This window comes from Pseudomonas viridiflava, from assembly GCF_001642795.1.
In the GTDB taxonomy this organism is placed as follows: Bacteria; Pseudomonadota; Gammaproteobacteria; order Pseudomonadales; family Pseudomonadaceae; genus Aquipseudomonas; species Aquipseudomonas viridiflava.
Map to the genome: position 1 here is coordinate 244,299 of NZ_LKEH01000027.1, position 56,326 is coordinate 300,624.

Annotated in this window: 52 protein-coding genes, 3 tRNA genes and 2 pseudogenes (1 of these 57 running past the window's edge); 28 read left to right on the top strand and 29 right to left on the bottom strand. The window is 59.2% G+C overall.

The features are described 5' to 3' along the window. From AO065_RS16385 to AO065_RS16410, 6 genes are all read right to left on the bottom strand, one after another. Positions 1–943, bottom strand: partial view of an ABC transporter permease gene (locus AO065_RS16385; protein ID WP_004879561.1) — the 5' portion only. Its footprint begins 80 nt before the window's first position; the window shows 943 of its 1,023 coding nt (coding positions 1–943); its start codon is at positions 941–943; its stop codon lies beyond the left edge, outside the window. Continuing rightward, entirely contained in the window at positions 943–2,007 is a 1,065-nt protein-coding gene (locus tag AO065_RS16390) for a microcin C ABC transporter permease YejB (RefSeq protein WP_054540859.1), read from the bottom strand. The genes AO065_RS16385 and AO065_RS16390 overlap by 1 nt, the downstream gene beginning before the upstream one ends. Continuing rightward, on the bottom strand, positions 2,008–3,870 hold the full coding sequence (locus AO065_RS16395) for an extracellular solute-binding protein (RefSeq protein ID WP_004879548.1): 1,863 nt from the start codon (positions 3,868–3,870) through the stop codon (positions 2,008–2,010). A 154-nt stretch (positions 3,871–4,024) separates the two neighbouring features. Next, the gene (locus AO065_RS16400; RefSeq protein WP_004879546.1) at positions 4,025–4,306 is read right to left on the bottom strand and encodes a peptidylprolyl isomerase; all 282 of its coding nucleotides are present in this window, start codon (positions 4,304–4,306) and stop codon (positions 4,025–4,027) included. An 83-nt stretch (positions 4,307–4,389) separates the two neighbouring features. Continuing rightward, entirely contained in the window at positions 4,390–5,472 is a 1,083-nt protein-coding gene (locus tag AO065_RS16405; RefSeq protein WP_004879545.1) for a 3-deoxy-7-phosphoheptulonate synthase, read from the bottom strand. Between the two features lie 687 nt (positions 5,473–6,159). Continuing rightward, the gene (locus AO065_RS16410; protein ID WP_004879543.1) at positions 6,160–6,390 is read right to left on the bottom strand and encodes a DNA-binding protein; all 231 of its coding nucleotides are present in this window, start codon (positions 6,388–6,390) and stop codon (positions 6,160–6,162) included. 82 nt (positions 6,391–6,472) lie between these two features. Here AO065_RS16410 and AO065_RS16415 point away from each other — a divergent pair, with 82 nt between their 5' ends. The 5 genes from AO065_RS16415 to AO065_RS16435 all read left to right on the top strand — a co-directional run bounded on the left by AO065_RS16415 (position 6,473) and on the right by AO065_RS16435 (position 10,277). Continuing rightward, complete coding sequence (locus AO065_RS16415; RefSeq protein WP_025992954.1) at positions 6,473–6,832, top strand: helix-turn-helix domain-containing protein; 360 nt, start codon at positions 6,473–6,475, stop codon at positions 6,830–6,832. Positions 6,833–7,074: 242 nt separating this feature from the next. Beyond that, complete coding sequence (gene gacA, locus AO065_RS16420) at positions 7,075–7,719, top strand: response regulator transcription factor GacA (protein WP_004879539.1); 645 nt, start codon at positions 7,075–7,077, stop codon at positions 7,717–7,719. Positions 7,720–7,721: 2 nt separating this feature from the next. Continuing rightward, complete coding sequence (gene uvrC / locus AO065_RS16425; RefSeq protein ID WP_004879537.1) at positions 7,722–9,545, top strand: excinuclease ABC subunit UvrC; 1,824 nt, start codon at positions 7,722–7,724, stop codon at positions 9,543–9,545. Positions 9,546–9,577: 32 nt separating this feature from the next. After that, positions 9,578–10,138 carry a CDP-diacylglycerol--glycerol-3-phosphate 3-phosphatidyltransferase gene (gene pgsA, locus AO065_RS16430; RefSeq protein WP_004879535.1) on the top strand — a complete coding sequence of 187 codons (561 nt, stop codon included), beginning with the start codon at positions 9,578–9,580 and terminating at the stop codon, positions 10,136–10,138. A 66-nt stretch (positions 10,139–10,204) separates the two neighbouring features. Next, positions 10,205–10,277 (top strand) — tRNA-Gly (locus tag AO065_RS16435). A gap of 278 nt (positions 10,278–10,555) precedes the next feature. On the opposite strand, the pseudogene AO065_RS16440 reads toward AO065_RS16435, so the two are convergent. After that, positions 10,556–11,450, bottom strand: a pseudogene (locus tag AO065_RS16440) (LysR family transcriptional regulator). A 123-nt stretch (positions 11,451–11,573) separates the two neighbouring features. Here AO065_RS16440 and AO065_RS16445 point away from each other — a divergent pair. Next, positions 11,574–12,677 carry an NADH:flavin oxidoreductase gene (locus AO065_RS16445; RefSeq protein WP_004879531.1) on the top strand — a complete coding sequence of 368 codons (1,104 nt, stop codon included), beginning with the start codon at positions 11,574–11,576 and terminating at the stop codon, positions 12,675–12,677. 45 nt (positions 12,678–12,722) lie between these two features. Here AO065_RS16445 and AO065_RS16450 read toward each other — a convergent pair whose 3' ends face one another. The 4 genes from AO065_RS16450 to AO065_RS16465 all read right to left on the bottom strand — a co-directional run bounded on the left by AO065_RS16450 (position 12,723) and on the right by AO065_RS16465 (position 16,795). Then, the gene (locus tag AO065_RS16450) at positions 12,723–13,802 is read right to left on the bottom strand and encodes an alpha/beta fold hydrolase (RefSeq protein ID WP_004879530.1); all 1,080 of its coding nucleotides are present in this window, start codon (positions 13,800–13,802) and stop codon (positions 12,723–12,725) included. Positions 13,803–13,993: 191 nt separating this feature from the next. Beyond that, positions 13,994–14,920: a sugar ABC transporter substrate-binding protein gene (locus AO065_RS16455; protein WP_004879528.1), complete on the bottom strand. Its 927-nt coding sequence runs from the start codon at positions 14,918–14,920 to the stop codon at positions 13,994–13,996. A 67-nt stretch (positions 14,921–14,987) separates the two neighbouring features. Beyond that, a complete protein-coding gene (locus AO065_RS16460) occupies positions 14,988–15,776 on the bottom strand; it encodes a TIM barrel protein (protein ID WP_004879526.1) in 789 nt (262 codons plus the stop codon). Beyond that, entirely contained in the window at positions 15,773–16,795 is a 1,023-nt protein-coding gene (locus AO065_RS16465; protein WP_004879524.1) for a Gfo/Idh/MocA family oxidoreductase, read from the bottom strand. The genes AO065_RS16460 and AO065_RS16465 overlap by 4 nt, the downstream gene beginning before the upstream one ends. A 191-nt stretch (positions 16,796–16,986) precedes the next feature. On the opposite strand from AO065_RS16465, the gene AO065_RS16470 reads away from it, so the two are divergent. Beyond that, positions 16,987–18,978 (top strand): sigma-54 interaction domain-containing protein, encoded by a 1,992-nt coding sequence (locus AO065_RS16470; protein WP_004879522.1) that lies wholly within the window; start codon positions 16,987–16,989, stop codon positions 18,976–18,978. 27 nt (positions 18,979–19,005) lie between these two features. Here the strand turns inward: AO065_RS16470 and AO065_RS16475 are convergent, their stop codons facing one another. Together AO065_RS16475 and AO065_RS16480 are read right to left on the bottom strand one after the other, a co-directional pair. Next, complete coding sequence (locus AO065_RS16475) at positions 19,006–21,309, bottom strand: FdhF/YdeP family oxidoreductase (RefSeq protein WP_004879521.1); 2,304 nt, start codon at positions 21,307–21,309, stop codon at positions 19,006–19,008. Positions 21,310–21,513: 204 nt separating this feature from the next. Beyond that, positions 21,514–21,942 carry a VirK family protein gene (locus tag AO065_RS16480; RefSeq protein WP_004879519.1) on the bottom strand — a complete coding sequence of 143 codons (429 nt, stop codon included), beginning with the start codon at positions 21,940–21,942 and terminating at the stop codon, positions 21,514–21,516. A 241-nt stretch (positions 21,943–22,183) separates the two neighbouring features. Between AO065_RS16480 and AO065_RS27870 the strand changes: the two are divergent. Together AO065_RS27870 and AO065_RS27875 are read left to right on the top strand one after the other, a co-directional pair. Next, a pseudogene (locus AO065_RS27870) lies at positions 22,184–22,705 on the top strand (MCP four helix bundle domain-containing protein); the annotation flags it as partial. Between the two features lie 399 nt (positions 22,706–23,104). Further along, the gene (locus AO065_RS27875; RefSeq protein WP_412778583.1) at positions 23,105–23,812 is read left to right on the top strand and encodes a methyl-accepting chemotaxis protein; all 708 of its coding nucleotides are present in this window, start codon (positions 23,105–23,107) and stop codon (positions 23,810–23,812) included. 68 nt (positions 23,813–23,880) lie between these two features. Here AO065_RS27875 and AO065_RS16490 read toward each other — a convergent pair whose 3' ends face one another. From AO065_RS16490 to AO065_RS16520, 7 genes are all read right to left on the bottom strand, one after another. Continuing rightward, positions 23,881–25,113 (bottom strand): MSMEG_0569 family flavin-dependent oxidoreductase, encoded by a 1,233-nt coding sequence (locus AO065_RS16490; protein ID WP_004879517.1) that lies wholly within the window; start codon positions 25,111–25,113, stop codon positions 23,881–23,883. 28 nt (positions 25,114–25,141) lie between these two features. After that, positions 25,142–25,468 carry an MSMEG_0570 family nitrogen starvation response protein gene (locus AO065_RS16495; RefSeq protein WP_004879514.1) on the bottom strand — a complete coding sequence of 109 codons (327 nt, stop codon included), beginning with the start codon at positions 25,466–25,468 and terminating at the stop codon, positions 25,142–25,144. A gap of 1 nt (position 25,469) precedes the next feature. After that, entirely contained in the window at positions 25,470–26,498 is a 1,029-nt protein-coding gene (locus AO065_RS16500) for a sll0787 family AIR synthase-like protein (protein ID WP_032650340.1), read from the bottom strand. Continuing rightward, complete coding sequence (locus tag AO065_RS16505) at positions 26,491–27,051, bottom strand: MSMEG_0567/Sll0786 family nitrogen starvation N-acetyltransferase (RefSeq protein WP_004879511.1); 561 nt, start codon at positions 27,049–27,051, stop codon at positions 26,491–26,493. Before AO065_RS16505 ends, AO065_RS16500 begins: the two co-directional genes overlap by 8 nt. A 19-nt stretch (positions 27,052–27,070) precedes the next feature. Further along, the gene (locus AO065_RS16510) at positions 27,071–28,195 is read right to left on the bottom strand and encodes an MSMEG_0568 family radical SAM protein (RefSeq protein ID WP_050562138.1); all 1,125 of its coding nucleotides are present in this window, start codon (positions 28,193–28,195) and stop codon (positions 27,071–27,073) included. A 25-nt stretch (positions 28,196–28,220) separates the two neighbouring features. Then, the gene (locus AO065_RS16515) at positions 28,221–29,174 is read right to left on the bottom strand and encodes a Nit6803 family nitrilase (RefSeq protein WP_004879507.1); all 954 of its coding nucleotides are present in this window, start codon (positions 29,172–29,174) and stop codon (positions 28,221–28,223) included. 140 nt (positions 29,175–29,314) lie between these two features. Then, positions 29,315–29,797, bottom strand: coding sequence for an MSMEG_0572/Sll0783 family nitrogen starvation response protein (locus tag AO065_RS16520; protein ID WP_004879505.1), 483 nt, complete (start codon positions 29,795–29,797; stop codon positions 29,315–29,317). A gap of 235 nt (positions 29,798–30,032) precedes the next feature. On the opposite strand from AO065_RS16520, the gene AO065_RS16525 reads away from it, so the two are divergent. The 5 genes from AO065_RS16525 (at position 30,033) to AO065_RS16545 (ending at position 36,745) form a co-directional block, all read left to right on the top strand. Next, positions 30,033–31,970 carry a sigma 54-interacting transcriptional regulator gene (locus tag AO065_RS16525; RefSeq protein ID WP_004879504.1) on the top strand — a complete coding sequence of 646 codons (1,938 nt, stop codon included), beginning with the start codon at positions 30,033–30,035 and terminating at the stop codon, positions 31,968–31,970. Positions 31,971–32,262: 292 nt separating this feature from the next. Then, on the top strand, positions 32,263–33,201 hold the full coding sequence (locus tag AO065_RS16530; protein WP_412778584.1) for a sugar ABC transporter substrate-binding protein: 939 nt from the start codon (positions 32,263–32,265) through the stop codon (positions 33,199–33,201). 13 nt (positions 33,202–33,214) lie between these two features. Then, positions 33,215–34,771, top strand: coding sequence for a sugar ABC transporter ATP-binding protein (locus tag AO065_RS16535; protein WP_004879500.1), 1,557 nt, complete (start codon positions 33,215–33,217; stop codon positions 34,769–34,771). After that, positions 34,758–35,762 carry an ABC transporter permease gene (locus AO065_RS16540; protein WP_004879498.1) on the top strand — a complete coding sequence of 335 codons (1,005 nt, stop codon included), beginning with the start codon at positions 34,758–34,760 and terminating at the stop codon, positions 35,760–35,762. Before AO065_RS16535 ends, AO065_RS16540 begins: the two co-directional genes overlap by 14 nt. Continuing rightward, on the top strand, positions 35,759–36,745 hold the full coding sequence (locus tag AO065_RS16545; protein WP_004879496.1) for an ABC transporter permease: 987 nt from the start codon (positions 35,759–35,761) through the stop codon (positions 36,743–36,745). The genes AO065_RS16540 and AO065_RS16545 overlap by 4 nt, the downstream gene beginning before the upstream one ends. A 9-nt stretch (positions 36,746–36,754) precedes the next feature. Here the strand turns inward: AO065_RS16545 and AO065_RS16550 are convergent, their stop codons facing one another. Next, the gene (locus AO065_RS16550) at positions 36,755–37,993 is read right to left on the bottom strand and encodes an acyl-CoA dehydrogenase family protein (RefSeq protein WP_004879494.1); all 1,239 of its coding nucleotides are present in this window, start codon (positions 37,991–37,993) and stop codon (positions 36,755–36,757) included. A gap of 279 nt (positions 37,994–38,272) precedes the next feature. Between AO065_RS16550 and AO065_RS16555 the strand changes: the two genes are divergently transcribed. From AO065_RS16555 to AO065_RS16600, 10 genes are all read left to right on the top strand, one after another. After that, positions 38,273–39,370 carry an AMP-binding protein gene (locus tag AO065_RS16555; protein ID WP_004879493.1) on the top strand — a complete coding sequence of 366 codons (1,098 nt, stop codon included), beginning with the start codon at positions 38,273–38,275 and terminating at the stop codon, positions 39,368–39,370. 8 nt (positions 39,371–39,378) lie between these two features. After that, complete coding sequence (locus AO065_RS16560; protein ID WP_080597874.1) at positions 39,379–40,161, top strand: ABC transporter ATP-binding protein; 783 nt, start codon at positions 39,379–39,381, stop codon at positions 40,159–40,161. Positions 40,162–40,321: 160 nt separating this feature from the next. Next, entirely contained in the window at positions 40,322–41,203 is an 882-nt protein-coding gene (locus tag AO065_RS16565; RefSeq protein ID WP_004879484.1) for a branched-chain amino acid ABC transporter permease, read from the top strand. A 21-nt stretch (positions 41,204–41,224) separates the two neighbouring features. Next, complete coding sequence (locus AO065_RS16570) at positions 41,225–42,292, top strand: branched-chain amino acid ABC transporter permease (RefSeq protein WP_004879482.1); 1,068 nt, start codon at positions 41,225–41,227, stop codon at positions 42,290–42,292. A gap of 66 nt (positions 42,293–42,358) precedes the next feature. After that, entirely contained in the window at positions 42,359–43,690 is a 1,332-nt protein-coding gene (locus AO065_RS16575; RefSeq protein WP_004879479.1) for an ABC transporter substrate-binding protein, read from the top strand. 4 nt (positions 43,691–43,694) lie between these two features. Next, a complete protein-coding gene (locus AO065_RS16580) occupies positions 43,695–44,471 on the top strand; it encodes an ABC transporter ATP-binding protein (RefSeq protein ID WP_004879478.1) in 777 nt (258 codons plus the stop codon). Positions 44,472–44,657: 186 nt separating this feature from the next. Further along, positions 44,658–45,860 (top strand): SfnB family sulfur acquisition oxidoreductase, encoded by a 1,203-nt coding sequence (locus tag AO065_RS16585; RefSeq protein WP_004879470.1) that lies wholly within the window; start codon positions 44,658–44,660, stop codon positions 45,858–45,860. A gap of 15 nt (positions 45,861–45,875) precedes the next feature. Further along, positions 45,876–46,316 (top strand): hypothetical protein, encoded by a 441-nt coding sequence (locus AO065_RS16590; protein WP_004879469.1) that lies wholly within the window; start codon positions 45,876–45,878, stop codon positions 46,314–46,316. Positions 46,317–46,320: 4 nt separating this feature from the next. Next, positions 46,321–47,721 (top strand): LLM class flavin-dependent oxidoreductase, encoded by a 1,401-nt coding sequence (locus tag AO065_RS16595; RefSeq protein WP_004879468.1) that lies wholly within the window; start codon positions 46,321–46,323, stop codon positions 47,719–47,721. Positions 47,722–48,327: 606 nt separating this feature from the next. Beyond that, a complete protein-coding gene (locus AO065_RS16600; protein ID WP_004881886.1) occupies positions 48,328–50,049 on the top strand; it encodes a tannase/feruloyl esterase family alpha/beta hydrolase in 1,722 nt (573 codons plus the stop codon). Positions 50,050–50,185: 136 nt separating this feature from the next. Here the strand turns inward: AO065_RS16600 and AO065_RS16605 are convergent. Then, a tRNA-Cys gene (locus AO065_RS16605) sits at positions 50,186–50,259 on the bottom strand. A gap of 392 nt (positions 50,260–50,651) precedes the next feature. On the opposite strand from AO065_RS16605, the gene AO065_RS16610 reads away from it, so the two are divergent. Then, positions 50,652–51,299, top strand: a complete 648-nt coding sequence (locus AO065_RS16610) for a lytic polysaccharide monooxygenase auxiliary activity family 9 protein (protein ID WP_004881887.1) — start codon at positions 50,652–50,654, stop codon at positions 51,297–51,299. Position 51,300: 1 nt separating this feature from the next. Here the strand turns inward: AO065_RS16610 and AO065_RS16615 are convergent, their stop codons facing one another. Both AO065_RS16615 and AO065_RS16620 read right to left on the bottom strand, forming a co-directional pair. Further along, positions 51,301–51,570, bottom strand: a complete 270-nt coding sequence (locus tag AO065_RS16615; RefSeq protein ID WP_004881888.1) for a DUF6388 family protein — start codon at positions 51,568–51,570, stop codon at positions 51,301–51,303. Positions 51,571–51,707: 137 nt separating this feature from the next. Next, positions 51,708–51,914, bottom strand: a complete 207-nt coding sequence (locus AO065_RS16620) for a hypothetical protein (RefSeq protein WP_004881889.1) — start codon at positions 51,912–51,914, stop codon at positions 51,708–51,710. 263 nt (positions 51,915–52,177) lie between these two features. Between AO065_RS16620 and AO065_RS16625 the strand changes: the two genes are divergently transcribed. Next, the gene (locus tag AO065_RS16625) at positions 52,178–52,381 is read left to right on the top strand and encodes a hypothetical protein (protein WP_004881890.1); all 204 of its coding nucleotides are present in this window, start codon (positions 52,178–52,180) and stop codon (positions 52,379–52,381) included. Positions 52,382–52,435: 54 nt separating this feature from the next. On the opposite strand, the gene AO065_RS16630 is transcribed toward AO065_RS16625, so the two are convergent. The 4 genes from AO065_RS16630 to AO065_RS16645 form a co-directional block, all read right to left on the bottom strand. Next, positions 52,436–52,675 (bottom strand): hypothetical protein, encoded by a 240-nt coding sequence (locus tag AO065_RS16630; protein WP_004881891.1) that lies wholly within the window; start codon positions 52,673–52,675, stop codon positions 52,436–52,438. Positions 52,676–52,715: 40 nt separating this feature from the next. Beyond that, complete coding sequence (locus tag AO065_RS16635) at positions 52,716–53,495, bottom strand: NADPH-dependent F420 reductase (RefSeq protein WP_074454558.1); 780 nt, start codon at positions 53,493–53,495, stop codon at positions 52,716–52,718. Beyond that, positions 53,470–53,913 carry a MarR family winged helix-turn-helix transcriptional regulator gene (locus AO065_RS16640; protein WP_032650854.1) on the bottom strand — a complete coding sequence of 148 codons (444 nt, stop codon included), beginning with the start codon at positions 53,911–53,913 and terminating at the stop codon, positions 53,470–53,472. The genes AO065_RS16635 and AO065_RS16640 overlap by 26 nt, the downstream gene beginning before the upstream one ends. A 185-nt stretch (positions 53,914–54,098) precedes the next feature. Then, positions 54,099–54,449, bottom strand: a complete 351-nt coding sequence (locus AO065_RS16645; RefSeq protein WP_412778563.1) for a hypothetical protein — start codon at positions 54,447–54,449, stop codon at positions 54,099–54,101. 330 nt (positions 54,450–54,779) lie between these two features. Here AO065_RS16645 and AO065_RS16650 point away from each other — a divergent pair, with 330 nt between their 5' ends. Beyond that, entirely contained in the window at positions 54,780–55,223 is a 444-nt protein-coding gene (locus AO065_RS16650; protein WP_004881895.1) for a hypothetical protein, read from the top strand. A 251-nt stretch (positions 55,224–55,474) separates the two neighbouring features. Then, the gene (locus AO065_RS16655; RefSeq protein ID WP_004881896.1) at positions 55,475–55,684 is read left to right on the top strand and encodes a hypothetical protein; all 210 of its coding nucleotides are present in this window, start codon (positions 55,475–55,477) and stop codon (positions 55,682–55,684) included. A gap of 230 nt (positions 55,685–55,914) precedes the next feature. Here the strand turns inward: AO065_RS16655 and AO065_RS16660 are convergent. After that, positions 55,915–56,000: transfer RNA gene (locus AO065_RS16660), tRNA-Leu, on the bottom strand. Positions 56,001–56,326 lie beyond the last annotated feature (326 nt).

Genomic DNA, 56,326 nt, shown 5'->3' on the forward strand with positions numbered 1-56,326 from the left:
ACGCCGTCAGACCCAGCCAGGGTGCCTGCAGGTTCTGTTTGCCCTGAGCGATCAGCTCGCCCAACGACGCACTGCCCGCCGGCATGCCGAAGCCAAGGAAGTCCAGCGCGGTCAGGGTGGAGATAGCGCCCGTGAGAATGAATGGCAGGTAACTGAGCGTGGCGTTCATGGCGTTCGGCAGGATATGGCGCAGGATCACTGTCCGGTCGCTCAGCCCGAGGGCGCGTGCGGCTTTGACGTATTCCAGATTTCGGCCGCGCAGAAACTCGGCGCGCACCACGTCCACAAGCGTCAGCCAGGAAAACAACGCCATGATGCCCAGCAGCCACCAGAAGTCCGGCTCGACAAAGCCTGAGAGAATGATCAGCAGGTACAGCACCGGCAGGCCCGACCAGACTTCCAGCAGACGCTGGCCAAGCAGATCCACCCAACCGCCGTAATAACCCTGAAGCGCACCTGCGGTGATGCCGATCAAGGCGCTGATGAAGGTCAGTGCCAGCGCGAAAAGAATCGACACGCGGGCACCGAAGATGACCCTGGCCAGCACATCGCGGGCCTGATCGTCAGTGCCCAGCCAATTGGTCGCAGACGGCGGGCTGGGCGCAGGGATGGTCAGCTCGTAGTTGGGCGTGTCGTCGCTGAACGGGATGGGCGGGAACAGCATCCAGCCATCGCCCTTGTCGATCAACTGGCGCACATAGTCACTGCGGTAATCCGGCTGAAAAGGCAGTTCGCCCCCGAACCGCTGCTCGGTGTAACGCTTGAATACCGGGAAATACAACGAGTGCTGGTAGCTGACCATCAGCGGCTTGTCGTTGGCGATCAGTTCGCCACCCAGCGTCAGGGCGAAGAGGGCACAGAACAGCCAGAGCGACCACCAGCCTCGGCGATTGCCTCGAAAACGCTCCAGACGGCGACGGGCGAGCGGAGAAAGACTGCGCATCATGCCGTCCTCGCGTTGAAGTCGATTCTGGGATCGACCAGCGTGTAACAGACGTCCCCCACCAGTTTGATCAGCAGCCCGAACAACGTGAAGATAAACAGCGAGCCGAACACCACCGGATAGTCCCGCGAAACGGCGGCTTCGTAACTCATGCGCCCCAGGCCATCCAGCGAGAAAATAACCTCGATCAGCAGCGATCCTGCAAAGAAAACACTGATAAACGCCTGTGGAATACCCGAGACCACCAGCAGCATGGCGTTGCGAAATACATGGCCGTACAGCACGCGCCGTTCGCTCATGCCCTTGGCTCTGGCGGTAATCACGTATTGACGGGTGATCTCATTGAGAAACGAGTGTTTGGTCAGCAAGGTCAGGGAGGCGAAACCACCGATGACCAGTGCCGACACCGGCAGCACCAGGTGCCAGAAATAGTCAGCGATCTTGCCCAGTGTCGACAGCTGATCGAAGTTGTCCGACACCAGCCCTCGCACCGGAAACCAGCTCAACGAGGTGCCGCCACAGAAAACCACGATCAGCAGCATGGCGAACAGAAACGCAGGTGTGGCGTAGCCGATGATGATCGCGGTGCTGCTCCAGATGTCGAAATGGCTGCCATGTTTGACAGCCTTGCGAATGCCCAGCGGGATGGACACCAGATAGGTCAGCAGCGTCGCCCAGAGCCCCAGAGAGATGGAGACCGGCATCTTCTGCAGAATCAGGTCAGTGACCGTCGCCCCGCGAAAGAAGCTGTTGCCGAAGTCCAGTTGCGCGTAGTTCTTGAGCATCAGCCACAGCCGTTCATGCAGGGGTTTGTCGAAACCATACTGATGCTCGATTTCCTTGATCAGCTTGGGGTCCAGCCCGCGAGAAGCTCTGGATTGCCCGGCACCTGCCGACTCCGAGGCGCTGGCACCTGCGGTGACGCCGCCGATGCCCTGCAGTCGAGCGATGGCCTGTTCGACCGGGCCGCCGGGCGCCGCCTGCACGATGAAAAAGTTGACCAGCAGAATGCACAGCAGGGTCGGGATGATCAGCAGCAGCCGCCGCAGAATGTAGCCGAGCATCTACTTCATCTCCGAAACAAGGGCTGAAGCACCCCGTTTGGCTGCGAATTGTTCGTTGGTCAGCGCTGTCGGGCTGACTTCCCACCAGGTCTCGATGGCTTCGTTGTTGCTGGCCTGGATTTTCGGAATCCCGAAGCGGTTCCACCACACGGTCGAGGAACCTGGCGGGTAATAGTTGGGAATCCAGTAATAATTCCACTGCAGCACGCGGTCCAGGCAGTGCGCATAGTCAGTCATCGTCTGCTTGTTGTCGGCCTTGAGCAGCCCGGCGATCAGCGTGTCCACGGCCGGGTCCTGCAGCGCCATGTAATTGCTGGAGCCGGGATCCATCGCCACTTTGGAGCCGAAGCTGTTGTACAGCTCCGAGCCTGGTGAGGTGGAAACCGGGTAGCCGGTGACGATCATGTCGTAGTCACGCGCCATGACCCGGTTCAAGTACTGCGCGGCGTCGATGCGGCGAATGTCGAAATGGATGCCGATCTGCGCCAGATTACGTTTGTAGGGCAGCAGCATGCGTTCAAAACCGGTCTGACCGTTGAGGAACGTGAAGCGGAACGGCTCCCCTTGGGCGTTCACAAGTTCGTCGCCTTTTGGCGTCCAGCCAGCTTCTTTCATCAATGCCAGGGCTTGCAGCTGCTTGTCGCGTATAAAGCCCGTGCCATCGGTTTTCGGCGTTTTGTAGACAGTGTCGAACACCTGCTCCGGTACCTGACCACGCAGCGGTTCAAGAATCTTAAGTTCGGCCGGTGTTGGCGGTTCGGTGGCAGCCAGCTCGGAATTTGAAAAGTAACTGTCCTGGCGGATGTACATGTTGCGCATCATCTGCCGGTTGGTCCATTCGAAATCCCAGAGCAGCGACAGCGCCTGTCGTACCCTTCGGTCCTGAAACATCGGTCGGTTCAGGTTGAACACGAAACCCTGTGAACTTTGCACGGCGCCCTTGGCCAGATGCGCCTTTTGCAGTCTTCCGTCGCTCAGTTGCGGGCTGTCGTAGCGAATCGAATAGCCGGTGGCCGAGAACTCCCGATTGTAGTCGTAGGCACCGCCCTTGAGCACCTGACGCGCAACGTCGATGTCGCCGAAGTACTCGATGCTGAACGTGTCGAAGTTATAAAGGCCGCGGCTGACCGGCAGATCCTTGCCCCACCATGTCGGGTCACGTTCGAACGTAATGGTGCGACCCGGATCGACATGCGCGATCTTGTAAGGGCCGCTGCCCGGCGGCACTTCGAAGCCCGCGCCACCGGCAAAGTCGCGGGTCTTCCACCAGTGTTCGGGAAACACGGGCAACGAGGCGAGATCCAGGGGCAGGGTACGACTGTCGCTGTGTTTGAAGTCGAAACGGATCTGCGTCGGTGATTCGACTTCCAGGCCTTTGACCGCTTCGAACTGGGTGCGGTACTGCATGCTGCCCTGGGTCATCAGCAACTCATAGGTGTATTTCACGTCACTGGCAGTAATCGCTGTGCCATCGGCAAAGCGTGCCTTGGGATTCAGGTAGAAGGTGAGAGACAGGCCGTCAGCGCTACGTTCCATCTTCTCGGCCACCAGCCCGTAAACGGTATAGGGCTCGTCCATCGAGCGTACCGCCAGCGGTGAATACAGCATGCCGTTGATTTGGGAAACGCCCATGCCTTTGTCGGTGAACGGCATCAGGTGATCGAACTGACCAATCTCGATTGCGGAGCGGCGCATGCTGCCGCCTTTCGGGGCGTCGGGGTTCACGTAATCGAAATGCTGGAAGTTGGCGGGGTAGCGGGGCGCCTCACCATAAACGGTCAGGGCGTGTTGCGGTGCGGCGAACAGCGAGGATGAGGCCAGGGCCAGTGTTGCGGCGATCAGTGAAGAAAAAACAAAACGCATTACTCGAATCCCGATTGACCGTAGAAGCGCCCGGCGTCGCATTGCAGACAGCGGTATCTTCTACAGATAAATCCCTGATTCGCCAAGCCGCCTGCAAAAACGGCCCATCCGAAGATGAGCCGTTTGGTAACCCGTGTGTAACCGTGCGACAGGATCAGTCCTGACGGCTGGTCACTTCCAGCAGGTGGTAGCCGAACTGGGTCTTGACCGGACCCTGAACGGTATTGACCGGGGCGCTGAACACGACGGTGTCGAATTCCTTGACCATCTGGCCTGGACCGAACGAACCCAGTTCACCGCCCTGGCGGCTGGATGGGCAGGTGGAATTGGCTTTGGCAACTTCAGCGAAATCAGCGCCGCCTTCGATCTGTGCCTTGAGTTCGTTGCACTTCTCTTCGCTCGAAACAAGGATGTGGCGGGCAGTGGCTTTAGCCATGGGGAAAAATCTCCTGTGAAAAAAAAGAAATAGCCTACCGGAATCAGTTCGGTATTTCCTGACAAAGTTCCTTCGCAACGCGGTTATCTGTAGCGCAACCGATCAACCGTCCGGCGCAGCAACTGCTCGGTTCCCGTCCAGCCCAGACAGCCATCGGTCACCGAAACACCGTATTCAAGGGTTTTGCTCAAAGGCTGGCAGCCGTCGAACAGGTGGCTTTCGACCATCATGCCGATCAGGGATGTGTTGCCTTGCAGGCGCTGCTGGAGCACATCGTCGAACACCTGCGGCTGGCGTAGCGGGTCTTTGCCACTGTTGGCATGGCTGCAGTCGACCATGATGCGCGCCGCAATCCGGTTCTTTGCCAGGCTGGCCTGTACCCTGGCGATGCTCTCGCTGTCGTGGTTCGGTCCGCTGTGTCCGCCGCGCAGCACGATATGGGTATCCGCGTTGCCCTGCGTCTCGATGATCGCCGGGTGGCCGTGGCTGTCCATGCCGAAATGGCGATGGGGGTGAGCCGCCGAGCGAATCGCATCACTGGCCACCGCGACGCCACCGTCCGTGCCGTTCTTGAAACCGACCGCCATGGGCAGACCGCTGGCCATTTCCCGATGAATCTGCGATTCGGTCGTGCGGGCGCCGATGGCGACCCAACTGAGCAGGTCGTCGAAGTAGCCGGCCGCCATGGGCTGCAGGATCTCGGTCGCGACGGGCAGGCCCATGTGCAGCATCTCGCGCATCAGTTCCCGTGACAGCTTCAGTCCCACCGCCATGTCGTCGCTGCCGTCGAGGCGGGGATCGTAGGCCAGGCCTTTCCAGCCGACAGTCGTGCGCGGCTTTTCGACGTACGCACGCATGACCAGCAGCATCTGGTCGCTCACTTCAGAGGCGAGACCGGCCAGGCGTTCTGCGTATTCGAGTGCGGACTGCGGGTCGTGGAGGGAGCAGGGGCCGACGATGACCAGCAGGCGCGAATCCTGGCCTTCAAGGATGGCGCTGACGGCACGACGATGAGCGGCGACCTGTTCGGTCAGGGCGGTATTCAGCGGCAGGCTGCTTTTGAGCTCAAGGGCACTGGGCAGACGCGTCGAGGTAGATGTGCTGTGGGGCAGCGTGATCGAGTGGCTGGACAGGTCGGACGGTTTTACGGCAACGGACGAATTCATGTTCTGGCTTCCTGGGCTGGCGGGTGACGTTCCCGCTAAAAGCCCTACTGGGGTGTTCGACAAAGGGCCGGTTCGGCCATGCGTGTGCAGTTGCCACCTGGCAGTGACCGATCGGAGGCGGCAGGCTGTCCCGAACGGAGGTTGCTAAATCGCCAGGCGAAGTCGATGTCGTTGCGGTAATAAGTGGCGTAGTTCATGTCGTGTTCCTCGATTCGATCAGTGTGGTGTTTTTTGAGGGGCTAAAAAAACAAAACCCCCGGTCGGGTAGCCGACCGGGGGTAGAGAATTCTCTGGTTGGCGTCCCCTTGGAGTGGGCGCCGGATGGGTATCAGGCGCGCCAGTGGCTAAACCAATACCCGTAATAAGCGTTGAGCTGGAGATCTGCCATCGCTGGAGCAATGCGCACAGCCACAGCGTCAGCCAAGCGGCACGCGCTGGCATGGGTGACGAACTGTGATGACGTGGATTGAAGCATGGTGTGTCTCCGTTGAATGAGCGGGAGCTTACTTCAGCCAACGGCGCTCATTCAATTGGAAAATTCAATCGGAGGAATTATCGATTCCGTCGCCGCAGGGCTCTTGGAAGATGAGCTGCGGACAAAAACTGTCAGAAAAGGCTATTTCGTCAGTCCGCACTTGCCGCTGGGCGGCGAAGATTTCCGTAAGACGCCGCTCGGAAAAATCCCATTCAATCGGGCACAGGTTGAGATTCGTCACCCTCGGAAGGGATGCTGCCAATCTTCATCCCCAGCAAAACCGCCACTTTATGGGCCTCGCCGCGTTTTCCCTTCTTGCGTCCTGCCAGCACTTGGTAGGTCGTCGCAGGATCAATGCTGTTCTCCCGAGCGAATTCTTGAACAGATTTACCCTGTTGTTCGAGCCAGGCCTTGGCTTGTGCAGCAGTACGTATTCCGGGCATAGTTCAAAACCGTTCAAATCAGTTTAATTTTAGCTGGATTCTACCATTCGTAAGGATGGGGTCAACAGGGTTATGCATTCAAATGAGTGGAATTGGGTACCGACTAAGAAAAGAAAGAGAACGTCTGGGGCTGTCTCAGCGTGCCTTCGGTGAAATCGGTGGTGTGGAAGCGAACGCTCAAGGGAAGTATGAAAGTGGCGATCGTGCCCCCAAGGCCGATTACCTGGCAGCGGTAGCAGCCAAGGGTGTCGATGTACTCTACGTGCTCACCGGAACGCCTACGCCGATTCCGGTCGACAACCTCAGTGTTGCCGAAGAAAAGGTGCTGGGCAGCTATCGTGTGCTCGACAAGGAAGATCAGGACGCCATCAGACGGCTGACCACAACCATGGCGGAGCTGTCGGCTTCGTACATCACAACCGACAAGCCGACCGACAGTTGAGGGTCGCTCGTTCTCTTCAGATCCGTCGAGCGCTGCCGGGTCTGTTGCCCTTGTACGCCGCGCCTGAGCCGGTTCGGTCCAGGCTGCGCGGCCTCGTCCGGCGCAGTTAATCGTCGTCATTCTCTCGTGCTGAAGCTTGCCTGCGGGCGGTTCGAGCGAAAACGGCAACATCCCCTAGGTCTGCCTCGCCGTTTTTGTTATGGTGAATAGCATTCGTTATGTCCGTTGCGCGAGGTGTCTGCTTGATTAGGGTGCTAGTTGTCGATGACCATGATCTTGTTCGGACAGGCATCACACGGATGCTCGCCGATATAGATGGCTTGCAGGTGGTAGGTCAGGCCGATTCCGGTGAGGAGTCCTTGAAGAAGGCGCGGGAACTCAAACCCGACGTCGTGCTGATGGACGTCAAGATGCCGGGCATCGGCGGCCTTGAAGCCACCCGCAAGCTCTTGCGCAGCCATCCGGATATCAAGGTCGTGGCCGTGACGGTCTGCGAAGAAGATTCATTTCCGACGCGGCTGCTTCAGGCCGGAGCGGCCGGTTACATGACCAAGGGTGCAGGCCTTGCGGAAATGGTTCAGGCCATCCGTCTCGTCTTTGCAGGTCAGCGCTACATCAGCCCGCAGATTGCTCAACAATTGGCGCTCAAGTCGTTTCAGCCACAGGTCAACAATTCGCCGTTCGACCTGCTGTCCGAGCGCGAAATCCAGATAGCATTGATGATTGTCGGTTGCCAGAAGGTCCAGACCATCTCGGACAAGCTGTGCCTTTCGCCGAAAACCGTGAATACTTACCGCTACCGAATCTTTGAAAAGCTTTCCATCAGCAGTGATGTCGAATTGGCGTTGCTGGCAGTACGTCACGGCATGGTGGACGCCAGCGCCTGAACATGACCCAGACCTTTGATCCAAGTGCCTTTCTCGCGACCTGCAGTGGTCGTCCCGGCGTCTATCGCATGTTCGATGCCGAAGCCAAGCTTCTGTATGTGGGCAAAGCCAAGAACCTGAAGAAGCGCCTCGCCAGTTATTTCCGCAAGACCGGACACGCGCCCAAGACTGGCGCTCTGGTGGCGCGCATCGCGCAGATTGAAACCACCATCACCGGCAATGAAACCGAAGCGCTGTTGCTTGAACAGACGCTGATCAAGGAGTGGCGACCTCCTTACAACATTTTGCTGCGCGACGATAAATCCTATCCGTACGTGTTCCTGTCCGACGGCAAGTTTCCGCGTCTGAGCATCCATCGTGGCGCAAAGAAAGCCAAAGGCCGGTATTTCGGGCCTTATCCAAGTGCGGGTGCGATCAGGGAAAGTCTGAGCCTGTTGCAGAAGACCTTTCTGGTGCGTCAGTGCGAAGACAGTTATTTCAAGAATCGTAACCGACCCTGTCTGCAGTACCAGATCAAGCGCTGCAAAGGGCCGTGCGTCGATCTGGTCGAGCCTGAGGTGTACGCGGAGGATGTGCGTCACTCGGTGATGTTTCTAGAGGGGCGCAGCAATGCCTTGAGCGACGAGCTGAATGCCGCAATGGAAAAAGCCGCCATGGCGCTGGATTTCGAACGCGCGGCCGAGCTGCGTGATCAAGTCGCCTTGCTGCGCCGTGTGCAGGACCAGCAGAGCATGGAAGGCGGTACCGGCGATGTGGATGTGGTCGCTGCATTCGTCAATCCGGGCGGTGCCTGTGTGCATCTGATCTCGGTGCGCGGTGGTCGCGTGTTGGGCAGCAAGAATTTCTTCCCTCAGGTGGGTATAGAGGAGGAGGTTGGCGAAGTCATGTCGGCCTTCCTGGCCCAGTATTTCCTGGGTGGCGTTGACCGTGAGCTGCCCAGCGAAGTCATCGTCAACGTCGTCAGTGAAGACTTTCCGGCCCTGATCGACGCAATCGAAGAGTCGCGCGGTCGCGAGATGACCATCAGCCATCGGGTGCGCGGTACTCGCGCGCGCTGGCAGCAGCTGGCGGTGACCAATGCCGAGCAGGCCCTGTCGGCGCGTCTTGCCAATCGCCAGCATGTAGCGTCGCGCTTCGAAGCGCTGGCCAAGGTGCTCAAGCTGGACGAGCCGCCGGTGCGCCTCGAGTGCTATGACATCAGTCACTCCAGTGGCGAGGCGACCGTTGCTTCCTGCGTTGTATTCGGCCCGGAAGGCCCGATCAAGGCGGACTATCGCCGTTTCAACATCGAAGGCGTGACGGCGGGCGATGACTACGCTGCCATGCATCAGGCGCTGACCCGACGCTACAGCCGCATCAAGGACGGAGAGGGCAAGCTGCCTGACGTTCTGTTGGTCGACGGTGGTAAAGGGCAGATGGCGATGGCCCGCGACGTGCTCAATGAACTGGCCATACCAGACCTCATCCTGCTTGGGGTCGCCAAGGGCACCACGCGCAAGGCCGGGTTCGAAACCCTGTATCTCAATGATGCCGCCCATGAGTTCACCTTGCCGGGTGACTCGCCGGCGCTGCACCTTATCCAGCAGATTCGCGACGAAGCGCACCGTTTTGCAATCACCGGGCACCGCGCCCGTCGGGGCAAGACTCGCCGTACCTCGACGCTTGAAGGCGTGGCCGGGGTAGGGCCGACACGACGCCGCGACCTGCTCAAACACTTCGGCGGTCTTCAGGAATTGTCTCGTGCAAGCATCGATGAAATAGCAAAAGCACCGGGAATCAGTAAAAAGCTGGCAGAGTCGATTTATGCAAACCTGCACAGCGAGTAGAATGCCCGCTCACCTCGTAGCCAGTTGTGCCGATGAATATCCCTAATCTGATTACCGTACTACGCGTTTTACTGATTCCGATCTTCATTCTGTTGTTCTACATGCCTTATCACTGGAGCTACATGGCTGCCAGCGCGGTGTTCGCCTTTGCGGCGGCGACCGACTGGCTGGACGGGTATCTGGCACGTCGTCTGGAGCAGAGCACGCCATTCGGTGCGTTTCTCGATCCGGTCGCCGACAAGCTCATGGTGGCCGTGGCATTGGTGCTGCTGGTTCAGGCTCACGCAAACCTGTGGCTGACGCTGCCGGCGGCGGTGATCATCGGACGCGAAATCGTCATTTCCGCCCTGCGCGAATGGATGGCAGAAATCGGCGCCAGAGCCCAGGTCGCCGTGTCGAACATGGGCAAATGGAAAACCGCCGCCCAGATGCTGGCGCTGGTAATCCTGCTCGGCAATCCGCCAGCCATCACGTTCTGGGTTATTCTGGGCTACGCGTTGCTGCTGGTGGCTGCAGGGCTGACATTGTGGTCGATGGTGCAATACCTGAGGGCCGCCTGGCCGCATCTGAAAACCACGGCAGAAAAAAAATAAGTTTTTGAATCAAGGGCTTGACGGGAGTTTTTGAAGCGCTAGAATGGCGCCCGTCAACACGACAATGCGGGAATAGCTCAGTTGGTAGAGCACGACCTTGCCAAGGTCGGGGTCGCGAGTTCGAGTCTCGTTTCCCNCATGGCGCTGAAGAGGATTCACAATCACTTCAGCCAAAGAAAAAAGGACCTTAGGGTCCTTTTTTCGTTGCTGTTTTTCTTCAGAATGTCCTCGCTCATCCGCTACGGTCAATCGGCTCGATGCTGAGCTCTCGGTGTCCGTTCATAAAACGCCGACCGACGCTCATACCATTCTATTTCGCCCTATAAGCGTTCAGCGTCGGCGTGTTACCGATAGCTCTACGAAGTGTGCCATGCCTTGTCCTGAAGGTTTGATAGCGCGCCGCTGCGGTAACTGTGGTCAGAGTTCGTGAAGGCTTTGTTCTTTATTGAGCGCTGCTTCCAGGCACTCGATGAACACGCGTACCCTTTGAGGGACCTGTTGACGGGTTGGCAGTACGGCAGTGATAGACAGCAGCTCCGGTGTCGCATCGTTCAGCTTCACCAGCACGAGAGAGCCTTCAGCGAGCTCTCTGCGAACATCCCAATACGTCAGCATGGCCAGTCCCAGGCCTTGTTTGCTTGCCGTGCGAACTGCTTCGACACTGTTGGCAGAAAAGGCACCGTGAATCCGTAACGCCAAAGGCTCGCCCCGTTTGGAAAACAGCCAGCAAGGCATTGCGTGCAACACGATGCATTGATGCTGTTTGAGCTCATTGAGGTTTTGCGGTGTGCCGGACCGTGCGAGGTAATCAGGGCTCGCACAGACGACACGGGGGTTGTCAGCCAGATTTCTCGCCACCAGGTTCGAGTCGCGCAATGCGGCGATGCGAATGGCCACATCAATGCCCAGCCCGGCGATGTCTACGATGCTGTCAGACAGCGTGAGGTCGATTCCGAGTTGGGGATTGCTGGAGAGCAGCGCGGGGAGCAGGGGCATGATGACGGTCTGACCGAATACCGTTGGGGCCGTGACTCGCAATGTTCCGCTCACGCTGGCCACGTTGCTTTTCAGTGTGGCTCGCGCTGTCTCGCTCGCTTCCAGCATGGTTCTGGCATGGGGCAGGAAAAGCTCCCCCTCCGGCGTGAGAGATACGGAGCGGGTTGTGCGGTGCACCAGCCTTACGCCCAGATCTTTCAAGAGACGCCAGGCGCCGAGAGACCGTCATTGCAGACAGCCCGAGCCGCCTGGCTGCTTCGGACAGGCTGCCGCTGGTGGCTATGTTGGCGAACACTTCTATTTCCGGAAGCTGCATATTTATATCTGTATCCGTTAAGCCGCCATATCGTGTGACGGGCTTTTATTGACGTCTTTGAGTGCCTATTGTCTTTAGTGTCTGAGCTGTTCGTTCAGATAACCCATCTGGAGGATATGACGATTGGATACGACACGCCCGGCTATTTTAACGCCTTTTGATATGGGCCATCTGCAGCTCAGGAACCGCCTTGCGCTTGCGCCCATGACGCGCGTCAGCGCGACCGAGACCGGAAATGCCACGCACGACATGGCAAAGTATTACGAACGATTCGCTAAGGGCGGCTTCGCATTGGTGATCACGGAAGGTATCTACACGGATCGCAGGTTTTCTCAGGGTTACCGCTTTCAGCCGGGCCTCACTGACCAGCAGCAGGCGTTGGCCTGGCGCCCTGTGGTGGACGCAGTTCATCGACATGAGAGTGCGGTGATCGCTCAGATCATGCACGCGGGCGCGCTCAGCCAGGCAAACCGGTTCACCGATGACACGGCAGGACCGTCGGGTGTCCGCCCCAAGGGTGAGCAAATGGCGTTCTATCGCGGTGACGGTAAGTACCGTGTCCCTCGGGTCATGAGTGATGAGGATATTGCCGACGCCATCGAGGGTTTCGCCCAGGCAGCGAAGCTGGCCGTCGAGACAGCGGGTTTTGACGGGGTCGAGATCCATGCAGCCAACGGATATTTGCTTGACCAGTTTCTGACGGACTATTCAAACCAGCGTTCAGATGGTTGGGGAGGCGATATTCGTCAACGCCTCAGGCTTACCCTTGAAGTGGTCGCCGAAGTGAAAAAGGTCGTTGGCCGTTCGCCAGTCGGAGTGCGTATATCGCAAGGCAAGGTCAACGACTTTCAGCACAAGTGGGTTGAGGGAGAGAAGGGGGCAGAGACTGTTTTCGGCAGTTTGTCCGACTCAGGTGTCGATTTCATTCACGTGACTGAATACGAAGCCTGGCAGCCTGCTTTTCCCGACAATGACGTCAGTCTGCTTGCGCTTGCCCGGCGTTATGCGCCTGACGTCGTGTTGATCGCCAATGGCGGTCTTCACGATCCGGAGAAGGCAGAGCAGGTCCTTCAGAGTGGCGCAGACATGGTTGCTGTGGGCAAGGCTGCTCTGGCCAACCCTGACCTTGCGCAGCGGATGTCGGAACGTCGTGCTCTCAACGACTTCGATCCTTCGCTTCTCGGCCCGATTGCTGATATCAAGCAAAGCGAGCTAAGCCTGACGTGAGAACAATCGGCAGCGCAGGGTGGGCATCCCTGCGCAGTCGAATACCTAATGAGTTGCCAGTTTCGGCTTTTCGGTCTCCCGCATGAACTGCTCCAATTCCTTGCTGTAGAACTTCGCGTTGCTTGTCGTCCCATGGCCTCGGGTTTCGGCGCTGGCAGGGATGAGCAGCAGCCTGGCGTTCCTGATCTCTCGCAGCGATCCTTCCAGCAGCCCTGTTTCCGGTGGGTTGCGTTCGTCGTCTGCTGCGTTTATCGCGAGCACTGGCGCCTGGATTTTATTCAGCCCCTTCGACGCGTCGTAATCGGCGGAGGACTGCCATTGATAGATGAAGTCGTTGGCGTCAGACGTCTGTGGTGAGTTGAGTCGGTCATCCACGTACTTGTCAGCCAGCGCCCGGGAAGGGGCCGCAGCCTGATAGGCCAGATTGCCACCGCTGGTGCCGATGCTGAACATCGCGTTGGTCAGGCGCAGGGACGGCGGTTGTGTGGTGTAGTTGCCGTTGTTCCAGGCCGGATCCTGCTTGATCGACTCCACGAGCAGCCGACGCATCATCCAGTTGCGCGATGACATTGGCGTGGGTTGCGAGGCCATCGGCACGAGTGCATCCATCATCTGTGGCCAGGTCTGGCCCCACATCCAGGTTTGCATGCCGCCCATGGAATTACCGATGATCAGGCGCAGGTGCTTGACGCCAAGTCCCTCGGTCACCAGTCGATACTGAGCCTGAACCATATCGGCGTAGTTATATTCCGGGAAGCTGGCGCGCAGGCCGTCCGAGGGTTTGGTGGATTGCCCCATGCCGATGCCATCGGTGGAAATGATGTAGTACTTGCTCGCGCTCAGCGGCTGGCCTTCGCCGAATAACTCGCCACCAAAATCCTTGGCCAGGATGTCGCTGCCGGGCCGGTAGGTGCCGTGCAGGAAAAGGATGGCGGGGTTCTTCGGGTCGCCGAGGGTGATGTAGTGCAGTTTCAGGTTGGCGAGTTTTTCACCCGTGTGAAAGGTGAACTCGGGGGCGACCCAGTCGCCTTCTTTCGCAGCCGGGAGCGGGGCGGCATGAAGGCTGGAGGCGAGACAAAACAGAAACATCAGCCCGGTGGCAGGGCGCAAGGCGGAGCGCTGCATGAAAGGTATCCTGTCTGGTTTTTATTGTCAGGTTGTAGGCGTGCCGGACGGATACTCCTCCTGTGATCGTATTTTGTGAAGCTGTTTTTCGGTTAACAATGATTAACATTGGGCAACGAAAAAAGGACCTCAGGTCCTTTTTTCGTTTCTGGGGTAAACCGCCAGGTGCCATAGACCAGAAGTCGAGCGGGCTACTTATAGCGCTGCTCGAACGTCGCCAGATTTTCGGGCGTTATCAATTGAAAGGGCACCCACACGTCAGCTGTGACTGGCTCACCCTTGATCATCTTGATCGCTGACTGCATCGCACTGGCGGCCTGGGCCTTGGGGTCCTGAAAGACCGACGCAACCAGCATCCCGCGTTTGATCGCTGCCAGACCGTCAGGCAGGCCGTCGATACCGACAATCGCAACCTCGCCCTTTGCCTTGCCTGCCTGCTGCAGGGCCATGGCTGCGCCGATTGCCATCTCGTCGTTATTGGCAATGATCGCGTCGAAACGGCTGCCTGCGAGCAGCCAGTTGCTGGTCAGGTCCATTCCCTTGCTGCGTTGCCACTCGGCACTTTGCTGTTCAACCACTTTGATGTTCGGGTAGTCCTTGAGGATCTGTTTGACGCCTTCGGTACGGTCATGCGTGGCGTTTTGCGCCAGGTCGCCCATGATGATTGCGAGGGTACCTTTGCCTCCCAGCTTTTCAGCCAGATAACGCATTTGCAGTTGCCCGGCCTCGATATCGTTGGACGCGACCGTGACCACCCCTGTGGGCAGCTTGCGTTCGTCCGGGTGACGATTGACGTACACCAACGGAATTTTTGCTGCCACCGCAGCGCGGGTCATGCTCGCTGTGGCGGAAGTGTCGACGGGCAGGACGATGACTGCATCGACTTTTTGATTGAGAAATCCCTGAACCTGATTGAGCTGGCGAACCACATCGCCCTGTGCGTCCTCAAACTGGATCTGGACGTTCTCCTGCCTGGCGGCGTCATCCAGACCGTTACGCACATAGGTCATGAAGTTATCGTCAACTCTGGCGATACTGACCCCGATGCGGTAACTGGCGGCGGCCCATTGGCTGAACAGGGTCAGCAGCGTAGCGAGCAGCGGTGTGTAAATGCGCATGACGGTTTTCCTTTTGTTGTTATGGGTAGACCTTCACTGACAAGCGTTGGCGCTCAGTGCGGCGTGCTCAGTCAAGCGTGAACGCGTGACGGAAACGTTCAAGTGCCCGTCCGCTGTCGCCGCTGGCCCAGCCCTCGAGGCCGACCACGCCGCGGTAACCGATGCCGGACAATGCTCTGGCAATCGCCGGGTAGTGAATCTCGCCGGTACCCGGCTCCATGCGGCCGGGTACATCCGCGACCTGAATTTCGCCGATGGCCTTGCCGGCGCGCTGGATCAGCTCGATCAGGTTTCCTTCGCCGATTTGCGCGTGATACAGGTCGAGGTTCATTTTAAGGTACGGGCTGTCTACGGCTTCGATGAGTGCCAGTGTATCTTCGGCGCGGGCGAAGGGCGTGCCGGGGTGATCGACCTCGGTGTTCAGGTTTTCCAGCAGAAACACCCGGCCCGCGTCCTCGCCCAGCCGCGCGATCTTTTCCAATGTCTTGCAGGCGCTCAGCCACATGCGCCCTGTGGTATGCGCGACCGGTTTGACGGGCAGGCCGTCAGCGTCCAGGCCGGTGCCATGCAGGTTCAGGCTCGGGCAGTTCAACTGCTCGGCGACTCTCAGTGATTCGCGTGCGGAGTCGAGCAACCGACCGATGTCGTCCTGGTCGGTGAGGTTGCCGGAGATGTAGCCGGTCATGGAGGTAAAATCTGCGCCCGTGGCCACAAGGGCCGCGATGTTCTTGGTCGTCCAGTTCCAGATCTCGACGCTGAAGCCCAGTGCATGGATACGCTCGACGCGTTCGGTGAAGGGCAGGTCGAGGAATACCATTTCAGCGCTGACGGCCAGTTTAAAGGGCGTGACGCTCATGAGGCGGCTCCTTGCACGCGTACCGCCTTGCCTTGCTGAAAGGATTCGATGCAGGCGCGGGCAATGGCCAGGGCTGCCCGTGCATCTTCGCCGCTTGCCAAAGGTTTTTCGCCACTGCGCATGCAGCCGACGAAATGGTTGAGTTCGGCGACATAGGCGTCACGCAGCAGGTCGGTGTCCATTCTCTGGGTGTCAGCCTGGACGCCAGTCGCCAGATAGCGAAGCAGGTCGGACTCATTGACACTGCCCATGCTCAGCATGCCAGCGCTGCCAAAGACTTCTCCCCGGACATCGTAGCCATAGACCGCCTGGAAATTCGCCTCGGCAACCGCAATCGCGCCGTTATCGAAGCGGACGGTAACCACGGCGGTATCGAGAAATCCGTTGGCCTTGAATTCCGGGGCGATCAGGGCGTCTGCCATGACAAACACCTCGACTGCTTCAGCGCCTGGATTGAGATAGCGCAGGGTGTCGAAGTCATGAATCAGGGTTTCGAGGAAGATCACCCACTGAGGCGACGCGGCCGGATTATTCAGGGCCGGATCGCGGGTCAGCGATCGCAGCAGCTGTGGCGTCCCGATTCGGCCTGCAACAACGTCCAGATGGGCAGTACGAAAACTTTTCGCGAAGCGCCGGTTGAAGCCGACCTGCAAGGTCACTCGTGCATCGGCAGCCGCAGCGATAGCGCGGTCGGCCTCGTCCAGAGTGATTGCCATCGGTTTTTCGCAGAAGACGCTTTTTCCGGCGCGGGCGGCTCTTATCACCAGATCGGCATGGCTGCGGGCAGGCGCGGCGATCAGAACGCCGTCGATGTCCGGGTCGTCCAGCAGCTGCTGTGGGTCTGAATAGATTTTTTGCACGCCCAGCTCTGATGCCAGGCGCGTCGCGTGGGCGTGAGAGGGGTCAGCGATGGCGGTCAGGCTTGCTCCGGGAACATGCCGTGCGGCGGTCAGGCCGTGAAAGCTACCCATGCGTCCGGCTCCGATGAGACCCAGACGGATCGTTTGCGATGTACTCATGACGTTTCCTTTTTATTGTTGTTGGGTTTGCCGACAGTAAGGGCGGTCGGTATCAGGGCAGGAGCAATCACTGTGCCAATCCATAACTAACTGATTTTCAGGATAATTTTTTTAAAGACTGAATAGTTGTGTGTATTTAAAAGACATGTCTACACTGACATGTCAAAGATATGAACATAGCGAGATGAGCGATGAGCCCACAGCCGATGATTCTCAGCGCGGAGGATCGCGATTACCTCACTGCACTCGGTCCGGCCTCAATGAACGCCGGGCCGAGCGAGGCGCTGAAAAGCGCCTGGATAGCTTGCCTTGAGGGATGCACCGAGCGGCCTGCAGAAATCAGGCAGGTCATCTGGGATTCTTGGTTACGCAGCGTTGAAGCCGATATCGATCCGGCCGATGGCGAATACCGTTTCGTCACGCCCGGCGAGTTGAATGCGGCGTTGGCGACGAATCGTGCGCTGATCGCCGCAGCGGCTCAGGTCATGGGCGGCTTGCTGGCTTATAACCCCAGAGGTCATATCAACCTGACCGACGCACAGGGCACGACCCTGTATTTCTGCGGGCTGGATCTCACGCCGGTGGGCAGCATATTGCTGGAGTCGGTACAGGGCACAAACTGCACTGGCCTGGCGCTTGCCGAAGATCGACTGGTCTATGTACTGGCCGAGGAGAACTTCGGTTCAGGCCTGCGACAACGGGGCATGCATTGCGCCGCTGCACCTATCAGAGACGCCGAGGGGCGTACGCTGGCGATGTTGACCCTGACCGCAGAGCCGGGCTGGTTTCATTTCCATACGCTCGGCACCGTTCAGGCCGCAGCCGAGGCGGTGTCGCGACAGATGGCCTTGCAGGCGCTGCTGGAAGAGCAGCAGGCGGTGCTTGAGGTGCTCAATGAGGGCTTGGTGGTGTTGAACGGGCAAGGCTGCATAAAAGCACTCAATCGTTACGCCCGACAGCTGTTTCGCGTCGGGCTTGAGGTGCTGGGCAGTCCCTTTCAACAGCTCGGTCAGAGCGAGCTCACCAATGAAATTCTGCAGCGTGCCGGGGAAGGGGTGCGTGATCTGGATTGCACCTTTGAGTTGCATGACCGCAGTCATCTGGCGTGTCTGGTTTCGATCTGCCCGCTGGAGCAGGGTGGCCTGATTGTTTCGTTGCGTGAGAAAAGACGGATTCGGGATATCACCCACAAGATCATCGGCAGTCAGGCCAGCTACACTTTCGACACCATTCAGGGCAGTTCACGCGCGATACAGGACGCGCTGCACCTGGGTCGGATCGCCAGTCGTAGTGATTCCACGACACTGATACTGGGCGAGAGCGGTACCGGCAAGGAGTTGTTCGCCCAGGCGATCCATAACGCCAGTGAACGGTGCGGCGGTCCTTTTGTGGCGGTCAACTGCGGAGCCATTCCGCGGGATCTGGTACAGAGCGAACTGTTTGGTCACACAGAAGGTGCCTTCACCGGCTCGGCTCGCGGGGGCGCCGCAGGGAAGTTTGAACTGGCTGATGGCGGGACAATCTTTCTCGATGAAATCGGAGACATGTCCTTCGATGCTCAAGTCAGTCTGCTGCGGGTTCTGCAGGAAGGCGAAGTGACCCGTGTCGGGGCGAAGAAATCGCAACGGGTGAACGTGCGGATCATCGCGGCGACTCATCGCAATCTGAGTCAGGCGGTGGCTGACGGAGCCTTTCGTGAAGACCTCTATTACCGTCTCAACGTGCTGAACCTGACCGTGCCTCCCTTGCGAATGCGGCGCGAGGACGTGCCCTTGTTGGCGCGCCACTTTCTCGTTCGCTGTGCCCGCTCGCTGCGCAAGCCCGTGCGCGATTTTTCGCAGGAGGCATTGGATACCCTGTGCGGCTATCACTGGCCGGGCAATGTGCGAGAGCTGGAAAATATCATCGAACGCGCGACCAATCTCGCTACGAATGAGCGTGTTCAGCTCAGTGACCTGCCACTTGAAATCCGGCAAGGTTTGCGCCCACTGGCACCGGGGATCGTGTCCGAGATTCGGACAACGCCTGACCTTGGCGCTTATGAGATGAACGCAATCGCTGCCGCCCTTGAGGAAACGCGAGGCAACATTCGTCAGGCTGCCCAGCGGCTGAAGGTCTCGCGCGGCGGTCTGTACAACAAGATGGAACGCTACGGACTGAAGGCCGAGGCGTTCCGATCATGACCGGCTGCGCGCAACCCCTCGCATGAATCACGCGTTGATCGAGGTCAGCCGCACCGGCACCGATTTCGCCGCTGGCACCTTGCTGCGCTCGGCATGGTGCCAGATCGGGATCAGTGCGTTGCACTCCGGGTAATAAGCGCCAGCGCACCCTTCTGGAATGTCGTAGGCGATGATTTCGAACGGCCCGACCTGACGCTTCACCTCGGGCTCCACGGCAGTAGTCAGCAGGACGCGCTCACCGACCTTGAAGCCCAGCCGCTCGATGTCATTGCAGTGCATGAAGATCACCTCGCGGGTTCCGCTTACACCTCGAAAACGGTCGTCATAGCCGTAGATGGTGGTGTTGAATTGATCGTTGCTGCGTAGCGTCATCAGTTGCAACACGTCGCGAGCAGATTCTGGCTGCGCGATGTCGTCGTTTTCGACCAGCGTGGTCGGCGTGACGAACTGTGCCTTGCCACTTTCGGTGTTCCATTTGCGCTGCGCGGCGGCGAGCGGGCGATGAAAGCCACCTGGTTCGGCCATGCGGGTTTCCATGTCGTGAAAGATTTCCGGATAGATGCTGCCGATGGCTGTTCTGATTTTCGTGTAATCGTTGCTCCATTTTTGCCAGTCAATCAAACAGCCATCGGGCACGGTGGCGGCAGCAAGCCCGGCGACAATGCTTGCCTCCGCCCGGACAGCAGGGCCTACCGGCTGGGCGCTGCCTTTCCAGCCATGAATACAGCCGGTGCTGTCTTCGGTCGTGTAGGTTTGCTCAATGCCATTTTGCCGGTCGATCTCGATACGCCCCAGGCACGGCAGCAACCAGGTGTTGTGCGCTGGCACCAGATGCGTGCGATTGAGTTTGGTCGCGATCTGGACGCTCAGGTCCAGCCCATGCCAGGCCGGTTCCATCCGGGAGGTGTCGGGGATGGCCCGCAGGAAATTACCGCCCAGGCCGATAAAACCTTTTACACGACCCTCGAGGATGCCTTCGCAGGCGTCCACCGTCGCCATGCCTTTCTGTTCCGGGACCTTGAAGCCGAAGTGCTGCTCAATCAGGTCAGCCGGGACTTTTTTCGGGTCTTCGGTGATGCCGACGGTCCGCTGGCCCTGCACGTTGGAGTGGCCACGCACCGGGCAGATACCGGCTCCCGGCTTGCCGATATTGCCGCGCATCAGCATCAGGTTCACCAGCATTTGTACGTTGGTCACACCACGCCGATGCTGGGTGAGGCCCATTCCATAGACAAACATGACACGCTGACTGCGCGCATAAACATTCGCAGCGGCTTCCAGCGCCCCTCGTGTCAGGCCGCTCTGGCGCTCCAGTTCCGACCAGGTGCTGTGGCGAACGTAGTCTGTGAAAGCGTCGAAGCCCTCGGTATGGCTGGCGATGAATGCGTGGTCCAGAACGGGCGGCGTACCGTTTGCGGTGGCTTTATCTTCCATTTCCAGCAAGGCCTTGGCGATACCGGTCATGGCGGCCGTGTCACCGCCAGTGGCCACCTGATGATATTGCGTGCTGATAACGGTCGAGCCGGGGATCAGCATCTCGCCGGGCGATTGCGGATTGACGAAGCGCTCCAGCCCGCGCTCGCGCAGCGGGTTGAAGGTGATGATTGGCACGTCTCGCTGGCGCGCCTCCTGCAATTGATGAAGCATGCGCGGGCTGTTGCTGCCGACATTCTGGCCGAAGAAAAACAGGCAGTCGGTGTGCTCGAAATCGTCCAGCGTCACAGTGCCGACAGGCACGCCGATGCTTTCCTGCAAGCCCACCGAGGTGCTCTCGTGGCACATGTTGGAACTGTCGGGCAGGTTGTTGGTGCCATAGGCGCGAGCGAACAACTGGTACATGAACGACGTTTCCAGCGAAGCGCGCCCTGAGGCGTAGAACACCACGCTGTCCGGCTCCATGCTCTTGAGTTGTGCGCCGATCTCCCGGTAAGCCTCTTCCCAGGATGTTTCCAGGTAACGGTCACTTTTGGCGTCGTAGCGCAGGGGATGGGTCAGCCGGCCGTGTTGCTCCAGATCGTAGTCGGCCCAGCCGCGCAACTCGCTGAGCGTGTGCCCGGCAAAAAAGGCCGGGTCGGTTTTCAGCGACGTCAGCTCCCAGGCAGTCGCCTTGGCACCGTTTTCACAGAACTCCAGTGCGCGCGGGTGGCCGGGCTTGGCCCACGCACAACTGACGCAGGCAAAACCATCGGGTTTGTTCTGTTTCAACAGGGCAACGGCTGGCTTGGTCAGCGCTTTCTCCCGCCAGAGAATCTGCGCCACCGACTTTGCCGACCCCCAGCCGCCGCTGGCGTTGGTGTAGGGTTTGAAACGGGTCTTGGGGTAAATCAGCATCGGTCGCTCCAGGCCATTAAGCAGGCTGCTTGATAAGGCTGGGACGAAGCCGACCGGAGAAAGGTTCAGCGGATTTCGAGGCGGCAGGCGTCTTCGAACAACGCTCAAGGACTTCAGCTGGACGAACGGCTGACTCGCAGGTCTGTGCGTGAGTCGTAAAGCCTTCGGCAGGCCCGCACAGAGCCTGCCTTGGACACAACAATCCTACTTGGCTGTGAAGAAGCTCAAGCCCTTGCCAACCGCGCAGTCGTAACTCACGGCCTGTCCGGTCTGCTGGTAGCCAGGAACACTGAGCGTGGTCATGCTGAAATCGGCTTTGCCGTCAGGTTTCACGCGGTAGCGAATGAATTGCTCGATAGGCTTGTTATCCCGATCAAGCGTGAAGTGTGTGTCCGAGAACGCCAGCATGCCATCGGGCGTGATTCGATAGGCATCGATACGTTTACCGCCCTGGGTCTTTGACGGCTCCGCGCCCTTGATCGAGGACGTGCACTGTCCGAGATCGATCACTACCGACACCGACTCGCCGGTGTTCAAGGCTTTGATGATGGAAGGCTGGTCGCGAAGGGCGTCGCCTGCGAAAGCGAAGGCGGGCAGTGACAGGGCAATGAATGCAGCGCAGTAACGTTTCATGATTGAGTCTCCAGCAATGCAGACCGGTCTTCGTCACGCTGCTACAAGTGTGTTGCAACGTGACAGGGACCGCTCAAATCCGGGGTTATTAGGCAGCGCGAACCCTACCATAAGGCTTTTCCCGGATGGGCCTCCTGTCGCAGTGGCCAACATGAAAGTTTGTCCGGTTATCCTTTTCAGACATCTGCCGATACAAATGATGGTGGCAATATGGTCGCCGCATTGAGGAAGAGGGTTGGAAATGCTGAGACAGCTGAAAATCGCAGTCAGAACGGCCGTTTGCTTTACGCTGATGGTGGTTCTCGTCATCGGGCTCGGGGTTTTCAGCCTTCAACAGCTACGCAGCATTCGTGAACAGTCCCTGGAGATCGAAAACGACTCGCTGCCAGGCATCGCACTGGGCGATGACATCTCGCTGGCGTTCGAGAAAACCCGTACCACGGCGATGAAAATGCTGTCGACTCATACGGATCAGCAGGTCGAACAGGTGCACGCGGAATTGCTGGAAAAGAAGGCCGGTTTTCAGAAGGCCATGCAAGCCTACGCCCCATTGATCACCTCCGAGGACGAGCGGGCTTTGATCAACCAGCTCGGCGCGGGGTATCAGTCTTATGCTCAGGGTGCTGAGCGGGTCTACCAGTTGGTCAAGGACAATCAGGTCGAGGCCGGTCAGCAACTGGCCTGGGTCGAGATGAAGGCCATCGCCGAAAGCATGGAAGCGCTGGTCGGCAAGCTGGAAAAGCTCAATGACGCCTCGGAAGAAGAATCGAGCGCCAATGCCACCAGCGTTTACGGCAGCGCTTTCTCCGTCACCCTGGCGGTCATGCTGCTGGCGGTACTGCTCACCGTACTGCTTGCCTGGCGCCTGTCGCGCAGCCTTTCAGTGCCCATCAGTCAGGCACTGTTGACCTCGGAAACCATTGCCTCAGGTGATCTGCGACCTACCGGCGTAGACCGCGCAGGTACCGATGAGGCCGCGCTCTTGCTGCAATCGATGGAGCAGATGCGCCTCAGCCTGAGCAAGACATTGACCCACGTGGGCGACGCTGCGAACCAACTGGCCTCGGCGACTGAAGAAATGAACGCGTTGATCGTCGATAGCAACAATGATCTGGTGGCGCAGAACAGCGAAATCGAAATGGCCGCAACGGCGGTAACCGAGATGAGTCAGGCCGTGGATGAGGTGGCACGCAATGCCGTGGCCACGTCGCAGGAGTCCAAGGCATCTTCAGCGTCTGCGCGCCAGGGTCAGGACGAACTCGATCACACCGTCAAATCGATTCTTGAACTCACTCAGAACGTCGGCACAGCGTCTCACGAAGCAAAATCGCTGGCCACTCGAACGCTGGACATCACCAAGGTGCTGGACGTCATTCGCGCCGTGTCGGAGCAGACCAACCTGCTGGCGCTCAACGCCGCTATCGAGGCCGCTCGCGCCGGAGATGCAGGGCGTGGCTTCGCTGTGGTTGCCGATGAAGTCCGCGCGCTGGCGCATCGCACCAGCGAGTCGACCCGCGAGATCGAAACCATGATCGGGCATATCCAGCTGGGCACTCAAAGTACATTGACGGCCCTTGAGGTCAGCACCGAACAGGCGCAAAAGACCCGGCAGCAGGCCGAGTCGGCCAATGCGGCGCTGGCGTTGATTGCGAAGTCAGTCGCGGTCATCGATGAACGCAACACCATGATCGCCACCGCGTCTGAGCAACAGGCAGAGGTTGCACGTGAAGTGGACCGCAATCTGGTGCGCATTCGCGACCTGTCCGCACACTCGGCGGTCCGCACCGGGCAGACCGGGAGTGCCAGCCAGTCGCTGGCAGAGTTGGCCAATGGTTTGAACACCACACTGGGGCAATTTACGTTGCGTTGATCGGTCGTCGGTCTCGAGTTCTGCAGTGCTGGCAATTCGTTCTCGTCGGATTGCCGCCCGGCTCATGATTACTCGGTGGTGCGTACAGAAGAGACCTTCTCTACGACATGACGCGCGTCACGCGAGATGCCGGAGAACCTTCCCGATCCCCAGGTGTGCAGCCATGGCAAACCGAGGAAATACAGGCCTTTCTGCGCTGTAATACCGCGCGTATGGCCTGGGTAGGAGCGACCATTGAACACCGGTACATCGACCCAGCTGAAATCCGGCTGAAAGCCAATGCACCAGATGATGCTGGTAATGTCGCTGTGCGACAGGTCCAGTTCGGTGGTCTCGCCCTCCGGCGTCCACAGGGGGGCATAAGCCACACCGGCGGGTGCGTCGATGTCGTGTTCGGCAATGTATTTGTCGATGCTGGCGTTGATGCGGTTGTAAACAGCATCGGCAGCGTCGAGGTTTGCAGCAAGGTCGGTTGCAAATTGCAGGCGTGTGCCGTCCAGGCTGTTAAGACGACCAAACAGTCGCATGCCCTCAGTAGCAAAGCGGCGCAAATCGATATCGCGGCCTCCGTCCCGTCCCGTCACGTAGTGGTTGGTGTTATCACGCACACCTTCACGCAGCGGATGAGCATCGACGCCGATGTCGTAGTAACCCATGTCCGCCAACCAGTCGACGACATCCCGGCCGCGGTGAAAGCGCGCGCACCGCGGCGCATCGCCGACTGCCAGAAATACCTTGCGACCGGCCAGGTGCAGGTCCTCGGCGATCTGTGCACCCGATTGCCCGGATCCCACCACCAGTACCGCTCCTGCGGGCAGGGCCTGGGGACTGCGGTATTGCTCCGAATGGAGCTGAGTTATCCCGGTCGGCAGACGCTCGGCCAATCGCGGGATAATCGGAGTGTGGTAGCCGCCGCTTGCGACGATGACCTGATCTGCCGTGAATTCGCCAAGCGTCGTTGTCAGGCGATAACCGCCTTCAGGTCTGGTGGTCATATGGAGCACTGCGCAGCCCTCCCGCACGGGGGCATTGACCCTGGCAATAAAGCCATCCAGATATGCAAGGATCTCGTCTTTTTTCATGAATCCGTGCGGATCATTGCCGGCATACGGATAGCCGGGAAGATCACACTGCCAGTTGGGCGTCACCAGGCAAAAGGCATCCCAGCGCTGATTGCGCCAGGTGTGAGTCAGGCTGTGCTTTTCCAGCACAACATGATCAATGTCGTGCTGCTGCAGGTAGTAGCTGGCCGATAACCCGGCCTGGCCCCCACCGACGACAATTGTGCTGTAGTGAGTCATTTGCGTGTTCCTTTTGATGGGGGAGTGGTCAGATGTCGCCAAATCCGGAGTAATGGACTTTCCCGCTGCCCTGTTCCTTGACTTCCAGAACTGTCACCTGCGCCTCGGCGGTCGTGAATCTGCGCGCCATCATGCGAATCCCGCTCAGGCTGTCCATCGCTGAACTGCAGTAGAAACCTTTGACGGCCTTGACCCGCTCGGAGGCTGCATTCAGGCCCGCATCGGCGCGCTGCAAAAAATCGGGCAGGGTGTAGGAAGCGCCTTGAGTCAGATGTTGATGAATCACGGTAGAGGGCGAATACACGTTGCTTTCCTGGCCATCCGGCCAGCGCAAACGAATGTTGACTGCGGGCATATCAATGCTCCTTGACGTCGAAAAGGTGGCGTAACCGGGGGTAACTGAAACCGGTGAAAGGCTGTCGCGCCAGATCCCAGAACACTTCGCTTTCCGAGCCATGGTTGACCTGCAGGCGCGCGCTGTCGTCGGTCTCGCCGATGCAGGCGCAGTGCAGGCCTTCATGAGCGAAGGCAGCCTTGACCGTGGATAAGTCCCTGGGGTCCAGCGTCAGCAGAAATCCATAGCTGGGAAATGCTTGCAGCCAGCGCGCAAATGGCGCGTCGGCGGGTCGGGGAACGGCGGACAGATCAATCGCCGCACCGCAGGCCGTGGGCTCAAGCAACATGAGCAAGGTGCCCAGAATCCCGGCGTTGCTGACATCTTTGGCTGCCGTCAGCAGTCCGGCCTCGGCTAGCCGTGGGATAACCTCAAGCTTCGCTCGCAAGCGCACGTGCGTGTCATTCTCGAACGCTTTCCAGTAGGGCGCGTCACCATGCCACTCGCCATCGAGGTCAACGGCCATGGCAATGATCTGTCCAGGCGCAACGTGCAAGGTCGATAGCAGGGCGCGGGCCCAACCTGTCACTGCAACTGCCAACGCTGCGGGGTTACCGGGCGCCTGACTGGTGTGGCCTCCCGCCAGGATCAGACCGTAGGCCGCACAGGCCGCCTGGATACCCGCCATGACCTGATCGGCGGCCTTCTCGTCATGGTGCCAGTAAGCATTCACGACAGCAGTGGCACGTCCGCCCATCGCGGTAATGTCGCTCACGTTGGCCATTACGGCGGACCATCCTGCAAACCAGGGGGCCTGTTCGACGAACGCTGGAATCATCCCCTCGATTGCCAGTAGCTGATACTGATCACCGCACCGAATGGCGGCCGTGTCATCACCCGGCAGTGCGTATACACTCTCTCGTGTAGGGGCCACTGCGGAGCAACTGCCGGCCGGCGTCTGTATCGCCATTTTCGAGCGCATTGCGGGCGTGTCCCGAAGTTCGGCGAGCAAGGCTTTCAATACAGACTCGGTCGCACACGCGTTAGCCATTGCGGTTCACCGTTCTGCCTAAAAGCGCAGTCTGGCGGGCCATGAACGGATAGTGTTCAAGCCGTGCCTGCATGAGGCAGTGTGGCTGGCCGAGCAGGCTCATCTCCTTGAGCGTTTCCCAGTGCAGACTCTGGAAGTAGTCCTCGTTGGCGTGTTGCACTGTTGCCAGAAAGGTATGACAGCCCAGGTCCAGTGCCTTGGACACGGCCTCGTTGACCAGCGCTTTGCCGATCATTCCATAGCGGCGGTATTGACGATCAACACACAGTCGCCCTCCGTACCAGACCCCTGGCGTCTCTTCGTAAATGCGTACTGCGCCGATGACGCGTTCCGGCATGCCACAGTGGTGAGCCACTGCCACGATCGGTAGCGCTTTGAAGTCGTTTTCGTCTTTATCTTGCGCAAGCAGCTGCTGCTCTTCGGAAAACACGGCTCGGCGCAGTGCGTAATAATGCCGTCGCTCCCAGGCCTCATCAGCCGGTTTGACCAGCATGTCACCGGCGAGAAAGTCTTTGAAGGTTCCGTCGATCAAAGCAAAGGCATGTTCGGCCATGGCGTGCGCTCCCGCTCCGTTACTCGTGGTGTTTCAGTGCTGAGCACGCGCCACATTTGGCGCAGCCCGCGTTGATATTGTCCGAGTGCAAGCCATGCCGGCGCAGACTCGCCCCGATACGGGGGTAGAGCCGTTGCATGAATCCATTGTCCGGCTTGGGGTGACGGGCGAGCGGGGTCCCATCGATGGGCACGAAGGGCACGACGAACGGATACACGCCGACACTCGCCAGGCGCTCGCTCATCTGCGCAATGGCGTCTTCGCTGTCGCCGAGCCCGGCCAGAATATAAGTGCTGACCTGGCCCCGGCCGAACACCTGAACTGCTGCATCGAAGGCGCTGAAGTAGCGCTCCAGCGGCACTTGCGCCTTGCCGGGCATGATGCGTTGACGGACCGCATCGGTGACGGCTTCAAGGTGCATGCCCAGCGAGACCACGCCGCTGTCCCTGAGTCGTTGGAACCATGCGTCGTCATCCGGGGGTTCACATTGCGCCTGGATGGGCAGATCAACTGCGGCTGTCACCGCCGTTGCAGATTCACACAGTACCGCTGCTCCCCGATCACTGGTCTGTGGGGTGCCGGTGGTCATCACCATGTGCTTGACGTTGTCCAGTTCGACCGCAGCCTTCGCCACTTCGGCCAGCTGTGCCGGACGCTTGCGGGCGATGGTTTTGCCGTTGGCAAGCGACTGGCTGATGGCGCAGAACTGACAGGACGTAGCTGTCTCGTTCATGCGGATGCAATGCTGCAGGATCGTGGTGGCCAGTACGTCATTGCTGTGCAAGGTAGCGATTTTCCAGTAAGGAATGCCGTCCTCGGTGTTCAGTCCATAGAACCTGGGTACGCCGGGCAGCTCAACCTGACCGACCTGCAGACCCTCGCGAAAAATCAGCGCCTGAGCGCCGTCTGCGCCTGGACGCGCAGAGTAGGGCGAGTCAAGCGAAGCATGGTTAAGCATTGGCACCATCGCGGTGTGCTCACCCAGACTCAGCGCCTTATGGTCGGATGGCCCGGCGCCGCCTTTGCGAGACAGACCGTCCGCGCCTTCCCAGCGCACGCCATGGCATTGCAGCTCGGCGAGAAGGTCTGCATTGAGGTTCCTGACCGATATCAAGCCCACGTCGTTGGCTTTATGAGCAGGCATCCCGGCAGGCTTGTGTACGATCAAGTCATTCATGTGAGGCCTCCTCGAATGATCCGTGCAGGTCATGCACATGAGCGGTCGCGCGACGGTCGATCAACAGGCTCAGCAGTTCGGGCCGGCTGTAATGTCCGACCGAGTCCATCATGCGTTTGCGTTTGTCGATCAGGGCGAAGTCGAGGTCGGCGATGACTGTGCCTTCGCCTTCTGTACGTTGACCAAGCACCTTGCCTTCCGGAGAGATGATTGCGGTGAAGCAGCCGCCCGATATCGGCTCCAGCGCACAGCCCGTGTCCATCATGATCTGTGTCTGTTGCCCGGCATCCAGCCACGCGGTGGCGTTGACCACGAAACAGCCGCTTTCCAGCGCGTGATGGCGGATGGTGACTTCCATTTGCTCGGCAAAGATCTGCCCGACCAGCGAGCCTGGGAACATGGCGGCATGGATCTGTTCGCCGTCAGCCATCAAGGCGTAGCGAGCGAGAGGGTTATAGTGTTCCCAGCACGCCAGCGCGCCGATCCGGCCGACGGCGCTGTCGGTGGCTTTCAGGCCCGATCCATCACCTTGCCCCCAGACCATGCGCTCGTGATAAGTCGGCGTGATCTTGCGGCGATGCTGGATCAGCGAGCCGTCGGAATCAAAAAGCAGTTGTGCGTTATAAATCGTTCCCCCATCGCGTTCATTTATGCCGATGCAGGCTACGATTCCGGCTTCGCGGCAGGCTTCGCCGATCTGCCGGGTCACGTCAGAGGGAACCGTCACAGATTCTTCCAGCAGTTTCAGGTGCTGTCTGCCCATGGCGAAAGGTGGCTGGACGAATGAGAAATAAGGGTAATAAGGCACCACGGTTTCAGGAAACACTGCGAACTGCACACCATCACGGCCCAGGTCGAGCAGCGTGTTGCACAGTTTTGCGACTGTGGCTTCGCGTGAATACAACACAGGGCTGAACTGAACGGCGGCAGCACGGATTGTTGGCATGTTTCGATTTCCTGTCGTTTGAAACCGAGAGCGGTCAAGGGGCGAGGCGCGTCAGCCGCCTTGGTGAGGCCGGGAAATTACCCGGCAGCGGCTCGGCGGCTTCGACGGTCAGGGCTCCTGCGTAATCAGCGGTTGCCGACTTACGCTGTCCAGGTATCAATGATCATCGCGCCTTCGCGACGCATCAGAAGCCGCAGATCCATGACATCCAACGGGTTGATCGGGCGGATGCCTTCGATGAGGGCTTTCTCGGTCTGACCGTAGAGTGCCTGCAGGGCAAAGCGGCAGGCATAGACTTCGCCGCCTTCGGACATGAACGCTTTCAGCTGGTTGTTGACCGCCAGGTGGCCGGGGAACGCTTCGGCACCCAAGGTAGGAAAACCGCGCTGCACGCCCAATTGGACACCAGGGCCGTACAGCAGGATTTTGGTTTCAAACCCTTTACGCAGCAGGCGCTTGGCTTGCAGCATATTGACCAGGCCAATGGAGCCTTCGAAGGCGATGGTGTGGAACGTGATCAGCACTTTCTCGCCGGGTTCGGCCTTTACGTCCTCGAAGACTTTCTCTTCGTAATTGACCAGAAAGTCGCCGTCTTGGTAATGAGCAATGTCCACGGTTGGCATATCGTCTTCTCCAGTGAGTCATGTTTTGTCAGCGGCCGAAGGCGGCTGAGTGCATGAGTACAAGAGCGAATCACGTGCCAGAAATTAATGTGGCTGCCGCAAGGCATCCAACTGGTTGAATCTGAACGGTTATTGGATCTGCAACGCTTTTTTGGACGCTTTCTGATGCTTTCGCCGCGTCACGTATTCCCGTAGTAATACGAATATTCGTAGCCAAAAAACACGAGATATCGTAATGAGCGAGCCAGATTCTCTCAACGGTTGGGCCGACCTGGCCTATTCGTCTCGACACATGGTGTTTGAGCATTGCGCTGAAGCCATCGCCTTGCTCGATCCGGTCGCCGATCGATTTGGCGATCTGAACATCGCCGCCTGCAAACTGCTGGGATACCCCCGGCAGGAACTGTTGAAACTGCCGGTGAGCAAGCTGTTCGGGCATCAGTTGGCCGACCTCATCGTGTTCACCCAGGCAGTAATGGACAAAGGGCACGGCTGGAGCGAAGACCTGAGTTGCAACTGCAAGACCGGCGAACGGATCGAACTGGCATTGTCAGCCACGATTCTGCAGATCAAAGGCAGCCCGCAACTGATCCTCGTGATGCGAGAGGTCAGCCAGGAAAAGTATCAGCGTGATCAGGCGCATACCGAACGCACGATGCGCGGCGGGCTTATCGAGTGGCGTAATATTCTCAACCTGTTCCAGGAAAGCGAACGCGATAACCAGCTTTTACTCAGTGCCGTGGGCGATGGGATCTACAGCATCAACCCGGATGGACTGGCCACTTTCGTCAACCCGGCAGGCGCCCGGATGCTGGGATGGGAGCCTCAGGACATGATCGGCAAGAACATTCACCGGATTCACCACCACACCCATGCCGACGGCAGCCACTACCCGGTTGAAGATTGCCCCATCTACAAGGCCGTGCGGGACGGTGTCGTCCATGAGGGCCGCCAGGAAGTTTTCTGGCGAAGGGATGGAACGTCCTTCCCTGTGGAATTCACCAGCACACCTGTGATCACCGATGGCCGGATCGCGGGAGCGGTCGTGGTGTTTCGCGATATCACCGAGCGCCGCAATACCGAGCGCCAGCTTCAAAGCGCCCTTGAAGAACTCAAAGTGCTGAAGCATCGACTGGAGGAGCAAAACGCCTACCTGCAGGAAGAAATCCATACGGAACACAATTTTCGGGAGATAGTGGGGCAGAGCGAGCCCATCCTTAAGATCATCAAACAAGTGGATGTCGTGGCGCCCACGGACGCCAGCGTGCTGATCAATGGCGAGTCCGGTACGGGCAAGGAGCTCATTGCCCGGGCCATTCACCAGGCCAGCCGACGCAGCGCAAATCCGCTGATCAGGGTCAACTGTGCGGCGATCCCTGCCGAGCTGTTCGAGAGCGAGTTTTTTGGTCACATTCGGGGTGCGTTTACCGGCGCCATACGTGACAGGGTCGGACGCTTCGAACTGGCCGATGGCGGGACATTATTTCTCGATGAGGTCGGCGAGATCCCGCTGGATCTGCAAAGCAAGTTGCTGCGTGTACTGCAGGAAGGGCAGTTCGAACGTGTGGGCGAGGAGCGTACGCGCAAGGTCGATGTGCGCATCATCGCTGCGACCAACCGCGACCTGCGGCAAGAGGTGGCTGGCAAAAGGTTCCGCGAGGACCTGTACTTCCGGTTGAACGTGTTTCCAATTCAGTCACCCGCGCTTCGCGAACGCCCGATGGACATTGCGCCGCTCGCTGCGCATTTTCTCAAACAGACAGCCAAGCGCTTGAACATGCCCGGCCGCCGCCTTCGCAACAGCGATATCGACCGCCTGCAGCACTATTCATGGCCTGGAAATATTCGTGAACTGCAGAATGTCATTGAGCGCGCACTGATCACCTCTCGTGGCGCCGACCTCGCCCTGGACCTGCCCGATGAACCGGGTCAACCCAAGATCCAGCCTGTGATGGAGTCGTCCGCAACCCCTGTCGTTTTAACGGACGCGCAAGTGCGGGAGCTGGAGCGCAGAAACATGCGCGCCGCTCTTGAAGCGACCAGGGGGAAACTCTTCGGCAAGGGTGGGGCGGCAGAGTTGCTGGGTTTGAAGCCCACCACGCTGGCTTCGCGATTGAAGCGACTGGACATCGAACCAGGCGGTGGTGAGGGCGGCGCTTCGACGCGTGACTGATGCCGCATGCTGTTGATCCGGCAACAGCGAATCGGCAATTTGCGCAGTATTCCTCGGCAGGTCCACGAGCTTTATGCTCACGGAAACGCTGGGTGATACCCGACGTAAATCCCTGAAAGCACCGAGGACCATGCTTCGCAGCGATGTTCAACCCTCAGCGCCTTGCTCGGGCACGGCCTGTGCACTGCTCCTCGGATTCCTGTCCTGAATCTGCGGAGCTACCCCGATGCCCGATGCCGTTCCCCCTTCGACTTCCAACCGATTTGGCAAACACTGGCGCGCACTTTCGCTGATGTTAATGGTTGCCTGCATGAGTGCATCTGCACAGGCCGATGACAGCGACGTTCCATCGTTGGCAGGCAAGCGCATCGCGATCAGCATGACCGGCACCAGTCATTACTTCGATATCAAGGCGTTCCAGGCGCAGGTCGATGAAGTCAAGCGGCTGGGCGGCACGCCGATCACCCTGGATGCGGGGCGCAACGACAAGAACCTGGTGAACCAGCTGCAGACCGTGATCACCCAGAAACCCGATGCGGTCATCCAGACACTCGGCACCCTGAGTGTCATCGATCCCTGGCTCAAGCGCATCAGCAAGGCGGGCATTCCACTGTTCACCATCGATGCGCCGTCGCAGTACAGCCTCAACAACACCACCTCAGACAACGTCGCCACCGGCAAGGCGCTGGCCGGACAACTGATCAAGGACGCGGGTGGTAAGGGCAACATTCTGGTGTTCAACGGTTTTTACGGCGTGCCGGTCTGCGCGATTCGCTACGACCAACTGAAGCTCGCGCTCAAGGATCATCCAGAGCTGAAGATCATCGAGCCCGAGTTGCGCGATGTCATCCCTAATACCGTTCAGGACGCCTACTCGCAGGTCTCGGCCTTGCTCAACAAGTATCCCAAGGGCAGCGTGTCGGCCATCTGGTCGGCCTGGGACATTCCGCAACTGGGTGCCAGCAAGGCGCTGATCGATGCCGGGCGCACCGAGATCAAGACCTATGGCGTGGACGGCACGCCGGAAGTGCTGGAACTGCTTGGCCGTAGCGATTCGCCCATCGGAGCCGTTGTGGCGCAGCAGCCGGTGCTGATTGGCAAGACTGCCGTGCAGAACGTCGCGCGCTATCTGGCGGGACAACGGGATCTGCCCAGGGAAACCCAGGTGCCTACCTTGCTCACCACTGCAGACAACCTGCCTGAAGTGCGGCAGCTTCGCGGCGACAATTGATCGGGGATTGACCATGACTTCAGTGACGTCACCGCCTGCCTTGCACCTGCAAGGCATCTCCAAACGCTTCGGCGCGACCCAGGCGCTGGATGCGGTCAATCTGCGCGTCGAGCCGGGCACCATTCATGGTCTGGTCGGTGAAAACGGCGCGGGCAAATCGACCCTGATCAAGGTGCTGGCCGGCATACACAAGGCCGACAAGGGCAGCCTGAGCGTTCATGGCCAGTCCTTCGACGCCTTCACGCCGCGTCAGGTCGAGTCGCTGGGCGTGCAGTTCATTCATCAGGAGCGTTTGCTGCCCGCAAGCTTCACGGTGGGTGAGGCGCTGTTCTTCGGTCAGGAAATCAGGCATGGCCTGCTGGTGGATCGTCGCGCTCAAGAGCGTGAGGCTGCGCGGCTGATCCACGATTATTTCGCCATGGCGTTTCCCAAAGGGGCGCTGATCCGCGATCTGGACAGTGCCCAGCGGCAGATCGTGCAGATCATTCGCGCGCTGATCGCGAAACCCAAAATACTGGTGTTCGACGAGCCAAGCGTGTCGCTGGTGAAGCGGGAAGTAGACCGCTTGCTGTCCATCGTGCGTCGCCTGCGCCATGAAGGGCTGACGATTCTGTACATCTCGCATTACCTGCAGGAAATCGAATCGCTCTGTGATCAGGTGACAGTGCTGCGCAACGGGCGCGACGTGGCAGTGGTCGATCCGGCCGTGACCAGTACCGCGCAGATTGCCCGGCTGATGGTCAATCGTGAGGTGGGCGAGCTGTATCCCCGGACGCAGGCCATACCGGGCGCCCCGGTCCTTGTATTGAAGGGACTGGGTTCGGGAAACGCCTATGACGGCATCGACCTCACAGTGGGTCGCGGCGAAGTGGTCGGTCTGACCGGGCTGGTCGGTTCAGGGGCCAAGGAACTGCTCAAGAGCCTGTTCGGATTGGTCAAGCCTTCGCGTGGCGAGCTGCTGCTCAACGGCAAGCCGCTGCACTTGAAGTCGCCACGGGATGCTATCCGTGAGGGCATCGCGCTGGTGCCGGAAGAGCGTCGCAGCCACGGCGTCGCCCCGGCGCTGTCGGTGCTGGAAAACATCACACTGGCGAGTCTGGGCCGGTTCAGCCGCTGGGGGCTGCTGGACGGCAAGTCGCAGGTTCGCGAAAGCGAACGGCTGATCCATGAACTGGTGATCAAGACGTCGGGGCAGGGCAGCGCGGTGCAAACGCTCAGCGGTGGCAATCAGCAGAAAGTCGCGCTGGCCAAATGGCTCAGCCGACAGTCGTCGTTGTACTTGCTGGATGAGCCAAGCGTGGGTGTCGATATCGGCGCCAAGACCGAAATCTATCGGCTTATCGCCCGACTGGCCGAGGGCGGCGCTGCGGTTCTGGTGCTGTCCTCGGACCTGCCGGAACTGATCGGCATCACACAGCGCATCGTGGTGCTGCACCGGGGTCGCATCGCCGGGGAGTTCGACGCGCGCACCACCGATAGCGATGAGTTGCTGGCCTGCGCCACCGGGGCCAGTGAGCGCGAGACCGTCTTTGATCATGCCCATGAGGAGCGCCAACATGTCAGGGCTTGAAATTTCCCTTCATCAGTCAGCAAACCCGTCGGCAGGCTGGCTGCTGCGTCTGGCGCAGCGTGGCTCGCTGCTGGTGTTTCTGATCATTCTGCTGGGGTTTGCCCTGAGTGCGCCCAACTTCCTGAGCATCGGCAATCTCAGCAACGTGTTTGCCCAGTCGGCTGTGCTGGGCATTCTCGCGCTGGGGCTGACCTGCGTGGTCATCGGCGGCGGCTCCAACGTGGTTCGCGGTGGGCTGGACCTGTCGCTGGCGGCCAACCTGGGATTGTGTGCGGCCGTCTACAGCAGCCTCAATAACGCAGGGCTGGAAACCTGGCAAGCAGTGGCGCTCACGCTGGGCTGCGGTCTGCTGGTCGGTGCAGTGAATGGGCTGGCAGTGGTGCTTCTGCGCTTGCCGCCGTTGCTGGCAACCCTGGCGAGCATGAACCTGGTCGCAGGGCTGGAGCTGGTGCTGACCCAGAACACCGTGCTGGCCACCGACTCTGCACTGCTGGACGCGCTGGCATCGGGTGAGTGGCTGGGCGTACCGGCCCTGGCCTGGATGTTATTGAGTGTGGCCGCCGTGCTGCATGTGCTCATTCAGCACAGCGCCTATGGCCTGCGTCTTTACGCCATTGGCGAGTACCCGCTGGCGGCAAAAGCGGCTGGCTTGAACCCCCGTTGTTATGTGTTCTCCACTTACCTGATTGCCGGAACCTGCGCAGCACTGGGGGCGTTCTGCTCTGCGGCGGTGTTCAGCGGCAGCACGACCGGCTCTGGCGACCTGCTGCTGTCGGTTGTGGCGATCGCCTTTCTCGGCTCGGTGTTCTCCAGACGGCTGACCGCCAACATTCCCGGCACGCTTTTGGCGACCCTGTTGCTGGGTTTTCTCATCAACGGCTTTCAGTTGCTGAACATTTCCAGCTTCTGGGTCAACGGCGTGCAAGGCGTGCTGATTCTGCTGGTCGTGGCCTTTTCTGGCGCTGTCGGCCAAACGGAGGGTGAACAATGAGTACGCTGACAATGACGGCGTCATCGGTACGCAACAACGTTCTTCCGCGACTGTTGACGGGCACGTTACCGGCGCTGCTGCTGGTCATTCTGGTGTTCTTCGCGCTGGAGGCACCGAGCTTTCTGAGCTGGGGCAACCTGTCGAGCCTGATTCTGAACAACTTCGTGTTGCTGGCAATCGTCGCCGTGGGCATGACTTGGGCGGTGGCGGCAGGCGGTATCGATCTGTCGGTGGGCACCGCAGTGGACTTTGCCAGCCTGGGGTTCGTGGTCGCACTCAATGGCGGGTACGGGCTGGGTGCTGCAGTGGTCGTTGCTTTGTTGGCGGGCGGCGCTGCAGGAGCTTTCAACGCGCTGTTGATTGCCGGTCTGCGCATCTCTCCGTTTCTAGCGACGCTGGGCACGCTGTTCATCGGCACCAGCGTGCAGCAACTGTTGTCGGATGGCGGGCAACCGATCTACATCGCTCAAGGTGTATTGCCTGGCATCACCGGCGTGGTGATTCTGGGCCTGCCGTTGCCGGTCTGGCTGGTGGCGTTATTGGCGGGCGTCTACGGGGTGGTGCTGGCGCGTGGGCGTCTGGGGCGCGAGATTCTGGCGGTGGGCACGCAGCCACAGCTGGCCTATTACTCGGGTCTGTCGATCCGACGCATTGCCGTTCAGGTGTTTGTCGGCAGCGCACTGGCCTGCGCGGTGGCGGGTATTCTGCTCAGCTCGACCGTCAACGCCTACGTGCCGATGTCAGGCAACGCCTACCTGATCAGCGCCATCGGCGCAGTGTTCATGGGCACCACCTTGAGCCGTCAGGGACGGCCCAACATCGTCGGAACGCTGTTGGGTGTGCTGTTCATCAACGTCATTGCCAATGGCTTGTTGTTGATCGGCTGGAATTTCTATTGGCAACAGGTCGCGACCGGGGCGCTGATCTTTCTGGTGCTGGCGTTCAGTTTCGCCAGTCGCCACCTGTTACAGGATACTCACTGAAAAAGCGGCTCAGGCCTTGCCCGAGCCGTTGCCGATCTGCCAGACATAAGGCGGCTCGGTGCCGTTGATGCGCCAGTCGCCGACGATGCGTGCCTTGTAGATCAGCGGATTGTGCGACGCCGCCGTGCGTGCGTTGCGCCAGTGGCGGTCCAAGGCCTTGTTGACGCTGACACCCGATGCGCCGAGCGCGTTGAACAGGTCGGTGGCTGCACGCAGCACCAGCTCCGAGACAATCACCTGCGCCTTGGCGGTTTCGATTTCGGCGGCGATGTTGGCGTCTTTCTCCTGCTGAGCGTTGTTGCCGAACCGGGCCACGTAAGCGCGCTGTAGAGGTTCCGCCGAACGCAGGGTAGCCGCCTCGGCCGCGTAGACCTGCGCTGCAATCTGCCCGACCACCTGCTGGACCTGAGCGTCCTGGCTCACGCTGTCGGCATTGCCGGTGCTGAACACGCGCTTGCGATCACGTACTTCCTGAGCGATGTCGCGCTCGACGGCCCGGCCAATGCCTGCCAGTACGGCCAGCAGCACCAACTGATAAAAAGCCGTCTGGTACTTGAAGCGCTGCTCGAACGGGATCACGTGTTCGGCGGGCAGCGGCACGTTCTCGTAGACCGAGGTGCCGCTCCCTGTGGTGCGCTGGCCGAATCCGTCCCAGTCATCGCTGTGACGCACACCAGCATGGCGCGCATCGACCACGGCGATCACGTCGGCGCCGTTATCTGCACGTTGGGCATACACGTCGATCCAGTCCGCGAAGATGCTGCCGGTGCTGTAGAACTTACGGCCGTTGAGCACAAAGCCGGCGCCCTGGGCGCTGACCTTGGTGATCACGTCGCCAATCTTCACCGCGCCGACTTCGGTCCAGCCGTTGCCGACCAGATCACCTGCAACAAAGCGCGCGAACCATTTATCCCGGTCCGGGCTTGGTGGCGCATTCAGGCGGTCTTCGACAAAGGCGAAGTGCGCGCGCAATGCTTGCGGAATGTTCGAGTCCGCTTCAGCCAGTTCGATCAACAACTGAAACAGTTGACCGACCGAGGCACCGCCGCCGCCATATTCCTTGGGCACGCGGACCGCGCCAAAGCCTGCCTGCTTGAGCCAGGCAATGGGTTCATGGGGCAGGGCGCGGCCTTTTTCGCGCTCGACCGCACCCGCGCCGATCTCACGAAAGATCGGGCGGAAGCGGTGGGCGAGGGTTTCGTAGTCGGTTCCAAGTGACAGTGGGTTGGCGTCGGTCGATAAAGTCATGCAGTACTCCTGAGCGCTGGAAGATTGGCACTCGGCCAATGAAAGGTCGCTCAGGTCATTGCATAGTCTGTGCCTGAATCTAATATATTGATTTTAAAGACTATTTAATTCCATGGCCGTTATAGATGTTGGCCGCGCAACAGCGCCTCAACAGCTTGGCTGCAAACCGAACAGCACCCGGTTTGCCTCAGGCGTCGCAAGTCATTGATCTGCATGATTTTCCCGGTATGGCACGTTCGCTGCTATGGCTCCTTCGATCCCCTCTCGACGGAAACCTTCATGCCGCATTCATTGCCTCAGGCATTGCTGATCCAGGCTCAGACCCGTAACAGACAGATCGCTCTGCGTTACAAAAAGCTTGGCATCTGGAAGACGCGTACTTGGGGCGAGGTGGCGCAGGACGCTGACCATCTCGCCGAGGCATTGCATCTCAAAGGGTTCAAAGCGACGGATTGTCTGCTGATCATCAGTGAAGCCAACGCCGAGGCGTTATTACTGACGCTGGCGGCGCAGGCGCTGGGCGGCAGTGTCAGCCTGATAGAGCCGTCGATGGACCATCGCCACTGGCTGGCGAAGGTCAAGCCTCGTTACGCGGTCGTGCAGAACCTTGAGCTTGTCGCTCAGTTGAGCGATGCCGAACCTGACGTGGTGATCGTGCTGGACGACCGCGGCCTGCACGATGCGAAAGATGCGCGTCTGGTTGACTATGCCGAGTTGCTGAAGCCCGCTGCTAAAGGGATCCGGAAGCCGTTGATCGACGCCGCAGCCTGTGCGTTTGTCTTTCAGACGCCTCAAGGTGAGCAGCGACTGACCCATGCCGACTTGCTCAATGGTGCTCGGCAACTGATCGACATCCAGGCCATCACCGAGCGCGACCAGGCATTGGCGGCCCGCGTATTTGCCGCCAGCGGCCAGGCCCGTTACCTGCTGGCGCCCTGGCTGGTGGCCGGTTTCTGCCTGAATTTCCCTGAGTCACTGAGCACCCTCGATAACGACCGGCGCGAACTGGGGCCGACGCTGGTACTGGGCACTCGGGAGTCCTATGCGCGGCTCGAACTCTGGGCAAGGGAACGCTTGCCGTTGCCAGGCACATTCGCCCACGCGTTGTATCGGTGGGCAATGGTGCCTGCCCAAGGCGTGATCAGACGCCAGTTCGGCTATTGGCTGATCCGTCGTCCGTTGCTGGATGTGCTGGGCATGAGCAGTCTGAGCAAGCCTTTACTGGCCGGTGAAGCGCTGACGCCGCAGAGCCATGCGTTCTTTGCTGCGCTGGGGATTCTGCCTCGCCCACTGAATACAGCTGCTCAGGTCAAGCCAATGCTTGAAGCCGCCATTGATGGCTATCAGCTGCCGGTTCTGCTGGGAGCGTCGGCATGAGCGCACGCCTGTCTACACCGCTGCTGACGCTCGATGATATTTCCTTGTCTTTCAAAGGCGTTAAAGCCGTTACTTCAATCAGTTTCTCAGTAGCTACGGGTGAAATATGCGCTTTGATCGGGCCGAATGGCGCGGGGAAAAGTTCGCTGCTCAATGTGATCAATGGCGTGTACCGGGCGCAGAGCGGCTCCATTCAGTACGCAGGCACGACCCGTAAGCGCATGCGCCCGCATCAGGCCGCCGAGAGCGGCATTGCCCGAACGTTTCAGAACATCGCCTTGTTCAAGGGCATGAGCGTGCTGGACAACGTGCTGACCGGTCGCAACCTCAAGCGTCGCAGTACCTGGCTTGAGCAGATGCTGCGGGTGGGGCGGGCGCCTGCCGAAGACGATGAGCAACGCGCCCACGCCGAGCAGGTGATTCGGTTCCTGCGCATCCATCCATGGCGCCACGCACTGGTCGGCAAGCTCTCCTATGGCCTGCAGAAGCGCGTCGAGCTGGCGCGTGCCCTGGCTGCAGAACCGCGCCTGTTGCTGCTGGACGAGCCGATGGCAGGCATGAACGCTGAAGAGAAGGTCGAGATGAGCCAGTTCATTCGCGACATCAACCGCGAACTCTGCACCACGATCGTGCTGATCGAGCACGACATCAGTGTGGTGATGGGCCTCAGCGATCACGTGGTGGTGCTGGATTACGGCCGCAAGATCGGCGATGGCACGCCGGAGCAGGTGCGCAACGACCCGCAGGTGATCGCCGCGTATCTCGGCACACGCCGTTCTGCTTCGGATTAGCGATGTCGCGCAGCAAACAACGGACTGTGGGAGGCGGCTTGCCGGCGATGAACGATGACGCGATTTTCCTGAAACACCGCATCGCCGGCAAGCCGCCTCCCACAAGGAAAAATAGAATTTCTTCAGTGGTTTACAGGTTGTTTGAAGAGGTAGCTGAACCATGGAATTTTTCTTTGAAGTACTGATTGGCGGGCTGCTGGCCGGGGTGATGTATTCGCTGGTGGCGATCGGTTTCGTGCTGATCTACAAGGCGTCCGGCGTGTTTAATTTTGCTCAGGGAGCGATGGTGCTGTTCGCGGCCCTGACATTCGTCAGTCTGCTGGAGCGTGGTCTGCCGTTCGGGTGGGCATTTCTGGCGACGCTGGCGAGCATGGTCGTGCTGGCGCTGCTGATCGAGCGTGTGGTCCTGCGGCCGCTGGTCAATCGTCCGCCGATCATACTGTTCATGGCCACGCTGGGCCTGTCGTACATGATCGAAGGCCTGGCGCAGGCGTTGTGGGGCGCCCAGGTTCACGGTCTGGACCTGGGCATCCCTGACGAGCCGCTGGAAATTCGCGGCATGTTGCTCTCGCAGTTCGACCTGTTCGCCGCAGGCACTGCGGCGGTGCTGGTCATCGCGTTGTCCGTTCTGTTCAACCGCACCCGCATCGGTCTTTCCCTGCGCGCCGTGGCCGACGATCCGCTGGCCGCGCAGGCGGTGGGTATCCGTCTGCCGCGTATCTGGGCGGTGGTCTGGGCCGTGGCAGGGTTTGTCGGTCTGGTGGCGGGACTGCTGTGGGGCGCGCGGCTCGGCGTGCAGTTCTCCCTGTCACTGGTGGTGCTCAAGGCGTTGCCAGTGCTGATCATCGGCGGCTTCTCGTCCATCGGCGGCGCCATCGTCGGCGGCCTCATTATCGGCGCGGCCGAGAAACTCGCTGAAATCTACATCGGCCCGATCATCGGCAGCGGTATCGAAAACTGGGTGCCGTACGTGCTGGCCCTGTTGTTTCTGCTGGTACGTCCCGCCGGCCTTTTCGGCGAGCGGACCATCGAGCGCGTCTGACTTTCCATAAGGATCATCGCCATGCTCTATCGAGAAGCCGGACAACTGGCAGGCTCCTACGCCGCCGAGCGTCGACTGTTTCGTTTGCGTCAGGACCGGGTCGGGCTGCTGGCCTTGCTGGGATTTGCCTTTGTCGTCGTGCCACTGACCGGCAACGACTATTGGTTCAGCGCGATTCTGGTGCCGTTTCTGGTGCTTTCGCTGGCAGGTCTGGGCCTGAACCTGCTGACCGGTTACGCCGGGCAACTGTCGCTGGGTTCTGCGGCGTTCATGGCCGTCGGTGCGTTCGCCACCTACAACCTGCAACTGCGCGTACCGGGCACGCCGTTGCTGCTGGGCATTGTCTTCGGTGGGCTGGTCGCGGCGGCTGTGGCGCTGCTGTTCGGGCTGCCCAGCCTGCGCATCAAAGGCTTCTACCTGCTGGTATCGACGCTGGCGGCGCAGTTCGTGGTCGAGTGGGTGCTGACCCGGTTCAGCTGGTTTACCAATGACAACGCATCGGGCGTGATCACCTCGCCACCGCTGAGCGTGGCGGGACTGGATTTCAGCTCGCCGCAAGGTCGCTATCTGCTGACCCTGACGCTGGTGACCGCGTTGTTCTGGCTGGCCAACAACCTGATCCGCAGTGAGCTGGGTCGCACCTGGATGGCGGTGCGCGACATGGACACCGCCGCAGCGGTCATTGGCATCCGGTTGTTCAAGGCCAAATTGTTGGCGTTCGCGATCAGCGGTTTCTATCTGGGGGTTGCCGGTTCGCTGTGGGCGTTTGCCTATCTGGGCACGGTCGAGCCCCATGGTTTCGACCTGAACCGCTCATTTCAGGTGCTGTTCATCATCATTATCGGTGGGCTGGGCAGCGTTTCCGGCAATTTTTTCGGTGCTGCCTTCATTGTGCTGCTGCCCATTCTGCTGGGCCATATCAGCGCCTTGCTACCCGTCGGCCTGATCGATTCCGGACAGCTGGAAAACATCCAGAAAATACTTTTTGGCGCCCTGATCATCATCTTTCTGATCAAGGAGCCCGAAGGACTGGCGCGCCTGTGGCAGCGCTTTCGTCAGCGTGCGCGGATCTGGCCGCTGCGCTACTGATCGATCGTTTGCGAGTAAGTATTTCCCTCACATCAACAACAACCTCAAACCTTCAAGGATCTGCCCATGAAACCCCGAACATCCGTAGTGCGCCTGATGCTGGGGCTGGCCTTGTTGGCTGGCGGACTGTCGACGACTGTCCAAGCCGCCAACGAACAGTATTTTCCTCTGCAAAGTTACCGGGTCGGGCCTTATGCGGCTGGCGGCACCGGTTTCTTCGGTGGCTTCATCGATTACCTGCAATACGTCAATGCCAATGGCGGGGTCAATGGCGTCAAACTGACTTGGTCAGAATGCGAAACCGAATACGTGGTGGAGAAGGGCGTCGAATGCTACGAGCGCCTGAAGGGCGGCCTCAATGGCGCTCCCGCGGCGGCGACCAATCCGTTGTCGGTCGGCATTGCCTACGCCACGCTCGATCGTTCCACGGCCGACAAGCTGCCGCTGATCACCATCAACCACGGACGCACCGATTCCACCGACGGCAGCGTGTTCCCGTATGTGTTCCCGCTGCAGTTGAACCCGTATTCCGAGGTGTCGGCCATCGTCAATTACATTGGTCAGCGTGAAGGCGGGCCTGAGTCTCTGAAGGGCAAGAAGATCGCGGTGCTTTATCACGGCTCTCCTTATGGCAAGGAAACCAACGGCGTCCTGGAAACCCTCGCCAGGCATTACGGTTTCGAGCTGACGACACTGGAAGTGCCGCATCCCGGCAACGAGCAGCAATCCCAATGGCTGAATATCCGCCGTCTAAAACCGGACTGGGTGATCCTGCGCGGCTGGGGCGTGATGAACCCGGTGGCGCTGAAGTCGGCGCAGAAGGTCGGGTTCCCGGTGGATCACATCATCGGCAACATCTGGAGCAATTCAGAGGAGGACGTGATCCCCGCAGGCGCAGCCGCCAAGGGTTTCATCTCCATCACCACGCACCCGTCCGGCACTGACTTCCCGGTGCTGCAGGGCATCAAGAGCGCGGTGCTCGATAAGGGACAGGGCAATCTGGCCGACCCCAAGCGTTTCGGTACGGTGTACTACAACCTGGGCGTGGTGAACGGCATTCTCAATGTCGAGGCGCTGCGCATCGCTCAGGCCCGTTTTGGCAATCAACCGCTGACCGGCGAGCAGGTGCGCTGGGGCTTCGAGCACCTGAATCTGGACGATGCGCGCTTGCAGGCGTTGGGTGCAAAAGGGCTGGTGCAGCCGCTGAAGCTGTCTTGTGCCGATCACGAAGGCGGCGGTGCGGTACGTTTTCAGCAGTGGGACGGGCAGCGCTGGAATCTGATCAGTGACTGGGTGCAGGCCGACCGCGCCTTGCTGCGGCCGATCATCGAAGCGTCTGCGGCACAGTACGCCAAGGAGAAAGGCATCACTGCGCGCAACTGCAGCCAGGAGCAATAAGGCCATGAGTTCGACCCCGCACGCCAGCCTGTCTGCCGAGGTGTTGTTATCGGTGGAGCAGGTCGAGGTGTTTTACGAGCAATCCATCCTCGCCCTGCGCGGGATCAGCTTGCAGGTCCGGCAGGGTCAGATGGTTGCGCTGCTGGGTGCCAACGGGGCGGGCAAAAGCACGACCCTCAAGGCGATTTCCAGTCTGGTGCGCGCCGAGCGTGGCGAGGTGGTCAGCGGCCGGATTCAGTATCAGGGCCAGACGACCACCGCCAGTGATCCTTCCGTGCTGGTGCGTAACGGGCTGTCGCAGGTGCTGGAGGGCAGACACTGCTTCACGCACCTGAGTGTTGAGCAGAACCTGCTGATCGGCGCGTTTGTTGCCAGACCGTCGCGGGCCGAACTCAAGGCGCGACTGGAAAAGGTTTATGGCTACTTTCCCCGGCTGAAGCTGTTGCGCAAGCGCCTCACAGGCTACACCTCGGGCGGTGAGCAGCAGATGGTGGCCATCGGGCGGGCGCTGATGTCCGGGCCTCGCCTGTTGCTGCTGGATGAACCGTCCATGGGGCTGGCGCCGCAGGTGGTGGAAGAGATCTTCGATATTTTGGGACGGCTTAATCGCGACGAGGGGCTGAGTCTGCTGGTCGCCGAGCAGAACATCAGTCTTGCGCTGGAGTACGCGCACTACGCGTATGTGCTGGAGAACGGCCGGGTGGTCGAATCCGGCGTTGCCGCAGAGCTGGCCGCGCGCGAGGACATTCATCATCACTATCTGGGTGCAGCAGCGCATTGAGTGCGCTGCTGTTCTTCCAGCAACAGCGTTCGAACAATATGTTCATGTAAATACTTTTTCCACTTTAAGAATATCTCACAACCCATTGTTTTTAATTGGATTACCTTTTAGGCATGACCTGTGCACTACCTGAAACATGTGGGTTGAATCGTTTTCAACCTGTTATCGATGATCAGGAGCCTGCCCATGACCCAACCGGTTAAAAGCCCGCCAAGGGCCCATGTCATTGCATCGGATGCCGAGGCCATTGAGGTCGCCAGAACGCTGGCTGTGCGTTTTGCCGAAGAGGCGTCGGTTCGTGACCGCGAGCGTCGTCTGCCCGTTGCCGAACTGGATGAGTTTTCCGCCAGCGGCCTGTGGGCAATCACTGTGCCCAAGGCCTACGGTGGCGCGGGAGTGTCTTATGTGACGGTTGCCGAGGTGATCAAGATCATCTCCGCAGCCGACCCTTCGTTGGGACAGATTCCTCAGAATCATCTCGGTATTCTCGACATCCTGTTGCAGACTGGAACCGAAGAGCAGAAGCGCCATTACTTTGCCAAGGCGCTGTCGGGCTATCGCTTCGGCAACGCGTTTTCGGAATCCAAAAGCAAAAATGCTGGCACCTTTCAGACGCGCATCCGCTTCGACGGCGAACACGCAGTGGTGGACGGCGAGAAGTTCTACTGCACAGGAGCACTGTTCGCTCACATCGTGCCGGTGGTGGGTGTGGATGAACAGGACAACGCATTTATCGCCTTTGTGGAGCGCGACAATCCGGGGCTGACGATCATCGACAGCTGGGACGGCTTCGGTCAGCGCACCACGGCCAGCGGCGGTGCGGTCCTGAAGGCGGTGAGAGTCCCCAGGACGTCCGTGATACCGGCGCATCGGGCGTTCGATGAACCCACGGCTCATGGCCCGATTTCGCAGATCATTCAGGCGGCTGTCGATACTGGCATCGCCCACGGCGCGTTCGAGGAAACCCTCAGGCATGCGCGTCTTGCGCGGCCATGGATCGACAGCAAACAGGACTTCGGCTGGCAGGACCCGTTCAGCATCGCAACCATCGGCGATCTGCAATGGAGGCTGCACGGCACAGACGCGATTCTGGCCAAGGCCGGGCAAGCCATCGATCAGGCACTGGCCGCACCCAGTGAAGCCAGCGTTGCACACGCCTCGGTGGTGGTGGCTCAGGCCAAGGTGCTGTCGGCGCAGATTGCCTTGCTGATCAGCAGCAAACTGTTCGAACTGGCTGGCACCCGCTCTGTGCTGGGCTCGCTGAACCTGGATCGCCACTGGCGCAACGCCAGAACCCACACGCTTCATGACCCCGCCCGCTGGAAATATCACCTGATCGGCAATCGCGTACTCAACGGTGTCGCGCCGCCGCGCCATGCCTGGAACTGATCGAGGAGCAGTCATTTGTCTCATCCAACTATCGACACCCAACTGGCAGTCGCTGCCGAAGACCTGAGCGACGCACGGCGAGGCTTGCAACAGACCCTCGATTTTTTGCGTGAACAGGGCCTGCCCTGGGCGTTCAGCGATGTGCAGCGCATCGTCGAGGACCCTTATGTGATCGGCAAGATCGGCGATCTACAGATTCGCATCGACCTGGCGGCAGCACTGCTGGAGCGGGCACAGACGCTTGACGGCTCGCCCGAACAGCGTCTGATCGCCAGCACCGAAGCGGTCATTGCCAGTGCCGATGCATTGCTGGCGGTGGACAACGTCCAGCATGAACTGACCGGCCAGCGTCAGTCCCTGCCGCCGCAGACCGGTCGCGAACCGCTGCGCTGGCACTATCAGGTGCTGGGCAACCATCGCCTCAACGGCGTCGCGCCGCCCCAGCTTCAGGAGTGATTGCATGTCCCGTCAAATTCGCCTCAATGCCTTCGACATGAACTGCGTCGGCCATCAATCGCCGGGCCTGTGGGCGCATCCACGTGATCGTTCCTGGCAATACAAGGACCTGGAGTACTGGACCGATCTGGCAAAAATTCTGGAGCGCGGCAAGTTCGACGGCCTGTTCATCGCCGATGTGCTGGGTATTTACGACGTCTATCGCGGCAACGGCGAGGCGGCGATACGCCAGGCCACGCAGGTGCCGGTCAATGATCCCTTGCAACTGATTCCGCCGATGGCGCTGGTCACCGAGCATCTGGGCTTCGGACTGACTGCTTCACTGTCGTTCGAGCATCCGTACCCGTTTGCCCGACGCCTCTCGACTCTGGATCACCTGACCAAAGGCCGGGCAGGGTGGAACATTGTGACGTCCTATCTGGAAAGTGGGGCGAAGAATCTGGGCCAGAAAACCCTGACCGAACACGATGCCCGCTATGACTACGCCGAAGAGTATCTGGAGGTCTGCTACAAGCTCTGGGAAGGCAGTTGGGAAGAGGGCGCTATTCTGCGCGACCGGGAGCGACGCGTGTTCAGCGACCCGAGCAAAATTCATGAGATTGGTCATGTTGGCAAGCATTTCCAGGTACCCGGCATCCACCTGTGCGAACCTTCGCCACAGCGTACGCCCGTGTTGTATCAGGCCGGTGCGTCCAGCCGGGGCAAGCAATTCGCCGCCGAGCATGCCGAATGCGTGTTTGTCGCCTCGCCATCGAAAGCGCTGCTGAAGAAAACGGTTGCCGACATTCGTCGGCGAACGGCCGAAGCGGGTCGGGATCCGGCCAGCGTGCTGATTTTCAACCTGCAGACCGTGATCCTGGGCGAGACCGATGCCAAGGCGAAAGCGAAGTTCGAGGAGTACAAAAGCTGGGTCAGCTATGAGGGCGCAATGGCGCTGATTTCCGGCTGGACCGGCATCGACTTCAGCCAGTTCAGACCCAACGAACCCCTAAGGCATGTGCACACCAATGCCATCCAGTCAGCCGTGGAAACCTTTTCTACCGCCGACCCCGACACCATCTGGACCCCACAGGCACTGGCCGACTGGGTCGGCATCGGTGGTTTTGGCCCGTTGTTCGTCGGCAGCCCGGAAACCGTCGCCGATCTGTTGCAGGAATGGGTCGAAGACACCGATGTCGATGGCTTCAATCTGGCCTACGCGCTGACCCATGAAACCTTCATCGATGCGGTTGACCTGCTGGTGCCAGAGTTGCAGAAGCGCGGTGTCTACAAAACCGAATACGCCCAGGGTACGCTGCGCGAAAAGTTGTTCGACAGCGGGCCGCGTCTGCAGGCACCTCATCCGGGCGCGGGGTTTCGTGATCTGGCGGCGCTGGCTCGCCAGCGAGAGCCGCAGAGCGCCTGAGCGTCCTCGTGGAATACGATGACGAGCTTTCCCCCCCGCTCTGTGCTCATCGTTGTACACAAATCCGCAAGGCGCGCAAAACGCAGCGGGACTCGGGTATAACGCTGAGCACAGGCATGGGCATGATCGGCGTGCTTGAGATCACGCTGATCGTTCCTACGCTCCGCGTGGGAATGCCTCCCAGGACGCTCCGCGTCCGCTCTGGAATGTGGCGCAGGTGCGTGGCCAAGCTCCAGCGTTATCCACGTCATGCGCTCGGCTCACTGAATCCTCAGTCTGTGCCATTTGTGACGCGGAGCGTCACNCGGCATACCCACGCAGAGTGATGGGCACGATCAGTGTTGGGGCGGACCTGTGTATAACGCCGAGCGCGGAACGATGGGCACAATCAACATCCTCCCCAATGGTGTGACCCGCCTGCATGCCTCGGCGCAGAGCCTCCATGTCACCGTTTACAACGTCATGGATGAACGCCGGAATCTGTAATCATCTCCCTGGCTAACCTTTGAATCGAGAGACGCCCCAAACGTTTTAATGACACCTGCTGCGCGGTCGGGCATTGCCCGCTCGCGCTGCAGTCTTGATCCATCATGAACAGGAGTTCTCATGAAACCGACGATGCCGAGTCGTTCCAGCGTATTTGCGCTATTGGTCATCTCTTTCTTTCCGCTGACCCCGGCGCTGGCCCGAACGCCGTCCTCGAACGTGGCCGATAACCTGGCCCAACTGCCCGTCGTCACGCCAGTCACTGCCTGCGCGGCGCTGACCCAGACCGATCTCAGTGATATTGGCGGCTCCGGCAGCCGAGTGGTGTCAGCCAGCGAATCCAGCCGTGATGGCGTGGCGGTGTGTGCCGTGGAAGGCTTGCTGGCGCCGCAGATCGGTTTCAAGCTGGAACTGCCGACGACCACTTGGGCGCAACGTTATCTGCAGGTCGGCTGCGGCGGCTTTTGTGGCCACAGTGATTCAAGGCCGGGCGTTGCCGACAGTTGCAAGCCGCTCAAGACGGGCGCGTTTGCCGTGGCGTCCACCGACATGGGGCACAAGGCGGTAGACACCACGTTCGGCGACGATCCGCAGAAACGTGCGGACTTTGCCCATCGCGGCGTACACCTCACGGCACTGGCGTCGAAGAAGCTGATCCAGACGTTCTATGGCCGCAAGGCTGAATACGCATATTTCACCGGCTGTTCGGACGGCGGCCGTGAAGCGCTGGTCGAAGCGCAACGCTACCCGGAAGACTTCAATGGCATCATCGCGGGCGCCGCTGCGCTGAATTTTCAGGTGCAGAAAGTGTTGTTTCACGGTTGGGTAGCACGCGCCAACACCGGTCCTGATGGCAAGCCGATCATCCTGGCGTCCCGCCTGCCGATCCTGCACAAGGCGGTGCTGGCGCAGTGCGATGTGCTGGATGGACAGATTGATGGTCTGATCTCCGATCCCAGGCTCTGCCGCTTCGACCCCTCGGTGGTGCAGTGCAAAGTGTCTGCCGACACCGCCAAATGCCTAACGGCGCCGGAAGTGGAGGCCGCGCGGCGTATCTACGACGGCCCGAAAGATCCGGCCAGCGGAGAAAGGCTGATCGTGGGCGGTCCGCAACCCGGTTCGGAGTTGGCCTGGGCGGGTCTTTTTGTGCCTGTTTCTGCTGATCAGCCTATCGTCAGTCAACAGATCGCCGAGCAGTCCATTCGCAGCCTGGTGTTCGAAAACAACCCTCCGGCAGACTTCAAGCTGGCCGATCTGCGCTTTGACAAAAGCACCTTCGAGCGTCTGCGTCCGCTGCATGCGCTGTACGACGCGACCAATCCCGATCTCGCGCCTTTCGCCAGCCGTGGCGGCAAGCTGATCCTCTGGCACGGCTGGGCCGATCCGCAGGTCTCGCCCCTCAATACCCTGGCCTATCACGAGGCGGTCGAGGCTCACATGGGCAAGGCGCGCACTGAATCCTTTACGCGGCTGTACATGCTGCCCGGCGTCTACCATTGCGGTCGTGGAGAAGGGCCGAGCGAGGTAGACCTGCTGACTCCGATCATGGCCTGGGTGGAAAAAGGTCAGGCTCCTGGCGCCATCGTTGCCCGTCAGTACCAGCCGAAGCCGGTCGACAAGGTTGTTGCAGCGAGCCTGCCAGCGTTCATGACCAGAGAAGACATTTCCAATCGCGGTCGCACGCGCAAGGTGTTCCCGTATCCGTACATGGCCGAGTACGACCACAAGGGCTATTCGAAACGCGCCAACAGCTACCAGCGCTCGGAACCGCTGACGGCCGAGAAGACACCGAAATGGGTGGGCAGTGGCTTCTTCCAGCCTTACGAGCCGTTGCAACACTGATCGCCCGGCAAGTTTTCGACGCAGAACGAAGGGGCGTGATCAGGTAACTACTGATCGTGCCCATGCTCTGACGTCAGCGCATTTCTGTGAGGCAATAAAAAACCCCGTCAATCGAAACTGACGGGGTTTTCAAGAGTGGAGGCCGAGGTCGGAATCGAACCGGCGTAGGCGGATTTGCAATCCGCTGCATAACCATTTTGCTACTCGGCCTCAAACATCTGATGCGTTACCGCTGCATCAAACGTAGTAAACTTTTCGGAAGAGAAATATCTTTGTCTTCCAACCCGTTGAATCTTAAGGGTTTTTTTCAATTCCCCAGTCGGGAATGGACGCAATTCTGTACTGGTTCGAATGGCATGTCAAGAACGGGGCGAAAATAATTCATCGGGTGTCGTAAGCGGCGATGCATTCGGGGCAATCCGTTGAGGCTTCATTCACAGCTAGACGGCAGGGAGGCATGTTGTCGGGTGAATTGCAATGCTGGTAGGCAGTGCCTGAGCCATAAGGTACTGGCAGATTTGAGAGGTGGTCAGCAGCCAGGGGTGGAGTTTCAATCATTGGGCAGGTAGTACAGCCTGTTTTTAATGATGGAGGTGACGAATATGACTGATGACAGAAACACCAAGAAGCCGAAGCACGGTTGGGTCATCTCTCCTGCCAGCCGAGGCTCGCGAGCAATTGAGCTTCGCTTTTTGCAGGAATGGGAAGTCGATGAAATGGAAGGAGGTAAAAACTTTCCTGAAACTGAAGCAGGTCCATTCCCGGGGCATACCGGAGACGTGCCCAGTAAAGAGCCGCCCCCTGACGAATACATTTTAAGCGGGGGCCACAAGGAAGATAACCGTGGAGACTTGAATTTCACCAATCAGGAACTGCTGAAGAAGTATCCAGAAAGTGATCCAGGCTGGACTGTCCTGCCGGTCAAGCCGGGTGCTGATTTTGTCGTTGAATGGAAGTACATGGCCGAACATATTACGCGCGGCTATCGCTGGTTTATCACCAAAGATGGCTGGGATGAGAACGCCCCTATTACACGTGCACAGCTCGACCGGGAGCCCTTCTATGAAACGATCAGTCCTATTGAACCTTTCGATCAGAGCATGACACCTGACGAAAAGGTGTCAGCTGTCTTGCCAATCAGCAAGACAGGACACCACGTGCTTATCCTGCTCTGGATCGTAGCGGATACGCCCAACGCGTTCTATCAGGTGTTTGACGTCAACTTTTCCGAAACGGACCCGGACGCCTGACTCAGCCCGCCATCCGCATCCGACGTTCTTCGCGCAATTGCTCCAGCTCCGAAGGCGTGCGGGCCAGAAGCCTCAGGGCAAAGTCATGAGGCGTTGTGTCGCGTTCCTGTGCTGCCCGCAGGAACGCTGACCGTGCGTGCTCCGCACGACGTTCGCTGATGAACAAACCACCTGGGTGACGATTGAAGTTGGCCAGCTCCTGCTGAAGCTGTTCATCGCGACGGATGAAGATTTCGAGCGCCTGATTGATCTGAGTGTCCGTGAAAAGCATGTGTTTCTCTCCTTGAAAATATCGACCGATACCTCTATCGGCGGACCTGAGCAAATGTTGTGTGCAGTTCGTCGGCGAAGGTTCGCCAGTTGTATCAGCCGGCGCCGAACTCCTGGCACCGACAGTTTTTTTCAGGTTCAGAGTGAGTAGGCGGTGGCCTGTGTCTGAATAGCTTCGTTGATGGCCGCGATGGCGTGCGGCGGCATTTGCTCGATGGTCAGGAATGACGGCGTTTCAAAGACCTGTAAAACAGGCGTGCAGGGCGCGTCCAGCCGAGCCGACTCAGTTTCCAGTGCTGATAAGTGCTTCGCGTGGTTCGCTGCGATTTCACTGAGAGTTGACACGGTGCATCTCCTGATGACTGAACGGCATTCCAAAGGGTGGCTGACACGCCAGAAATACATCGTTCTGGCGCAGTCATAGCTCCCTGTAGCAAGCCGCGAGCCAGACCGCTCACCGGTTGGCGCCAAAGTCTGACAGACGCACCCAAGTCAACACACATAAGACGTTCTGATTCCGCTTGTCTGTTTTCAGGCACTTCCAGTTGCCCGCTATTTTCTCACCTGTAAGCGCAGATACCCTGCGGCACATGTTTGAGGAGCTAATCATGAGTATTGAAGACAATGGTCCCGAAAACGCCTATCCCGGTCCGGCAAAGCCCGGTAGCGAGGAAGAGGTTTATCCGGATAAGGAAAGCGACCAGGCTGATGACGAAGACACCTCTCGCAACGACCTGAGTGACGACCCGGACATGCCGGTCAATCCTCCGGTTGATGAAACAGAGGTTCCGTCGCTGGGCAGCGGCGCCTGAAGTACGTCACGAGCGCCAGACCCCGCCCAAGCGGGGTCTTTTGCGAAGTGCTGTTTACAACTGTTTACGAGCTTCAGCCAGCTTGCGTGTCATGACCTGACTGAACAGATCTTCAAGTGCTTCGATACCCTGCGCCGACACTGTATCGGCACAGGCCAGCCCTATTAAAAAGCCTTCGCCGACACCACCTGCCGTCGCCATTTCCAGCAAGCCGTCAGCGATTTCGATTCGTTGCGCAATACGGGCTGCCTCGGTCTTTATCGCTGGCGGGAGGGCCATCTCTTCGAGTTTCATCGGTGCATTCCTCGTTGACTGAGGGTACATCGGCCGCTTTTCATGCCGTCATGGCACGATTGGAAGCGACCATTTGTTCGCGAGTCAGTTGGCCACCAGAAGTCGTGAACCGGGTAAACAACGCATCCCGGTTTTGAGGCACGCGTGCTTTATCCGCTGCATCCAAAGCCAATTCGAGTTCTGGCAGCGTCAATTCGGTGCAGTAGGCGGGTGTGCCTGGCTGCTGACGCCACGAGTTTTCAAGATCGCCGGTGGCCAGCGCATCGAAGCCCGTATCCTCTACAAGTCGCTGCGCAATTGCCACTGCGTTCACGTCATCGCCCGCTACAGGCAAGGCTATGCGTGATGAGGAGCCGGCGGGCTGGCCTTGTTCAATCAGCGTCGCCGAGAGCACCGCATTCCACGCCTTGACGACAGGACGGCCAATTTGCTCGCTGATCCAGACACTCTCTGCCTTGCCATCATCGACTTCCTTGATCGCCCCGTCACGTACCGGGTAGTAGTTGGACGTATCAATGACGACGACTGACTCGGAAGCTTTGCTCAACGTGTCGCGAAGATCCGGGTATTTTGCGAAGGGTATCGAAAGGATGATGACGTCCACATCTGCTACCGCCTCATCCTTGGTGACTGCGCGTGCGCCGAGTTCATTGGCAAGCGCCTGGATGCTCTGAGGGTCTTTCGAATTCGCCAGTTTGACGTCATGGCCGCAGGCAGCGAGCTTGCGGGCGAGGGTAGAGCCGATATTGCCTGCGCCGATAATTCCGACTTTCATTTGGATAAACTCCTTGCTGTCATTTGGCTGGGTGAGCGAATGCATTGAGCGTGTCACGAAGGTCCAGCAACCCTTCGGCTGTGAGCTGACACGCTGATTCGATCTTCTCGGTAATGCCCCAGAGCTGATGCCGCAGCGCTTCGCCTGTGGCCGAAAGCGCCACAAGTACCCGGCGCTCATCGGCCCGATCACGGGTGCGAGTCACGACGCCCAGAAGCTCAAGCCTCTTCAAAAGCGGCGTGATCGTGCCGGTGTCCATACCCAGCTTCGTACCCAGGTCGCCCACTGCACGAGGCGCGGCGCTGAAAAGCTCCAGCATCACGAGGTATTGGGGGAACGTCAGGCCAAACGGCTCCAGAAGCGGCTTGTGCAACCGCGCCATCCGGTTCGCTGCGCTATAGAGCGCGAACGACAGCTGCTGGCCGACTTCTCTGCGGGTGGGGGTGTGGTTTTGATTTGGCATTTATCTAGTTGGCTATTATGTAGTGTGCTAGATAAATTAGCGGCTTTGGTAGGGATGATCAAGCCTTGGATGTGGCTGAAGGTATGAGCGGTCGCGTTTAAGCAGACTATATCTGGAACCTGTGACTGTGCTCGCGCAGCAGGCTGTCAGCGAATCGCCCCGACAGAACCGGGGCAAGGTCGGGATCAGCTGTGTACAGCCCGAAGCGGCTGAGGAATCTCACCTTCAGACTGGGCACCGTGTGAAGGATTTTCTCCCCATTTTTCAGGGCTGATGTCGGCGGTGCGGAGCAACTGCCTGTGATGGTCGATGATGCGTTTCAGTGAATCGATCTGACCCCAGGAGTCGGATGCATTTCGCAGCAGATCGGATATCCGGCTATCCGCCGCCTTGAGCTTCGTCGAAAGCTTTTCCCGCTCTGCCGAAGCGGTGCTGTGCATGTCGATCATCTTGGCCAGGTGCTGCCGATATCGGCTTACCTCACTGCGCAACAGCCGGTTTTCTTCACTCACGATATGGGCACGCTGCCGGATCATTTGTTCTTCGGTCGGGTTGTAAGCCCAATCGTCGGCGATATCTGTGTCCATAGATGCATTTCTCGAGTGCTGTATGGGTATACAGTAATCGAAAATTGCTGTTTTGGGGAGTGGTGTTCGTCGGCAGGACGCCGAGAGGGGGCAAAATCAGGAACGGTAGATGTGATCAGTTTGTCGGGGCACGCTCTTATATCGAAAATCTGGAAACCATTATTGAACAACTTTGTTTTTTACATCGAAGCTCCCTGCTGCCTGCGCATAAGGTGGTAAGTCGATTGGGGATGAGGTATTACGGATGACCGGCATGACGCCGGATCAACGGAGCTCAAGATGGCAGTCAGGCTGGTGGACAGGTTGTGGAGCAGGATCCTCGATCGCGACGCATTCGCAAAGCAGGCGCTCAAGGAAAAGATCATTGAAGTTCAACAGCTCGAAGAGACTATCAGGCTCAATGAAGGCCCCGAAGTCGCTAAAGTCGCGCTGAAAGACGGCCTGATTGTTCATGCCCTGCAACGTTGTCTTGAAAATCTGCAAGGATCCAGGACGGTCACGGAACAGGATTATTGGATCAATTACGAATTCGCTACGGCCGCTGCCAAAAACGCGGAAGAGATCCTCAATGACGAGGATGAGATCAGCAACGTGCAGTTCGGGATAATCAGTGAGGAGTACGTGCTAATCAATGAGGATGAAATCATTGATGAGGCTGATGAGATTCTTGATGACGAGGATGAGATCAAGGAGGAAGAAACTAGGGATGAGGAAGAAGAGTGACGATCACATTGGCGGACGATCAGATTTGAACCCTTATATCCGTGCGGAAAAAGCTGATCTGCGATGTGCAACGCGATATCGATTTCAGTGCCTCCCTTGAGTCCAATACCGCTTCTTGAAAGCGGCATGAGTGCATCTGCAAGTGCTTCCCGGCCCGTAGCATCCTTCGGGGCTATTTCGGCCGCCTGGCGTTTTCACGGAACACGGCCACATCCTGGGGCTCGACTGTTAAATCCCGTGGTGGCAAACCAATGGATGTTTTCCGTATTGAAGCTGAAGCTGACGCTTGGGTTTTATATAAGGCCCATGGCTATAAGCCCATCATGCGCGCTGACAATCAGGCTGATCTCATTGGTCAGGTTCAATTGTTGACGCACGGAAAAGGAGCCGTCATCAGGTTCTGGGCAGGAGCGGGTGTGCGAGAGCTTCGAGTGGGGGCTTTCGGTGAAGGCAGTCATTGATATCCGACGACGTCCATCATGACTAAACCTGCTATCGAAGTGAGGCGCCGCCTGGAAGTTAATGGATTTGGCCAACGCTGACGCAGGGACCCTGCGCGAAAGGTTCGGCTGCTCGTTGTAAGGACTCCGTGAGAAGGGAAAATCAAGAATTGCGGACCACAGCTGTTTTTGCGGATCAAATAAAACAAAGGGCCTGCGCACTGAAAGCACGCAAGCCCTTGTTTTATATGTGGTGCCCCGAGCCGGGGTCGAACCGGCACGTCCAGAGGACGAGGGATTTTAAGTCCCTTGCGTCTACCAATTTCGCCATCGGGGCGGTAGCGCCAAGAGCGGGGAATATATACATCTCGCCATCCCTAAGCAAGCTCGCACACGCTTCTACGCGTACAAGATGTGACACAGGCGTCGAAAAAATCCTTTGAGAAATCATGGGGCTACGAGGTGCTGCCCGTGTGACGGGCGGCTGAGTGGCGAGGGCAGCCGCCGTCCAGGCACTACCGGACGTCAATTGATCGGTCCGAACTGACACATCTCTCGACACTTTTGCCTGTTCGCCAGGGTCGATCCGATAAGCGCCAGTTGAAATCCTCCAGGCGTTATAGGAGAAAAGTCTGTGCGTGATGAGAAGTGAGGCGGGCGCTT

Excerpts from the sequence above, each read along its gene's own strand:
- AO065_RS16395 (WP_004879548.1), bottom strand. The coding sequence starts at position 3,870 with ATGCGTTTTGTTTTTTCTTCACTGATCGCCGCAACACTGGCCCTGGCC.
- AO065_RS16450 (WP_004879530.1), bottom strand. The coding sequence starts at position 13,802 with ATGCAGCGCTCCGCCTTGCGCCCTGCCACCGGGCTGATGTTTCTGTTT.
- AO065_RS16465 (WP_004879524.1), bottom strand. The coding sequence starts at position 16,795 with ATGAGTACATCGCAAACGATCCGTCTGGGTCTCATCGGAGCCGGACGC.
- AO065_RS16645 (WP_412778563.1), bottom strand. The coding sequence starts at position 54,449 with ATGATCCGGCAGCGTGCCCATATCGTGAGTGAAGAAAACCGGCTGTTG.
- AO065_RS16515 (WP_004879507.1), bottom strand. The coding sequence starts at position 29,174 with ATGCCAACAATCCGTGCTGCCGCCGTTCAGTTCAGCCCTGTGTTGTAT.
- AO065_RS16650 (WP_004881895.1), top strand. The coding sequence starts at position 54,780 with ATGGCAGTCAGGCTGGTGGACAGGTTGTGGAGCAGGATCCTCGATCGC.
- AO065_RS16575 (WP_004879479.1), top strand. The coding sequence starts at position 42,359 with ATGAAACCCCGAACATCCGTAGTGCGCCTGATGCTGGGGCTGGCCTTG.
- AO065_RS16625 (WP_004881890.1), top strand. The coding sequence starts at position 52,178 with ATGAGTATTGAAGACAATGGTCCCGAAAACGCCTATCCCGGTCCGGCA.
- AO065_RS16580 (WP_004879478.1), top strand. The coding sequence starts at position 43,695 with ATGAGTTCGACCCCGCACGCCAGCCTGTCTGCCGAGGTGTTGTTATCG.
- uvrC (WP_004879537.1), top strand. The coding sequence starts at position 7,722 with ATGACCCAGACCTTTGATCCAAGTGCCTTTCTCGCGACCTGCAGTGGT.
- AO065_RS16480 (WP_004879519.1), bottom strand. The coding sequence starts at position 21,942 with ATGAAACGTTACTGCGCTGCATTCATTGCCCTGTCACTGCCCGCCTTC.
- AO065_RS16400 (WP_004879546.1), bottom strand. The coding sequence starts at position 4,306 with ATGGCTAAAGCCACTGCCCGCCACATCCTTGTTTCGAGCGAAGAGAAG.
- AO065_RS16545 (WP_004879496.1), top strand. The coding sequence starts at position 35,759 with ATGAGTACGCTGACAATGACGGCGTCATCGGTACGCAACAACGTTCTT.
- AO065_RS16470 (WP_004879522.1), top strand. The coding sequence starts at position 16,987 with ATGAGCCCACAGCCGATGATTCTCAGCGCGGAGGATCGCGATTACCTC.
- AO065_RS16565 (WP_004879484.1), top strand. The coding sequence starts at position 40,322 with ATGGAATTTTTCTTTGAAGTACTGATTGGCGGGCTGCTGGCCGGGGTG.
- AO065_RS16615 (WP_004881888.1), bottom strand. The coding sequence starts at position 51,570 with ATGCTTTTCACGGACACTCAGATCAATCAGGCGCTCGAAATCTTCATC.
- AO065_RS16455 (WP_004879528.1), bottom strand. The coding sequence starts at position 14,920 with ATGCGCATTTACACACCGCTGCTCGCTACGCTGCTGACCCTGTTCAGC.
- AO065_RS16460 (WP_004879526.1), bottom strand. The coding sequence starts at position 15,776 with ATGAGCGTCACGCCCTTTAAACTGGCCGTCAGCGCTGAAATGGTATTC.
- AO065_RS16525 (WP_004879504.1), top strand. The coding sequence starts at position 30,033 with ATGAGCGAGCCAGATTCTCTCAACGGTTGGGCCGACCTGGCCTATTCG.
- AO065_RS16475 (WP_004879521.1), bottom strand. The coding sequence starts at position 21,309 with ATGCTGATTTACCCCAAGACCCGTTTCAAACCCTACACCAACGCCAGC.
- AO065_RS27875 (WP_412778583.1), top strand. The coding sequence starts at position 23,105 with ATGAGTCAGGCCGTGGATGAGGTGGCACGCAATGCCGTGGCCACGTCG.
- AO065_RS16585 (WP_004879470.1), top strand. The coding sequence starts at position 44,658 with ATGACCCAACCGGTTAAAAGCCCGCCAAGGGCCCATGTCATTGCATCG.
- AO065_RS16540 (WP_004879498.1), top strand. The coding sequence starts at position 34,758 with ATGTCAGGGCTTGAAATTTCCCTTCATCAGTCAGCAAACCCGTCGGCA.
- AO065_RS16555 (WP_004879493.1), top strand. The coding sequence starts at position 38,273 with ATGCCGCATTCATTGCCTCAGGCATTGCTGATCCAGGCTCAGACCCGT.
- pgsA (WP_004879535.1), top strand. The coding sequence starts at position 9,578 with ATGAATATCCCTAATCTGATTACCGTACTACGCGTTTTACTGATTCCG.
- AO065_RS16490 (WP_004879517.1), bottom strand. The coding sequence starts at position 25,113 with ATGACTCACTACAGCACAATTGTCGTCGGTGGGGGCCAGGCCGGGTTA.
- AO065_RS16495 (WP_004879514.1), bottom strand. The coding sequence starts at position 25,468 with ATGCCCGCAGTCAACATTCGTTTGCGCTGGCCGGATGGCCAGGAAAGC.
- AO065_RS16595 (WP_004879468.1), top strand. The coding sequence starts at position 46,321 with ATGTCCCGTCAAATTCGCCTCAATGCCTTCGACATGAACTGCGTCGGC.
- AO065_RS16535 (WP_004879500.1), top strand. The coding sequence starts at position 33,215 with ATGACTTCAGTGACGTCACCGCCTGCCTTGCACCTGCAAGGCATCTCC.
- AO065_RS16410 (WP_004879543.1), bottom strand. The coding sequence starts at position 6,390 with ATGCCCGGAATACGTACTGCTGCACAAGCCAAGGCCTGGCTCGAACAA.
- AO065_RS16405 (WP_004879545.1), bottom strand. The coding sequence starts at position 5,472 with ATGAATTCGTCCGTTGCCGTAAAACCGTCCGACCTGTCCAGCCACTCG.
- AO065_RS16610 (WP_004881887.1), top strand. The coding sequence starts at position 50,652 with ATGACTGATGACAGAAACACCAAGAAGCCGAAGCACGGTTGGGTCATC.
- AO065_RS16510 (WP_050562138.1), bottom strand. The coding sequence starts at position 28,195 with ATGCCTGCTCATAAAGCCAACGACGTGGGCTTGATATCGGTCAGGAAC.
- AO065_RS16520 (WP_004879505.1), bottom strand. The coding sequence starts at position 29,797 with ATGCCAACCGTGGACATTGCTCATTACCAAGACGGCGACTTTCTGGTC.
- AO065_RS16635 (WP_074454558.1), bottom strand. The coding sequence starts at position 53,495 with ATGCATTCGCTCACCCAGCCAAATGACAGCAAGGAGTTTATCCAAATG.
- AO065_RS16500 (WP_032650340.1), bottom strand. The coding sequence starts at position 26,498 with ATGGCTAACGCGTGTGCGACCGAGTCTGTATTGAAAGCCTTGCTCGCC.
- AO065_RS16570 (WP_004879482.1), top strand. The coding sequence starts at position 41,225 with ATGCTCTATCGAGAAGCCGGACAACTGGCAGGCTCCTACGCCGCCGAG.
- AO065_RS16390 (WP_054540859.1), bottom strand. The coding sequence starts at position 2,007 with ATGCTCGGCTACATTCTGCGGCGGCTGCTGCTGATCATCCCGACCCTG.
- AO065_RS16530 (WP_412778584.1), top strand. The coding sequence starts at position 32,263 with ATGTTAATGGTTGCCTGCATGAGTGCATCTGCACAGGCCGATGACAGC.
- AO065_RS16505 (WP_004879511.1), bottom strand. The coding sequence starts at position 27,051 with ATGGCCGAACATGCCTTTGCTTTGATCGACGGAACCTTCAAAGACTTT.
- AO065_RS16630 (WP_004881891.1), bottom strand. The coding sequence starts at position 52,675 with ATGAAACTCGAAGAGATGGCCCTCCCGCCAGCGATAAAGACCGAGGCA.
- AO065_RS16655 (WP_004881896.1), top strand. The coding sequence starts at position 55,475 with ATGGATGTTTTCCGTATTGAAGCTGAAGCTGACGCTTGGGTTTTATAT.
- AO065_RS16550 (WP_004879494.1), bottom strand. The coding sequence starts at position 37,993 with ATGACTTTATCGACCGACGCCAACCCACTGTCACTTGGAACCGACTAC.
- AO065_RS16415 (WP_025992954.1), top strand. The coding sequence starts at position 6,473 with ATGAGTGGAATTGGGTACCGACTAAGAAAAGAAAGAGAACGTCTGGGG.
- AO065_RS16600 (WP_004881886.1), top strand. The coding sequence starts at position 48,328 with ATGAAACCGACGATGCCGAGTCGTTCCAGCGTATTTGCGCTATTGGTC.
- AO065_RS16640 (WP_032650854.1), bottom strand. The coding sequence starts at position 53,913 with ATGCCAAATCAAAACCACACCCCCACCCGCAGAGAAGTCGGCCAGCAG.